The organism is Azospirillum endophyticum, from assembly GCF_016595245.1.
In the GTDB taxonomy this organism is placed as follows: domain Bacteria; phylum Pseudomonadota; class Alphaproteobacteria; order Azospirillales; family Azospirillaceae; genus Azospirillum; species Azospirillum endophyticum.
Window position 1 is genome coordinate 1 of sequence record NZ_JAENHM010000003.1, and the last position, 57,076, is coordinate 57,076.

Sequence of the window (57,076 nt, forward strand, 5' to 3'; positions counted from 1 at the left end):
ACCCAGATCGTCAGGTCACCCCGCCGGCGCAGCGCCGCATCGTAAGCTGACCAGTTCTCCATACGGTACCGGACCTTCGGGATCTTGTGGCGGCAGCTCTCGCTCATTTTGTATGGCATCGCAGGCTCGGCTTCAGCGGGGCCGCTTTCGCACACCACCGGCCCGGCCATTTTGCACCAACGTCTACGGCCGGCAGTGATCCGCCCGCTCGCGGCGTCCAGGCGGCGCCGCCCGAGCCAGGTGGAAGTGTCGTTTCACCCTACCGAGGACCGGCGGGTCGAAGGAATTGGCATTCAACCGCTACGATGCATTCGGACGAATGCCAACCGATTGGTTCGGCTTCGTTTGTCCGGCAAACCTTCATCCCAAGGGTTTGCCGGACAATCTCCTCTTGGTTGTCCAGATGGGCCCCCCCTTGCGCTGTCCTCGGCCTGGAGTCGCTCCCGCGGTGATGACCTAACCAACCTCAGCAACCACTACATAGAGGGCGAGGCACCTGGAGGCGACGCCACCGATCTCCCGCGGGATTCTCGGTCGAAGACATGGACGTTGGGGCGCCGCGCGCAAGCCCGTACTAGGCGGATCAGAAGGCGCACGCCTGGGCAACGTTATAGGCCACCTTCACTCCATCCGGCGGCGCCCCAGCGGGATCCACCGGCTTCAGCCCCTGTTCAGCGTACAGCTGGGCCAGATCCTCGACGCTCGTCCCCGGAGCGGTCCAGCCATACGGCGCATGCGGCTCGCCGCGACCGAAACGCTCCAGCGCCGCCCAGCGTGTTGCAGGGAGGCTCGGCGGACCGAGAAGCTTCCTTTCCCGGCTTCTGCTCACGCGGCGCGGACGGAGTTCGGGCGTCCAAGGTCGAGCATGCGGTTAAGGACCTCCACGGCGATAGCGATCTCGGTTGTCTGCGCCGCAGCGGTGTGGGAGCGCAGGGTGCTGCCGATGATGCGTTTCCAGCGCCCGATCTGGGCCTCCACCAGCGCGCGCAAATTGTATCGGCTGTGGCGTTGCCAGTTCAGCCGCCCAATTTCGGCGATCTGCTGAAGGTGCCGGTCACGCTGCGTCGGCGCGGTTTCGGCGGTGTCGCTGAGCACGGCGCCGACGCGCAGCGGCACCACAACCGCAGCCTCCGGATGGCGCGCCTGCATGTCGGCGTAAACACACAGACAGTCGTAGGCACCGTCGCCCAGGAAGGCGGCGATCGGGTCAGCCACCTGATCCAGCAGTGGCCCGACCTGTGCGGCGTCATCGACGGCCCGGTCGGTCAGGGCCGCAGCGACAATCCGGCGCAGCCTGCTGGCGGTGCGCAACCTGTCCTTCCAGGTGGCGCGCGGCGAGACGCTGGCCATCGTCGGAGAGTCCGGCTGCGGCAAGTCGATCACCGCGCTGGCCCTTCTCGGCCTCTTTCAACCGCCGGGCCGCGCCGAGGGCAAGGCGATCCGGCTGGAGGGACGCAACCTGTTGGGGCTCGGCCCCGAGGCTTTGCGCGATGTCCGTGGCCGCCGGATCGCCATGGTCTTCCAGGAGCCGATGACCACGCTCAACCCGGTGCTGACCATCGGCGAACAGATCGTCGAAACCATCCGCGACCATGAAACGGTGAGCCGCCGCGAGGCCCGCGACCGCGCGCTGACGCTGCTGGAGCGCGTACACATTCCCGACCCGGTCCGCCGCTTCGGCGAGCACCCGCACCGGCTGTCCGGCGGAATGCGCCAGCGGGTGGTGATCGCCATGGCGCTGGCCTGCAACCCGGCGGTTCTGGTCGCCGACGAGCCGACGACGGCGCTCGACGTCACCATCCAGGCGCAGATTCTCGACCTGATCGACGAGCTGAAGCAGGGCGGCATGGGCGTCGTCCTCATCACCCACGATCTGGGCGTCGTCGCCGGCCATGCCGAGCGGGTGCTGGTGATGTATGCCGGCCGCAAGGTCGAGGAGCGCGCCGCCACCGACCTGTTCGCAACCCCGCTGCACCCCTACACCCGCGGCCTGATCGCCGCCCGCCCGCGCCGCCGCGTCGAGGGCGGGGAGCGTCCCCGGCTGGTCGAGATCCCCGGCACCGTGCCGTCGCTGGCGGCGATGCCGCCGGGCTGCGCCTTCGCCCCGCGCTGCGCGCTGGCGACGGAAGACTGCACCGTCGCCGAACCGCCCCTGACATCGTTGGAAGACGGGCAGGTCGCCTGCCTTCGCGTCGGAGACTTCCTTGCCCCAAGCCACAGCCTTCCCCATGTCCGCCTCGCCTGACACCGTGCGGCCCGATGCGGGGCAGGGAGACCCGCTGCTGGCGGTCGAGGACCTCGTCGTCCGCTACGACACGCCGCAGGGTGTCGTCCACGCGGTGGACGGGGTGTCGCTGACCGTCGGGCGGGGCGAGACGCTCGGCCTCGTGGGCGAGTCAGGCTGCGGGAAATCGACGCTCGGCCGGGCGATCTTGCGGCTGATCGAGCCGGCGTCCGGCCGCATCCGTCTGGACGGCGAGGATCTGTCCGGCAAGAGCCGGGCGGCACTGCGCCCGATCCGGCGCAAGTTGCAGATGGTATTCCAGGACCCGTTCGGCTCGCTCGATCCCCGCTGGACCGTTGGGCAGCTGCTCGCCGAACCACTGCACGTCCACGGCATCGGCCGGCGGTCGGAGCGGCGTGACCGTGTCATCGACCTGCTCGCCCGCGTCGGCTTGCCTGCGGATGCGGCCTCGCGCCATCCGCACGAGTTTTCCGGCGGCCAGCGCCAGCGGATCGGCATCGCCCGCGCGCTCGCCCTGTCGCCGGCCCTGGTGGTCTGCGACGAGCCGGTGTCGGCGCTCGACGTCTCGGTGCAGGCGCAGATCCTCAATCTGCTGGACGATCTGCAACGCGACCTCGGCGTCGCATTCCTGTTTATCAGCCACGACCTGTCGGTGGTCGAGCACATCGCCGACCGGGTCGGCGTGATGTATCTCGGCCGCATCGTCGAGACCGCCCCGCGCGCGGCGCTGTGGCGGCGTCCGCTGCACCCCTATACCCGGGCGCTGTTCGATGCGGTCCCCGATCTGGACCGGCCGGCGGAGCGGCGGACGCGGGCGGCGCTGACCGGCGACCTGCCCAGTGCCTTCGCGCCGCCGGCCGGCTGCCGTTTCCACACCCGCTGCCCCCTGGCGGTCGAGCGGTGCCGCCATGAGGCGCCATCGCTGCGTGCCGTCGGCGACCCGGACCACCTCGTCGCCTGTCACCTTGCCGAGCCCCCGTCCAAAACCGATCTTGCCTGATCCGACAGAAGGAACCGTTCCCATGGCCCGTGTCCGCAACATCGAAATCGAGGATGTCAGCGGCGAAGCCCGTGCCGTCTACGAGCGCATCCAGCGCGACTACGGCCCCTTCGGCAACATGCTGCGCGTCTTCGCCCACCGCCCGCCGGCCTTGCGTCATGTCTTCGGGTTGCTGCTGGAGTCCGCATCCGACGCGGTGATCTCCAAACGGCATCTGGAGATCGTGCTGGTGACCGCATCGAAGGCGGCAGCCTGCGCCTACTGCGTCGCGCACCATGCCCCGCGTCTGGTCGAGCAGGGCCTGCCTGCCGCGACGGTGGAGCGGATCCTCGATCCCGACGTGCCGGGGCTCGACCCGGTGGACCGTCTGGTCCGGGACTATGCGGCGCAGGTCACCCGCGACCCGGCGCGGGTGAGCGACGCCCTGTTCGCCCGTCTGCGTGAGCATTTCAGCGAGGAGCAGGTGGTCGAACTGACGCTGCGCACCGCGCTCTGCGCGTTCTTCAACCGGTTCAACGAGGCGCTGGGCATCGAGATCGAGGAGGACGCCCTAACGCTGCCGCTTGCCTGAATGGCGGGGCGACTGTTCCACTGGTCTCGGCGCAGGGGTCGGTAGCAACAAGAGCGTACAAGACTGCCTGCCGGGGGGCTGCCGGCCGGGGGTCCGCAGGGTCAGGCTTCCAGCCAAGGGAGATTTGGGGACATGGTCGATTACCGCAATCTTGGCCGCAGCGGACTGAAGGTTCCGCCGCTGGCGCTGGGCACCATGATGTTCGGCGGGCAGGCCGACGAGGCGACTGCCCACCGCATCATCGCGAAGGCGCGGGCTCAGGGCTTCACCTTCATCGACACGGCCGACGTCTATCATCGCGGCGCGTCGGAGCGGGTGGTCGGAAGCGCGGTCCGCGGCGACCGCGACGCCTGGGTGCTGGCGACCAAGTTCGCCAACCCGATGGGGGAGGGGCCGAACAGCAGGGGCATTTCGCGCAAGTGGATCGTCGAAGCGGTGGAGAATAGCCTGCGCCGCCTCGGCACCGACTACATCGACATCGCCTATATCCACCGGGCGCCGCTCGACGCTCCGCTGGACGAGGCGGTGCGGGCGATCGCCGACCTGATTCGGGCCGGCAAGCTGCGCTATTTCGGCGTGTCCAATTTCAGCGGCTGGCGGATCGCCGAGATCGTCCATCTGGCCGACGCCCACGGCATCGACCGGCCGGTGGCGAGCCAGCCGCTCTACAACATCGTCGACCGCAAGGCGGAGGTGGAGCAGCTTCCGGCTGCGGGCCATTACGGGATCGGCGTCGTCTCCTACTCGCCGCTCGCCCGGGGCGTGCTGACCGGCAAATATGTTCCCGGTGCGGCGCCGGCGCCGGACACCCGGGCCGGCCGGGCCGACCGCCGCATCCTCGAAACCGAATGGCGCCCGGAATCCCTGGCCATCGCCCAGGAAATCCAGCGCCATGCCGCCACCCGCGGCATCTCCGCCGCCGATTTCGCACTGGCCTGGGTGCTGAACAACAGGGTGGTCACCGCCGCCATCGCCGGCCCCCGCACCGAGGAACAGTGGGACGCCTATGTACGGGCGCTCGATTACCGCTTCACCGCCGAGGACGAGGCGCTGGTCGACCGTCTGGTGTCGAGGGGTAATGCGTCCACCCCCGGCTACAACGACCCCGGCTATCCGGTCGAGGGCCGCGTCCCGTTCGTCCCGGCGGCAGGCGGTCCGGCGCCGGACTGACGGACCGCCNGACCGCCTGCCGCCGATGGCGATGCCAGAAAGGACCTGCGCCACCGTCACCGGCGCAGGGACCGGTCCAGGCCGCGCAGGATCGGCAGGACGATGTCGATGACCGGCGTCGGGACGGACCGCTCCCTGGCAAAGGCCTGCACTTGGCCGAGCAGGCATTCGATCTCGGTGGCGCGGCCGTGCAGGACATCCTGCAACATGGATGGCCGGGTTTCCGACCGCGTGGCGGCCCACCTCATCGTATCGTCGGCATCGACGTGCTGGGTCAGATCATAGCCGAGCGCCCGGGCGGTGTCGGCCACCTCGCCGGCGATGCGCCGCCCGAGTTCGGCCAGCTCGGGGTCGGCGGCCCGGTCCTTCGCCGACAGTCGGGTAAGGGCGGCCAGCGGGTTGCCCGGCGCGTTGACCAGCAGCTTGAGCCAGATGTCGGTCCGGATGTCGGTCGACAGCAGGGCGGGCATGCCGGCGGCGGTGAACAGTTCGACCAGTCCGCGGGCGCGCGGGCTGTCGCCGCCGTCGGGTTCGCCGATGGTGAAGCGGCTGTGCGCGCCGTGGATGACGACCCCCGGTTCGACGATCTCGTTGGGCGACATCACGACGCCCCCCAGCGCCCGCGCCGGCCCGACCTGTCGCCAGAGCGCGGCATCGGGATCGAGCAGCGGCAGCGGACCGCCGCCCTCCCGCAGGCCATAGTTCCACCACCACGGGATCCCGTTCAACAGGAAGACCGCGACCCCATCGGGAGCCAGCAGCCGGGCGAGCGCGCCCGCCGCCGGCGGTAGGGCCGGCGCCTTCAGCGTGACGACGACGATGTCCTGCGGCGGCAGGATCGACGGGTCGTCGGTCGCCACCGGCACCGCGACGCGGAACTCTTCCCGGCTGCTCCGGAAGGTGAGGCCGCGCTCGCGCATCGCGGCCAGATGAGGACCGCGCGCAACGACGGCGACGCCAGGGATACCGGCGCGCAGCAGCCTCGCCGCCACATGGCTGCCCACCGCGCCCGCCCCGAAGATGCAGATGCGCGGGCCGGTCATCGTACCGCTGCCGGTCCGATGCGGAAGCCGGCGGCTTCCGGCGTGCCGACGGCCCCCGGCAGCGACAGCTCCCAGTCGAGATAGGCGCGCGACGCTTCGAGGTTGCCGCTGTGGCGGTCATGAAGCCAGAACAGATGGTCGATGCGGTCGGCATCGGCAGGCTCGGACGGCGACGTGACGACCGCAAGCCCGGCGGCCGTCCAGGCCGCCTCGCCGCCGGGAAGGACCGCGGCCGGAATGCCGGCCTCTTCGAGATCCAGGGCGAGGAGATGGGCGGTCACCGGATCCCGCCCGGTCACCACGACCCCGGCCGCGCGGTCGAACCGGTCTGGCGGGCCGAGGCGCGAGCGGTTGGCCCAGAGCGCTCCCGCCGGGTGGGAGCGGCGGTAATCGCCGCTGGAATCCGAGAAGAGCAGAGCCGCACCGCGCCGCAGCCGGTCGCCCGCCTCGTCGGCGGAAAGAACCTTCGCCCGCGGTGGGGCGGCGGGCACCGCATGGGCGGCAGGCGGGGCGGTCCCCGACACCAGTCCGGGCAGGACCAGCGCATCCCAGCCGAGCTGGCGCAACCAGTGCGCCGTCACGGTGGCGCGCACACCGTCGTCGTCGGTCAGCACGATCCGTGCCCCGCGGGTGGCCGCCCATTTGTCGAGCGCCTGCACCAGCTGCCCGCCCTGGGCGGACGGAACCCCCTCGGCATGCCCCCCGGCATGCTCGGTCGGCAGGCGGACGTCGAAGAGATAGGTGGTTCGGGCGGGATCGGCACGCAGCCGCTCCAGCGCGGCGCGGTCGATCACCGGGACGGCGAAGCGCCGGGCAAGGTCGGCGGCGTGCCGCCGCGCCGTTTCGCGGGCCTTCGGCCCCACCGGCGGCCGGGGCGGAAGCGGGGTGTCGCGCTCCAGCTCGAAGCCGGCGAGGCGCCAGCCCTGGGTTCCGCCCGACAGGGCGACCACGCGGTTGGGAATGCCGGCGTTGATCAGCGCCTGGGCGCCGATGATGCCCCGCGTCCGTCCGGCGCAGGAGACGACGACGAGACTGTCCGGCGATGGAACGAGGTCGGCGAAGCGGTGGACGATCTCAGCACCCGGCGCGCTGACGGCGCCCGGCACGTGGAAACGCTCGAACTCGTCGGCGGTGCGGCTGTCGAGGATCACCAGATCGGCCCCGGCCCGGACTAGCCGGTCGAGTTCAGCCGCCTCGATGTCAGGCGTATGATAGGCATGTTCGACGCATTCGGCGAAGGCCTTGCCCGGCACGTTGACGCTGGGGAAGAGCGGCAAGCCGGCGGCGGACCAGGACTCCACCCCGCCGGACAGCACATGGACGCCGGTATAGCCGAGCGCCGAGAGCCGGCTGGCCGCCTGCGCGGCGGCCGGTTCTTCGGCCAGCAGGACGATGCGGGTGTCGGCGCGCGGGACGAGCGCGGCGATGTCGAACTCCAGCCGGCTGAACGGAATGTTGACGGCGAGAAGCGGGTGCCCCTCGCCGAAGGGGCCTTCCTCGCGCAGGTCGAGGAAGGCGATCTCGCCGCCGTCCTCCAGCCAGTGCAGAAGCGTCCGGGGATCAATGCCGGTCGTCCCGGCCGGCGTCTCAATCGGCGTCTGGGCCGGGGCGTGGGGGAAGGCGGTCACGGCGGTGCCCTTTCGGTCGAAGGCGGGGACGGTCATTCGCGGTAGCCGGGGTTCTGGCGGTCGAGCAGCCGCTTCAGGGCGCCGAAATGTAGCTCGTGGCCCGACGGCACGCCGGGGGCCAGCGGGCCGCCGGTGATGGTGGCGTGGACATGCGCGACCATCTCGCCGGGCAGTTCGCGCAGCGGCTTGCCGGTCCATTGGGCGAAGAGCTGCACCCGCGCCGCCCGCTCCAGCGTATAGAGCCGGTCGTAGGCTTCCGAGACGGTCCGGCCGGCGACCAGCACGCCGTGATGCGCCATGATCAGAATGGTCTTGTCGCCGAGGATGTCGGCCAGACGCTCGCCCTCGGCCGGGTCGCGGGCGAGGCCGGTGTAGTCGTCGTCATAGGCGATCTCGGCGATCAGCTGGGCCTCGGTGTGCCCGATCGGCAGCAGCCGCTGGTCCTGCAACCGGGTCAGCGCACTAGTGTAGGGCATGTGGGTGTGGAACAGCGCGGCGTGCTGCGGCTTGCGCCGGTGGATGGGGGCGTGGATGCAGAAGGCGGAGCGCTGGAGCGGTCCCCTGCCGTCGAGCAGGCGGCCGTCGTAATCGACGGTGAGCAGGTCGCCAGCCCTGATCTCCGACCAGTGCAGCCCGAGCGGGCTGACATAGAAGCGGTCGTCATGTCCCGGCACCGCCAGGGTGAAATGGTTGTAGATGCCCTCGCTCATCTCCTGGATCACCGCCAGGCGCTGGGCCGCGGCCAGATCGACGCGGGCCTGCTTTTGCTCCGCCGTCTCGAAAGTCGGATCATGCGCGGGGACGGGCTTGCCGGTGACGGCGTTCATTGGACGGTGTCCTTTTGCAGGAAAGGGGGAAGGGACGGGGCTGCCGCGCCATCTGGCCCGCCATCGGGCGCGGTATGGAGATGGCAGGCGACCGCATGTCCGGGGGCGATCTCGGCCAGCCGCGGAGCCTGCTCGCGGCACAGGCGGGTCGCGAAGGGGCAGCGGCCGGCGAAGCGGCATCCCGGCGGCGGATCCTGCGGCGCCGGCAGGTCGCCCGGCAGCAGCCGGGTCCGGTTCAGCCCGCGCCGTTCCGGGTTCATGCGCGGAACCGCGGCGATCAGCGCCTGGGTGTAGGGGTGGGCCGGTGACCGCCACAAGGCCGTGCGGTCGGCGATCTCGACGATCTGGCCGAGATACATCACGGCGATCCGGTCGGCGAGATGCTGGACCACCGAAAGGTCGTGGCTGATGAACAGGTAGGCGATCCCGCGGGACGCCTGCAGGTCGGCCAGCAGGTTGAGGATCTGCGCCTGCAGCGAGACGTCGAGCGCCGACACCGGCTCGTCGCAGACGATCAGGCTCGGTTCCAGCATCAGGGCGCGGGCGATGGCGATGCGCTGGCGCTGGCCGCCGGAGAATTCATGCGGCAGCCGGTCCACCATCTCGGGGTGCAGCCCGACCTGGGCCATGACCTCGCGCACTCTGTCGCGCCGCTCGCTCCGGTCGCCGCGGCCATGCACCGCCAGCGGCTCCTCCAGGGCGCGGCGGATGCGCTGGCGTGGGTCGAGCGAGGCCGCCGGATCCTGGAACACCATCTGGAAGCGGCGGCGGTGCGGGCGCAGGTGGCCGCCGCTCAGCCGGCCGATGTCCACGCCGTCGAGCCGGATGGCGCCGGAATGCGGATCGACGATCCGCATGATCGCCTTGCCGAGCGAGGATTTGCCGCAGCCGGACTCGCCGACCAGACCCAGCGTCCTGCCGGCGTGCAGGGTGAAGGACACGCCGTCCACCGCCATCAGGGATCCGCGCCGGGTGGCGTAGCGGACACGGAGATCCTCGACCTCGAGAAGCGCGCTCATTCAGCCGCCCTCCATTGGCTGCGGTCGGTCCATCGCGGGACCTGTCGGGGCGTCCAGGCCGGCAGCTCGACCTTGTGGCAGGCGACCGCCGCCCGCCCGTGCCGCTGCAAGGGCGGAACAGTGGCGCAGCCGGCGTCGGCGTCGGCGCAGCGCGGAGCGAAGGCGCAGCCCGGCGGGATGGCGCCCGGCAGGGGCACCAGGCCGGGGATTTCCTGCAGCCGCTGCCGCGGCGGCGGCTCGCCCAGCGTCAGCCGCGGCTTGGCCCCCATCAGCCGGCGGGTGTAGGGGTGCAGCGGGGCGGCGAACAGGCCGGGCGTGTCCTGCTCCTCGACCTTGCGTCCGGCATACATGACCAGCACGCGGTCGGCGGTTTCGGCAACGACGCCGAGGTCGTGGGTGATGAGGATCAGCCCCATGCCGAGGTCGCGGCGCAGCTCGTCGAGCAGGCAGAGGATCTGCGCCTGGATGGTGACGTCGAGCGCCGTCGTCGGCTCGTCGGCGATCAGCAGGGAGGGGTTGGCGGCGATGGCGATGGCGATGGCGACCCGCTGGCGCATGCCCCCCGAGAAGCGGTGCGGATGGTCGTCGAGGCGGCGATGGGCGTCGGGAATATGGACGAGATCCAGCAGCTCCGCCGCCCGCGCCCGCGCCGCCCGGGCACCGAGCGGGCTGTGGGCGCGCACCGCCTCGGCGACCTGTTCGCCGACGGTCAGCACCGGATTGAGCGCCGACATCGGGTCCTGGAAGACGATGCCGACGCGGTCGCCGCGCACGGCGCGCATCCGCGCCTCTGGCAGGCCGGTCAGGTCCAGCCCGTCGAGCCGCACCCGTCCACCGATCCTTCCCGGCGGCGCCACCAGCCGGGTCAGCGCCAGGGCCGTCATCGACTTGCCGCAGCCGGATTCACCGACGATGGCCAGCGTCTCGCCGGCTTCGACCGAGAAGGACAGCCGATCGACGACGACGGCGTCGCCGAAACGGACGGTCAGGTCTTCGACCTCGAGCAGGCTCATGGGTCACCTCACGGGGGTGCGGGGATTGAGGAGGTCGTTCAGGCCGTTGCCGATCAGCATGAAGCCCATGACGGTGAGGAAGATCGCGCCGCCGGGAAGCGCCGTCATGTACCAGGCGGTGCGCAGCATCGGCCGGCCGGCGCCGACCATGCTGCCCCAGCTCATGCCGTTGGGGTCGCCGAGACCGAGGAAGGACAGCGAGGCGTCGGACAGAATCGCCTGGGCCACCAGGATCGATGCGGCGACCACGACCGGCGCCAGGCTGTTCGGCAGGACATGGAGCAGGACGATCCGCCCATGCCCCATGCCCAGCGTGACCGCGGCGTCGACATAGTCGAGCCGTCGCACCCGAACCGCCTCCGCCCGCACCAGCCGGGCGATTTGCGGCCAGGCGGTGATGCCGATGGCGAAGCTGATGCTGGCGGTGGTCGGCCCGAGGATCACCACCAGGATGATGGTAAAGAGCAGGCTCGGCATGGTCTGGAACAGTTCGCTGATCCGCATCAGCACGTCGTCGACGGCGCCGCCGAAATAGCCGGCCAGCACGCCCGCGGCGATGCCGACCAGCAGCGCCAGCGCCGCCGCGGCGATGCCGACGGTCAGCGAGGTGCCGGCGGAATGGGCCATCGCCGCCGCCATGTCGCGGCCCAGCATGTCGGTGCCGAGGGAGAAGCGGGCGTCGATGCCGGGCCAGGTGCCGGCTGGGCCGGCCATGTCGCGCGGATCGCCCGGATAGAGCAGGCCGGCGGAGAGGGCAACGGCGACGACGGTGGCCAGCAGCAGCAGGCCGACCAGCAGCGCCCGCGAACCGCGCAGCCGGCGGAGCCCCGGCGTGCGCATCAGGCGCTGGAGGATGCCGCCCGGCATCCCGCCATGGGTCGGGGCGGACAGGCTCATTGACGGACCTCCACCCGAGGGTCGAGCGCCGCATAGAGCAGGTCGACCGCCAGATTGACGACGATGACGATGAAAGAGCTGCACAGGAAGATGCCGAGCAGCAGGTTGACGTCGCGCGAGAACACCGCCTCCTGCGCCAACCGGCCGAGGCCGGGCCAGCCGAAGACCGTCTCGACCACCACCGTGCCGCCGAAGATGGCGCCGAGCTGCAGGCCGGTGACCGTCACGATGGGCAGCAGGGCGTTGCGCAGAACGTGGCGGATCACCACGCGGGCCTCGGTCAGCCCCTTGGCCCGGGCGGTGCGCACGAAATCGAGCCCGTAGACCTCCAGCATCGCCGAGCGGGTGATGCGGACATAGATCGACAGGAAGAACAGGCTGAGCGTCACGGCCGGCAGCACCAGATGCCGGCCGATGTCGAGCCACTCGTCCCAGCGACCGCGGTAGTCCGCCCCCACCGTCACCATGCCGGCCGACGGCAGCCAGCGCAGCTCGATTGAGAACAGCACGATCAGCATCAGCCCGACCCAGAACAGCGGGGTGGCGAAGCCCATGGTGGAAACCACCGAGATCGCCTCGTCCAGCAGGCTTCCGCGCGACCGCGCCGCCACCACGCCGAGGAGCACGCCGATCAGGAGCGCGAACAGGATCGCGGTCAGCGACAACAGGATCGTCGCCGGAAGGCGTTCGAGGATCAACTCGCCCACCGGCATGCCCTGGCGGAAGGAATAGCCGAGGTCGAAATGCAGGATGCCCTGGATGTAGTTCAGGAACTGGAGGTGGACCGGAATGTCGAGCCCGTAGAGCCGGCGCAGGTTCTCCATGAACTCCGGCGTCGCCGAGCCGGATTCTCCGGCGATGACGTCGGCGAGGTCGCCCGGCGTCAGCTTCAGCAGCAGGAAGTTCAGCAGCACGATGGCGAAGGCCATCGGCAGTGCCTGGACCAGCCGGCGGAAGACGTAGCGCAGCGATGTCGGCATGGCGTTCTCCGTCCTCGGGCGGCCGCTACAGGGCCAGGCTCTGACCGCCATCCACCGCGACCAGCGCGCCGACCACGTAGCTCGCCCGCTCGCTGGCCAGGAACAGCGCCACCTCGGCGATCTCGTGGGCCTCGCCGTAGCGGCGCAGCGGCGTGGCGGCGGCACCGGCGGCCAGCGCCTCGTCGCGGCTGATGCCGAGGCGCTTGGCCTCCAGGGCGAGGTTCTGCTCGATGCGGTCGGTCAGGGTGAAGCCGGGATTGATAGCGTTGATGCGGATGCCGTAGGGCGCGTATTCGCGGGCGAGCCCCAGCGTCGACAGCAGCAGGGCGGCGTTGGCGGAGCCGCCCGGCAGATGGGTGCCGGAGGGAATCCGGCCGCCGGTGCCGACGATGTTGACGATGGCGCCGATCTGGCGGGGCGGAGGCAGCCGGGTTTCCGCCCGGCCATCCGCCCTGGCCCCGGCCCGTCGCCGGAAGCTCTTGAGCACGGCGTCCTGGGCGTGGATGTAGGGGAAGAACTTGGCGTCCAGCCCGGCCTTCCAGGCGGCGGCGTCGAGTTCCTCGGCCGGGGTGCGCTTCGCGGCGCCGGCGCTGTTGATCAGCACCTCGACCGGGCCGAAGGGGCGTTCGGCCTCGGCGACGGCACGGGCGGCCTCGGCGGCGTCGGCGAAATCGGCGGCGACCGTCGCGACCTCCAGCCCGTCGGCGGCCAGGGCGGCCTGCGCGGCGGCGAGATTGTCACGGCCGCGCGACGCGATGACCACGCGCGAGCCTTCCCGGGCGAAGGCGCGGGCGGCGGCGAGGCCGAGCCCCTTGCTGCCGCCGGTGACGAGGACGACCTTGCCGGCAAGGGCGAGATCCATGGCGAAACTCCTATTGGGCTGGCGGTCAGGCTGTCGGGCCGGGATGGCGGAAGGCGTGGCCGGGATGGCGCGGCGAAAGCCGGGCGCGGCCGGGACCGAACAGCTTCTCGCGCAGGGGGCCGGGGCTGTATTCGGTCTTGTAGACCCCGCGGTCCTGCAGTTCGGGCACCAGCAGGTCGACGATGTCGGTCAGGTTGGCCGGCTCCACCACGCGGGTGAGGTTGAAGCCGTCGGCGCCGGCCTCGACCCAGGTCAGCAGCTCGTCGGCCACCTGCGACGGCGTGCCGACGATGAAGGGGCCGCGCCCGCCGACCTCGCCGAAATCGGCGAGGTCGCGCACGCGCCAGACGCGGTCTGGGCTGCGCAGGGTCATCGCCTCGATCTTCGACTGCATGCCGTTGCTCTTGACGTAGCGCACCGGATCGTCGGGGCCGTATTGCGAGAAGTCGATGCCGGTCCAGCCCGACAGCAGGGCGAGCGCGCCGCGGGTGTCGAGATGGCTGCGGTACTCCTCGTACTTGTCGCGCGCCTCCGCCTCGGCCGGGGCGACGATGACGGTGGCGCCGACGAAGACCAGCAGATCCTCCGGGTGCCGGCCATAGGCGGCGGCGCGGCGGCGGATGTCGGCGGCGGCCTCCGCCACCGCGGCCCTGCTCTGGTTCATGAACACGCATTCGGCGTGGCGGGCCGCGAACTCGCGCCCGCGGCCCGAGGTGCCGGCCTGGTAGAGCAGGGGGGTGCGCTGCGGCGAGGGTTCGCTGAGATGGATGGCGTCGAGGTCGAAGAAGGTGCCGTGATGGGTGATCCGGTGGACCTTCTCCGGCCGGACGAAGACCCGGCCGGCCTTGTCGCGAACCGCGGCACCGTCCTCCCAGCTGCCTTCCCACAGCCGGTAGGCCAGTTCCAGGAACTCGTCGGCGCGGTCGTAGCGCTGGTCGTGCTCCCGCACCCCGCCGTCGCCGATTGCCCGTGCGGCGCTTTCCAGATAGCCGGTGACGATGTTCCAGCCGACTCGCCCCTTGGTCAGGTGGTCGAGCGTGGAGAAGCGGCGGGCGAGGTAATAGGGCTGCTCGTACCCGACCGAGGCGGTGACGCCGAAGCCGAGATCGCGGGTCGCCGCGGCCATGGCGGAGATCAGCACCGACGGGTCGTTGCTCGGGATCTGGGCGCCGGCCGCCAGCGCCGCGTCCGGCGTGCCGGCATAGACGTCGTAGACGCCGGAGACGTCGGCCAGGAAGATGCCGTCGAGCTTGCCGCGCTCGGCGATGCGTGCCAGCTCGATCCAGAAATCGAGGTCGGTGTAATTGGCGCAGCGGTCCTTCGGATGGGTCCACAGGCCGGCCCAGGAATGGCCGGGCGCGTTCATGTGGAAGGCGTTGAGACGGATTTCCTTTTGGCGGGTCCGGCCGGTCATGCCGCGTCCTCCGCCGGCAGGTGCCGGAAGGCCGCCGCCGGATGCGGGGCGCTCAGCCGGGCTCGCCCGGGGCCGTAGAGCTTCTCGCGCAGCGTGCCGGGGGCGTAGTCGCGCTTGTAGGCGCCGCGGCGTTGCAGTTCCGGCACCACCAGATCGACGAAATCGACGTAGCTGTCCGGCGCCACCGCATAGGCGAGGTTGAAGCCGTCGGCGCCGACCTCCTCGACCCACGACTGCAACTCGTCCGCCACCTGGGTTGGCGAGCCGACGATCACCGGTCCCTGCCCGCCGATGCCGGCATGGCGGGCGATCTCGCGCAGGGTCCAGGAGCGGTTGGGATCGGCGGTGGTGAAGGCCTCAATGGTGGAGACCACGCCGTTATCGCGGTCCTCGAAGCGCAGGACCTCGTCGGGATCGCGCCCGGCGAGATCGATTCCGGTCCAGCCGGAAAAGAGCACGAGGGCGCCTTCGTGGCTGATGTAGCTCTGGTAGTCCGCCAGCTTGGCCTTCGCCTCCCGTTCGGTCTCGCCGGTGATGACGGTGACGAGCGGGAAGAACAGAAGCTCGGCCGGGTCGCGGCCGTTCTCGGCGGCGCGGCGGCGCACGTCGCGGACGACGGCGCCGGCCACCGTCTTGGTAGGGGCGGCCAGGAAGATGCCTTCGGCGTGCCGGGCGGCGAACTGGCGCCCGCGCTGCGACCCGCCGGCCTGGAAGAGCAGAGGCGTGCGCTGTGGCGACGGTTCGGTCAGGTGGATGGCGTCGAGGCGGTAATGCTCCCCGTCGTGACGGACGCGATGCACCTTGGCGGGATCGGCGAAGATGCCGGCCTCGCGGTCCCAGAGGACCGCACCGTCCTCCCAGCTGCCCTCCCACAGCTTGTAGACCACCTCCATGAATTCGTCGGCGATGTCGTAGCGCCGGTCGTGGCCGATGATGCTGCGCCCCAGCCCCTTGGCGCCGGCCGCCGACTTGCCGGTGACGATGTTCCAGGCGAGCCTTCCGCGGGTGAGCTGGTCGAGGGTGGACAGCCGGCGGGCGAACAGATAGGGCTGCTCGAAGGACAGGTTGCCGGTGACGGCGAAGCCGAGGTCGCGGGTGGCGTGCGCCATCGCCGGGATCAGCAGGATCGGGTCGTTGGTCGGCACCTGCGAGCCGTGGCGCAGCGCCGCCTCGATCCCGCCGCCATAGACGTCGTTCACCCCGATGCCGTCGGCGAGGAAGACGGTGTCGAACCTGCCGCGCTCCAGCGTGCGCGCCAGTTCGACCCAGTAGCCGAGATCTTGGTAGGAGGTGGAGCGGTCGCGCGGGTGCCGCCACAGTCCCGGCGACTGGTGGACCGGCCGGTTGACGACGAAGGCGTTGAAACGGATTTCCTTGGCCATGCGTTCCTCTCAGGCCGACAGCCAGGCGTCGGCGAGCGAGGCCAGCGCCGCATCGGGGGCCTGTGCCAGGCCCCGGAGTTTCCGGCTGTGGATGGTGACGTGCCGCATTTCGGACAGCGGCAGGATCGGCAGATCGGTCATGGCGATCGCCTGCAACTCGCCGAACAGCGCCTTGCGCTTTCCGGCGTCCGGCTCGACCTGGAGCGCCTTGATGACGCGGTCGGCCTCCGGGTTGTCGTAGCCGGTGTTGTTGGAGGTCGGAACCCCCCGGACATGGTTGGTCGACAGCAGCAGCCGCGGCAATCCCATCTCGGGATCCATCATCACGGCAACGGTGTTGCTGTCGATGTCGTAGGCGTAGTCGGTGTAGACCCGCCTGGTCCAGCTCGGATAGTCCTGGCCGCGCAGGACGAAGTCGATGCCGACCTTCTTCAGGTTATTGCGGATGTATTCGCCGGCATCCCGATAGGTCTCGCCGAAGGGCAGATAGTCGTGGGTGACGGTGAAGCGGATGCCGTTCGCCCCCCGTAGCAGGCCGGCCTCGTCAAGCAGGGCTTCCGCCCTGCCGGGATCGTAGTCATGGCGCGGGACGTCGGGATTGTGGAACCGGGTGAGCTGCGACGGCACGGGGCTTACCGCCGGCTTGCCGAAGCCGTACCAGACCGTGTCGATCAGCCCCTGGCGGTCGATGGCATGGGCGATGGCGCGCCGCACCCGCAGGTCGGCCAGATGCGGGTTCGACAAATTGAAATCGAGCAGGAAGACGTGGGACTGGAAGGCATAGCCGCTGGTGCTGACCGCCAGCGCCGGGTCGTCGCGGAGCCGGGCGACGTCGGCGAGAGGGACCGCGGTGAAGGGAGCATAGTGGATCTCGCCGGTCTCCAGGGCCACCGCCCGCGACGCGGCATCGGGAATAATCCGGAAGACGAGGCGGTCGAGGTGGGGCTTGCCCTCGTCCCAGTAGCCGGGATTGCGTTCCAGTACGATGTGCTGGCCCTTCCTCCACTCCTTGAAGATGAAGGGGCCGGTGCCGACCGGCGCGTTGTTCCTCGGATTCTTCAGGATGTCGGTGTTCTCGTACAGGTGCTTCGGCATCACCTGCGATTCCGCCGCGTTCAGCGCGCTCAGGATCACCGGGGCCGGTGCCGAGAGGCGGAAGATCGCGGTGTGCGGATCGGGCGTCTCGACGTCGAGCAGGGCGGCGAAGGTTACCCGGCCGCGGGCATGAAGCTTCTTCCACAGCTCCAGCGCGCTGAACCGCACGTCGGCGGCGGTGAAGTCCGCGCCATCATGCCATTTCACCCCCTTGCGTAGCCGGAAGAGGATGCTGCGGCCTCCGTCCGACACCTCCCAGGATTCGGCCAGCGCGGGCTGCGGCAGCATCTCCTCGTCGTAGCGCAGCAGCCCGTCATAGACGTTCGCACTGACCGAGGCGTTGGCATAGTTGTTGTTTACCGCGCTGGCGAGTGCCGTCGGTTCCGGCTGGATGACCGCCACCAGGGTACCGCCGCGCACCGGCTGCCCGGCGGCGGGAACCGCTGCCGCGGACGCCACTCCTCCCGGCAGTCCCAGCGCGGCGAGCGCGATGAAGGCCCCCTGCGAGAAGCGGCGGCGCGAGACCGCCGGAAGCGGCGATCGTGAGGGATTCTTGAGCAACGCGGCCTCTCCCGGCCGGCATCGGCCGGCCTCTGTCCTGATGGCGTTGAGAGCGATCTTGCGGCTGGCGTCCGGCCGGACCTGACACTGTCCGCCTGGTCCGGATCCGCCCGGCGAGGGTGGCTGGAGGGTGTCCAGTGCTTTCCGCCCGTCTGGTTTCTACCCTTACTCATTTTTGTCTATAAGATCCATAGACAAAAATATCCCGGTATGTGATTTTATGTATAACAACGATGGACATGCGTAAAACATGTCCGGATTTCCAGGCTTTCCCGTGGAACCGGGGGGCCTGCGTGCAGCCCGACCACCCAGCGCCGCACCCCCGTCCTGGCCGTCCGCAGCCCCTCTGCCGTGTTCCGTCTTCCGTCCCAGCGCCATGCGCCATCCAGCGAGAGCCGCCATGAGCCCCCCGAGACAGCTGCACCTGAATTTGAACTTCATGAATGCCGGTTCCTACAGCTCCGCCTGGCGACGGCCGGAGAGCGAGGCGGCGGACTTCATCGACCCAGCCTTCCTCGTGCGCCAGGCCCAGATCGCCGAGCGGGGCACCTTCGACGCCGTCTTCCTCGCCGACAATCCGGCCCTGCCTGACCGGCCGGATCTGCGGCCCTACCAGGCCCTGGAGCCGACCGTCGTGCTGGCGGCGATGGCGGCGGCGACGACGCACATCGGGCTGATCGCCACCCTGTCGACCACCTACAACGAGCCCTACAACGTGGCGCGCCGCTTCGCGTCGCTCGACCATGTCAGCGGGGGCCGGTCGGGATGGAACATCGTCACCACCGCTGAAACCGGCACGGCGCGCAACTTCGGTCTCGACGAGGTGCTGCCCCATGACCAGCGCTATGCCCGCGCCGTCGAATTCGCCGATGTCGTGACCGCCCTTTGGGACAGCTGGGAGCCGGACGCCCTGGTCGGCGACAAGGAAAGCGGGCGCTTCATCGACGGTTCCCGCATCCATCCGATCGACCATCGGGGACGCTACTTTTCCGTACAGGGGGCGCTCAACGTTCCGCCTTCGCCGCAGGGCCGGCCGGTCATCGTCCAGGCCGGTGGGTCGAGCGACGGCCAGGACCTCGCCGCCCGCCATGCGGATCTCGTCTTCTCGGTCGCGCACAGCCTTGATGAGGCCAGGAGCTTCGCCGACGGCTTGCGGGCCCGGCTGCTGCGTGCCGGCCGGGCCCCGGCCGAGGTGGTGATCTGCCCCGGTCTGGTTACCATACTGGGCAGCACGGAAGCCGAAGCGAAACGGCGCGAGCGGGAGCTGTGGGAGAGCGTGCCGATCGATTATGGGCTTGCGCGGCTGGCCCGCACCCTCAACGTCGATCCCGGCCGGCTGAAGCTGGACGAGCCGCTCCCCGCCGACATCCCGTTCCCGGAGAATCACAGCCAGACCTTCTTCAAGGGAACCGTGACGCTCGCCCAACGGAACGGATTGACGGTGCGCGATCTCGTCAAGGCCCAGGGCGGCGGCGGGACCCAGCACCGCCTGGCCGTCGGCACGCCGGAGCAGGTGGCCGACGGGATCGAGGCGTGGTTCCGCTCGGGCGCCGTCGACGGCTTCAACATCATGCCGGACGTCACCGCCTCCGGCCTGAAGGTCTTCGTGGAGGAGGTCGTTCCGCTGCTGCGCAGGCGCGGGATCTTCCGCGAGGCCTACAGCGGACGAACACTGCGCGACCATCTGGGATTGCCGCCGCCGTCCGTCCGGCATCGTCGACCGGCGGCGGCCACGGCCTGATGCCGGTCCCGCAACGCCAGACTTTCACACCCAGACTTTTACACCGCCCAATCCAGAAGGAATCGACCATGGTCCTCGTCCGTGGGCGCCCCGCCGCGCGCCCATTCGTCCGTCCGTTCGCCCTTGCCGCCCTGGCCTTCGGACTGGCGGCGCTCCCGCTCCAGGCCGGGGCGCAGCAGGCCGCGGCGCCGGTGCGCGGCGGTACGCTGATCGCCACGATCGAGCCGCAGCCGTCCGTCCTCACCACCGCCTTCAACAACCAGTATGCCAACGCCGCCCTGTCGACGAACGTGTATGACGGGCTGTTGAGCTATGCCGAGGATCTCTCGGTCCGGCCGAGCCTCGCCGAAAGCTGGGAGGTCGCGCCCGACGGGCTGTCGATCACCTTCAAACTGCGGCACGGCGTCAAATGGCATGACGGGGTCGAATTCACCTCGGATGACGTGAAGTTCAGTGCGCTGGAGGTGTGGAAGAAGACGCACCCGCGCGGGCGGTTGACCTTCGCCTCGCTGCAGGACGTCGAGACGCCGGACAGATACACCGCCGTCTTCCGCCTCTCCGCACCGTCGCTGGTGATCCTGAGCGCCTTGAACGCGGCGGAATCCCAGATCCTGCCGAAGCATGTCTTCGAGGGCGCGCCGATCCAGACCAACCCGGCCACCTCCCGGCCGGTCGGGACCGGCCCCTTCCGCTTCAAGGACTGGAAGAAGGGCCAGTATGTCGAACTGGAGCGCAATCCGGATTATTGGGACGAGGGCAAACCCTATCTCGACCGGGTCATCTTCAAGGCCATCCCCGACACCGCGAGCCGCGCCGCGGCGCTGGAAACCGGGGAGGTGCAGTACGCACCCTACGACGCGGTGCCGTTCGGCGACGTCGCCCGGCTGCGCAAGGATCCGAACCTGCGGTTCGAGACGCGCGGCTACGATTACCATTCGCAGTTCTACATCCTGGAATTCAACCTGCGGAACCCGATCCTGGCGAACGACAAGGTCCGCAAGGCGGTCGCCCACGCGGTCGACAAGGCGAAGCTGGTGGAAACCGTGTGGTACGGGCTGGGCAAGCCGTCGACCGGGCCGATTCCGGCCAGCGTAAAGACATTCTACACGCCCGACGTCCAGCGCTACGAATTCGACGTCGCGGCGGCGAACCGGCTGCTCGACGAGGGCGGCTATCCACGCAAGGCCGACGGCATCCGCTTCGCGCTCAACCTCGACTTCACCGCGGTCGGCGACGTGACCTCCCATTCGGCCGAGTTCATCCGGCAGAACCTGAAGGCCGTCGGTATCGACGCGAAGCTGAACAGCACGGACGATCCGACCTACCTGCGCAAGGTCTACAAGGACTACAGCTTCGATCTCAACCTGTTGCAGATTTCGCCGCTGATCGATCCGCAGATGGGGCTGTTCCGGCTTTACTGGACCAAGGCCCAGGCGCCGGGCGTCCCTTACGTCAACGCGTCCAGCTATTCCAGCCCGGCGATGGACGGCATCATCGAGGCGATCCGCGTCGAGAGCGATGCGGACAAGCGGAAGCTCCTGTTCCACGACCTCCAGCGTCAGGCGATGAACGACCTGCCGCTGGTGCCGCTGTTCGACATGCAGCACTTCACCTTCTACAACCGCAAGGTCCACGGCATCAACACGACCCCGGACGGTGCGATCTCGTCGTTGAAGAACGTCTGGATCGAGCGATGAGCGGCCCTCCCGTGCGTGACCGCGCCGCGCTCGTCGAACTGTCGGCCGAATTCGGCCGGCGCTTCGCCACGGGCGCCGCTGCCCGCGACCTCGAACGCCGGATGCCGTTCGAGGAGATTTCCGAACTTGCGCGCAGCGGCCTGCTGGCGGCCCGCGTGCCGGCCGCCTATGGCGGGCCGGAGGTGAGCATGGGCGAGTTCGCCCAGATCGTCCTCAACCTGTCGAAGGGCGATCCGAACATCGCGCAGTCCGCCGCCGCGACCTTTCCCAACGTCGAGAAGATCCGCATCTACGGCAGCGAAGCGCAGAAGCGGCGCTATTTCGGCCTGCTGCTGGACGGCCGGCGGCTCAACGGCAACGCGGCGGCGGAGCGCGGCGGCACCCGCATCGGCGACATGGCGACGCGGATCGTCTCCGACGGCGGCGGCTATCGGCTCGACGGGCGCAAATACTACACGACCGGCAGCCTGTTCGCCGAATTCACCCTGGTCACGGCTCTGCTGGAGGGCGGCCGGGCGGCGGCGGTGGTTCCGGTCGACCGCGCAGGCGTCACCGTCATCGACGATTGGGACGGGATGGGGCAGCGAACGACGGCGAGCGGCACCATGATCTTCGAGAATGTCCGGCTCGATGAGGGCGAGGTCATGCCGATCCCCGATTACGGCCGCCGCCGCACCTACGAAGGCGCTTTCGCCCAGCTTCTGCATTCGGCCCTCGACACCGGGATCGCGCTGGCGGCGCTGGAGGACGCCGTCGTCTATGGGCGGACCCATGCCCGTCCGCTGCCCGAGGCCGGGGTCGGGCTTGCGGTCGAGGACCCTTACGTCCAGTACACCGTCGGCGAGATGGCGATCCTGGCCCATGGCGCCGAGGCGCTGGTCGGGCGCGCCGCGGCGGTTCTGGACGAGGCGGTCCGCCTGTTCCACCGCGATGGCGCCGCCGACCGGCCGCTCGGCGAGGCCTCGGTCGCCGTGGCCGAGGCGAAGTTCGCCGCCAGCGAGGCGTCGGTGAAGGTGAGCGAGATGCTCTACCGGATCGGCGGGGCATCCGCCACCTCGCGGGCGCTCAACCTCGACCGCCACTGGCGCAATGCGCGCACCCATACCACCCACGATCCGGTGGCCTACAAGGCCAAGGCAATCGGCAACTTCTACCTCACCGGCGCGCTGCCTCCAATCAACACCAAGATCTGACCTGCACCGGGTCGACATAGTGGAGACGACAATGACCGTTATCGACAGGACCGGCCCGCGCCACGGCGAGTCCGGGATCGGCGAGGCCGAGGTCCCCGGACCCGGTTCGCCCGCGCTAAGCCGACTGGTCGAGGCCATCGCCGCGGGGGCCGAGGCCCGTGACCGCGGCGAGGGGAGGGCAGGCGAGGCGATCGATCTGCTGCGCGCGGCCCGTCTCGGCGCCTTCCGGCTGCCGCGGCAGGACGGCGGCGGCGGGGCATCGCTGACCGACCTGTTCGAACTGGTGCTCGACCTTGCCGAGGCCGATTCCAACATCCCCCATATTTTGCGCAACCATTTCGCCTTCGTGGAGAAGGCGCTGCGCACCGCGGACAATCCGAAATACGCGCGCTGGCTCGGCCATGTGCGCGACGGCCGTATCATCGGCCTCGGCGTCAGCGAACTCGGCATCCAGAACATCGGGCTGAACGACGGCGACACCCGCCTCGAACCGTCCGGGACCGGCTACGTGCTGAATGGACGGAAATACTACAGCACCGGCAACTTCTATTCCGACTTCATCCTGGTGAATGCGCGGACGCCGGACGGCAGGACGGCGTCGGCCTTCGTGCCGACCAGCAGTGAAGGGGTGACCGTCGACGACGACTGGGACGGCATCGGCCAGCGGCTGACCGCCAGCGGCACGACGGTCCTGTCACGGGTACCGGTGGCGCGGGACGACGTGCTGTTCGGCGCCGACGAGGATGTGCGGCTGCCCTTCCGTGCAACCTTCGCGCAGCTCTACCTGACCGCCATCGTCGCCGGCATCCTGCGCGCCGTGGTGGCGGACGCCGCGGCACTGGTGGCTGGGCGCGAGCGCAACTACTACCACGCCGTCGCCGCCCGTCCGGCCGACGATCCGCTGCTGCAGCAGGTCGTCGGCCGGCTGTCGAGCGCCGCCTATGTCGCCGAGGCCGCGGTGCTCAGGGCGGTCGACGCGCTGGATGCCGCTTTCCGCTCCGCCGTCGCCGGGCCTCCCGATCAGGCGCTTTTCGTCGAGGCGGCACTGCGCACCGCAAAGTCGAAGGTGATGGTGGACGAACTGGCTCTCGATGCGGCGACCCGCCTGTTCGAGGTCGGCGGCGCCTCCGCCATCCGGGCCGGCAACCGTCTGGACCGCCACTGGCGGAACATCCGCACCCTCTCGTCACACAATCCGAATGCCTACAAGGCACGGGCGATCGGCGATCATGCGGTTAACGGGACCCCGCTGCCGACCGCGGCCTTCTTCTGAATGAACCTCTGTCGGAACCAGCCTGCCTGACCGACGCCGCCGATCAACCGCACCCTGGGGACTATAGTGCCGTCACGTCCTGCCGTGCGACGACGAAGGGTGACAGCATGTCGGCGTTCAGATCGATGCCGAAGCCCGGACCGTCCGGCACCGTGACGGTCCCGTCGCCGTTGACGGCGGGACGGCCGCAGAGATCCAGCAGCGGGTTGGGGCCGGCATCGAATTCGAGGAACGGATAGCCTCCGGCCGCGCCGCCGCTGCGCTGCGCGGGCAGGGTCGCGGTCAGGTGCAGGGCCGCCTGGAAGTTCACGATGCCGCCCCAGACATGGGGAACGACCGGCCGGTCGTAGAGTTCCGCCAGGGCCGCCACCCGCCCGACGCCGGTCAATCCGCCGCAGACGGCGATGTCCGGCTGCAGCACGTCCATGCAGCCGGCCTCCAGGAAGGGCCGGAAGGCACGGGCATCCGTGAAGGTCTCTCCGCCGGCCAGTGCGGGCGTCATCCGGCCGGACAGCATGCGGTAGCCTTGCAGGTCGCCTGGAACCGTAGGTTCCTCGACCCAGAGCAGCCCGGCCTCCCGCATGTCCGATACGGCGGCCAGTGCGGCCCGTGGCGCGTAGGACTGGTTGAAGTCCAGCATCAGCGTGCCGTCCGGCCCCATCAACTGCCGGATGGTATTGACGATGGCCGCGTCGTCCGCCGGGGCGAAGCCGCTGCGCAGCTTGATCGCTTTGAAACCCGCACGGAGATAGCCATCCACCTCGCGTTCGAAGTCGCGGTAGGGATGGCCGCCGGGCTTGAAGAAGGGACCGCTGGCATAGGCGGGCACCCGGTCGCGCAGGGCGCCGCCCAGCAGCGTGCTGACCGGAATGCCGCGCAGGCGGGCCGCGAGATCGTGCAGCGCCATGTCGACGGCGGCCACGGCCCCCATCGCTCCGCCGGCGATCCCGCGCATCTCCTGCCACAGCCGGCCGGTCTGCTGGGGATCCTGGCCGAGAAGGCGCGGGGCGAGGCGCGAGGCGATGGTGGCATGATCGGCCGCGGGGGTATGCCAGGCCTCGCCCCAGCCGGACCGGCCGTCGCGGTCGACGATCTCGACGAACAGGGTCTCGCGGCGGTCGAAGGACACCAGCGCGTTGCCGATGACCTCGGGCAGCGGGGCGACCAGATGATGAAGGCAGACTGCGGCGATGCTCATGCCTTGCTTTCCTGTGCGTTGTCCCGGGCGGACCGCGATGCGGGCACGATGCCGCCGCGCATCATGTCGCGCATCAGATGGCCGAGCAGCAGGATCGCGCAGGCCGTCAGCGCCATGGCGCCGGCGAGGACCAGCTGCGCGCCGGCGAAGCCGCCGGTGGCGTCCCGCACCCAGCCGATGATGGTGGGGCCGAAAAAGCCGCCGGTGCTGCCGACAGAGTTGATCAGCGCGATCCCGGCCGCGGCGGCGGTGCCGGTCAGGAGGGTGGTCGGGAAGATCCAGATGTTGGGCGAGGCGCCGCCGATGCCGGCCGCCCCGATGGTCAGCCCGATCAGCCCGATCAGCGGATCGCTGCTGAGGGCTGCGAGGACGAAGCCGGCGGCGCTGACCAGGAACGGCCCGGCCGCGTGCCAGACCCGCTCGCCGGTGCGGTCGGCATGGCGGCCGACCAGCAGCATGGCCAACGCCATGAAGGCGGAGGGGATGGCGGCGACGAAGCCGGTCTGCACGGTGCTGAGGCCGAAGGCCTTGACGAACTGCGGCATCCAGATGGCGATGCCCGTGGTGCCCATGACGAGGCCGACTGCGATCAGGCACATCAGCAGGACACGCGGATCGCGGACGGCGCGGCCGACGGTGAAGCGTTCCGTCCTCTCCTGGGCCGCGCGCTCGGCCTCCAGCCGGGCGTATAGCCAGCGGCGCTCGTCCTCGGCCAGGAAGCCGGCCTTCTCCGGCGAGGATGGCAGGAAGAGGGCGACGACCACACCCATGACGATGGCGGGCATGGCTTCCAGGATGAACATCCACTGCCAGCCGGCCAGACCGTTCCAGCCGTTCAGATGCTCGATGATCAGGCCGGAGGCCGGCGCGCCGATGACCGACGACAGCGGCACGGCGATGTTGAAGGTTCCGAACATGCGGGCGCGGTATTCCCGCGGGAACCACAGCGTCATGTAGAAGATCATGCCCGGAAAGAAGCCGGCCTCGGCGGCGCCCAGCAGGATGCGCACCAGATAGAAGCTGCCGGGGCTCCAGACCAGCGCAGTCGCCGCGGAGAGCAGCCCCCAGGTGATCAGGATGCGGGCGATCCACAGACGCGCGCCGTAGCGCACCAGCAGCAGGTTGCTGGGAACCTCGCACAGCACATAGCCGAGGAAGAAGATGCCGGCACCGAAACCAAAGGCGGATGCCGAGAAGCCCAGATCCTGGTTCATGGTCAACGCGGCGAAGCCGATGTTCACCCGGTCGAGAAAGGCCGCGAAATAGCAGACCATCAAAATCGGCAGGATTCGCCATCCCACCTTGGCGATGACGTCGGATCGCTCTTTCATCCTGGTTTCCTCCGGATTGCGCGGACTTCGCCACGCTTTGCGCAACGTTTTGCTTTGATGACCAACAGTGTCCGTTCATTGACATTGATAATCAAATAGGATGTTCTTAACATCTGATATTGGGAAAACTGATATTAGAAACCGGCCATGCGGATCACCGTCGCGCAATTGGAGGCTTTCTTCTGGACCGCGCAGCTGGGCTCGGCGCAGCGGGCGGCCGAGCACCTCAACCTGGCGCAGCCCACCCTGTCGCTGCGCCTGAAGGATCTGCGCGACGCGCTGGGAACCGACGTGTTCGAACGGACGGGGCGGGGTTTGCGGCTGACGCCGGAAGGACGCCTGCTGCTGCCGCGGGTCTCAGCGATCATGACGGAGCTGCAGGCCATCGGTGGACAGGACGAATCCCGCACCGTCGCCGGCCGCGTCCGGGTCGGGTTGGCCGAGGGCTTCGCCGTCACCTGCCTCTCGCCGCTGCTGGCCGGGCTTCAGGAGGATCATCCGGCGCTGCAGCCGGACTGGGTGGTGTCGACCAGCACCACGCTGGAGAGCGCCCTGCTGCGCGATGCGCTGGACGTGGCGGTTCTGCTCAACCCGATCGGCGACGAGCAGCTCCATCTCCAGTCGCTCGGCGCCCAGCCGACGAGCTGGGTCGTTCCGAAATCCTGGGGGCAGGCCGGTCCGCTGACGCCGCGGGATCTGTGGGCGCAGCCGGTCTTCTCCAACCCTCCGCCGTCGGCCATGCACCGGCAGATCAGCAGCTGGTTCGCGACCGCGGGCCTCTTTCCCAGCCGTCTCAGCACCTGCACCAGCGTCGCGGTGATCGCGGAACTGGTGGCCGGCGGGGTCGGCGCCGGGCTGCTTCCCATCCCGATGGCGCAGCGGTTCCTTGCGCTGGGCCAGGTCCAACTGGTGGCGTCCGATCCCCCGGTGGAGAACGGGCGGCTTTTCATCTGCTATCGGACCGGCGTCAACGATCCCAAGGTGGCGGCCGTCGCGCGGTCCATCGCCCAGGTGATGCGGCGGATCGATTACGTCGACCTCTGACGGAGGACGACACCACCGCTCCACCTACTCTCCATGTCCCATGGGGGTGGTTCGTAGCTGTCATCGCATCGCCCGGGTGATGCGCGCAGACCAAACGGCATGTGCATAACGATGCCGCTGCCAGGCCAGCGTGCCGTCCCCCCACCAACGCCCTGACCCGCGCCGACCTGCGCCCGCACCCACTCGCCTGAGGTCGCCGAGCTTATGCGACGTCGCATAACATGAAGAGTTGATAGGCATCTGCTGCCGGCCGCGGACCCGGACAACGGGAAAGTTGCACCTCAGAATAGAACCTGCCCCCGCTTAAACGACAAAACATATAACTGTTATTATGAAAATTATATTCAATTGCAGACCATGGGCCATGGCTTCCACGGAAGGCACGCGGTCGGTCATGTGCTAAAATCAGGAATCGACAAACGCACGACTTCGGCAGGCATGATGAGGTCGCTACTTCATAAGATTTAATTCCTTTTCATTGACAATATGCCTTAAAATCGGCAGTTTCGTCGTCGCCAGCGGGCCAGCTGCGCCCGCAAACTCCCCTGCGCCCCAGGAGTTTGTGAGCCATGAGCCTTGCCGCCATGGGCGACGCCGCATGCATCGCCGTCGCCGCCATCGCCGTGCCAGACAGCCATGCCCGCCGCCGCATCGACGACGACGGGCTGGATTCGCTCGCCCGATCCATCGAAGAGGTCGGGCTATTGCAGCCCATCATGGTCCGTCCGCTGGGGAATGGGCGTTACGAACTGCTGGCCGGCGTGCCGGCGGTGCCGGTGACCAATGAAAGCGCCGCGGTGCTGTTTCTGGTGGAGAACATGCAGCGCCAGGGGCTGGACGCGCTGGAACTGGCCGAAGCGCTCCAGCGTTTGGTGGAACGGGGCTGGGGGCGCGAAGCGCTGGCCCGGCTGGTCGGACGCGGCACGAGCTGGATCGGCGACATGCTGGGCCTGAACCGGCTGCCGGACTGGATCAAAGCGGAATACCCGCAGGCGCGGCGGCTGGTGTCGCGCTCGCTGCTGGTGGAGATCGCGCGGGTGCGCGACGCGTCGGCGCAGGCGGAGCTGTGGCGGCAGGCACGGCGGATGCGGCGCGAGGCGCTGCCGGCAGTCCCGCGCGCTCTATCGGCGGTGCGGCGCTGTGCCCGCCAGCTGGACCGGATCGACACGGCGGCGGATCTGGCGGAGAAGGACCGGTCGGCGCTGCTGGCCCTGCGCGACAAGATCGACTTGCTGCTCGGCGCCGGAGGCGGAGGCGGTGATGAGGCCCGCGGCTTTCCCGATGGCCGTCTCCAGGCGAGAGGTGTGGTGGCCGCCGCGGATGCCCGGTGAAAGGCCTGACCGCCGCTGCGGACAGGCCTTTCGGTCCGGCCAAGGCTCCGTTCAGCGCACGGCCTCGCCCAGGCTCAGCATCAGGCGGTTGGCCCAGGCGAAGATCGCGACCGCCAGGACGAGATCCAAGATCTCGCCGTCCTCCACTCCGGCCCGGCGAAGCGTTGCGACATCCTCCGCCGTCAGAGCGGCCGGCGTGGCGGTCAGGCGGGCGGCGGCCTGGGCGATCGCCTGCCGGCGCGGATCGTCCTGGCCGGAAATTCCCTGCGCGAACAGCAGATCGACCGCGTCCCTGCCGCCGGTCAGCTCGACGAAGCGGCGGGCATGGACAGAGGCGCAATAGACACAGCCGTTCAGCACCGATTCCACGGCGGTCGCGAACTCGCGCTCGGCCCGGGGCAGGCCGCGCGGGGCGTACATGATGCCGTTGAACAGCGGCGTGCGGTGAAGAAGCGATTCTGGCTCATGCGCCAGCACCAGCGAATAGGCGCCGATGGCGATGTTGGACGGCGTCACCGCCAGGGCGAGCCGCTGCTCCTCCGTCGCATCCTCCAGCACCACAGGCGTCAGCCAGGGCTTCCAGTCCAGCACGTCGGTGGTGAAGCCGATGTCCGCATCGACCGGCACCGGTGCCCCGGTGGGCAGCGGGCCGGACGACGCTTCCGCCGCCACCCCCGCCGCACCCCCCGCCAGCGCCCGCAGTCCGGCCAGCAGGCGGACCTGATAGTTCACCAGTGCGATCAGCTGCGACAGCGCGACGATGCCGTGCGCATCCAGCCCCGCCGCCTCCAGCACGCCCAGATGCTCCGGCCGGGACTCGCGCGGGGACCGGGTGACCCGCTCCGCATGGGCGACCAGGGCCGGGCGGGCCTCGGTGCCGGCGGCAAGCCCGCGGTAATGGGTGGCGAGCGCGTCGTTGCCGGCCAGCGCCGCGATGCGCTGCGCCACCGCGGCGCGCTCGGCGGCCGGAAACAGGCCGGGCTGCCGCGGCGCCAGCAGGGCGTCGTGCGCCGCCTGGGTGCGGGTGCGGATCTCCGCCCGGCGGGCGCGCAGGGCCAGCAGCGGGGAGGCGTCGGACAGGCCGGCCAGCCGGTCGATCAGGTCGGGGGCGATGTGGGCCGCCCCGTCGGCAGTGGCGCTGCTGGTGGCGCTCATTGGAAATCCTCCGCTTCGGTCCATTCGTCGCCCAGCAGTTCCGGCGTCTCGAACCCGATCAGCCGCTGCCAGTGCTCATCGTAATCCTCGGTGAACAGCGCCGCCGTGATGCTGTCGGCCAGACGCTCCGCCCCGGCGCTGATGCCGGGGATGTCGCCGGTCACCTTGCCGTGGCTCAGCACCGCGGCGTAGTTGAAGGCATGGATGCGGTTCAGCCAGGGCGCCTCGCCGGGGGTGCGCTCCAGGAACTCGAAATCGGCGCCGAGATAGGGATGATGGGCGAACTCGCCGGCCTCATGGCCGGGAAGGACATAGCGGTCGCGCCACAGCAGGGTGTGGCGGGCGATCTCCGCCAGTTCCGGCCGCTGCTGCCAATCCAGCGCGAAGCCGGTGGCGAGGATGACGTGGTCGACCGTCACCGTGCCGCGTCCGGTGCGCAGGACCAGACGGTCGCCCTCGGCCTCCGCCGCCTCGACGGCGCAGCCGGTCAGCAGCGAGAAGTTGGGATGGCGCGAGCAGCGCAGCATGGAATTGTGCGGGGCCGGCACGCCGGTGTCGGCGATGTACTGGTTGTAGGCCCAGCGCCGCTCGTCCGACAGGGTGTGGAAGCCGAGGACGATGCCGGGATGGCCGGCGCCCAGGCTCTTGTTGATGCGCGGCAGCTCCGCCCGGCGGATCAGCATGTAGACCTTGGCGGCACCCCGCTCCAGCGCCTCCGCCGCATTGTCAACCGCACCGGCGCCGGCACCGAGCACCGCGACGGTCCTGCCCTTCAGGCCGTCGAAGTCGATGGGCTCATGGGCATGGCTCCAGAACCGCTTGTCCACCGCCTTCCAGAAGGCCGGGACGAAGGGGCCGCCCAGGCCGTCGCGCCCGTTCGCCAGGATCACCCGGCGCGCCCGCACCCGCTGCCGCCCCTCCGGACCGTCGAGGTCGAGGGTCACGCCGTCGGCATCGCCGGAAATCGCCGTCAAGGCGGTGTCGTTCCGCACCGGCGCGCCGGTGACGCGGCGGTACCAGGTCAGGTAGTCCAGCCATTGCAGACGCGGAATGCGGAACAGCGCGTCCCAGGCGGTGCGGCCGAACTGCGCCTCGAACCAAGCACGGAAGGTCAGGTTGGCGAAGCCCAGCGCCGGACCGGTCAGCGTCTTGGGCGACCGCAGGGTCTCCATGCGGGCGAAGGTCCCCCACGGCCCCTCGCGCCCGGCCGGCGCCCGGTCGAACAGCCGGATGTTGGAGATGCCGACCTTGCGCAGGGCGAAGGCGGCAGTCAGCCCGGCCATGCCGGCCCCGACGATGGCGACGTCCAGCATGCCGTCACGCGGCGGCACCCAGTCGACCGGCGGCAGGGTGAGAAGATCGAGATCGCGGGCGAGCCGCGCCTCCAGCTCCGCCAGGGAGCGGGGGCCGGGGTCTGTCACATCGAAGGGTGCGCTGGGGGGCAAAGCGGGACTGTCCTTGGTCATCGGAAAAGGGTCCTCTCCATGGTGGGGCACCGCTTTGCGCGGCTGTTATCCGTGTTGGTCTCTACCCCTGGAGGAAGGTTTCAGGCGGCCTGGGCACCGCCCAGATAGGCGTCGCGGATCTGCGGGTCGCGGGCGAGGTCGGCGGCAGGGCCAGACAACACGATGCGTCCGGTCTGAAGCACATAGCCGCGATGGGCGATCTGCAGGGCGAGGCTGGCGTTCTGTTCCACCATGAAGATGCTCACGCCCTGCCGGTTGATGGTCTGGATCATCTCCAGCACGCGGTCGACATGCAGGGGCGACAGGCCCATCGTCGGCTCGTCCATCACGATCAGCCGCGGACGCCCCATCAGGGCGCGGGCCATCGCCACCATCTGCTGTTCGCCGCCCGACAGGGTGCCGGCCTGCTGGGCATGACGTTCGCGCAGCTTGGGGAAGAGGTCGAGGACGCCCTCGTAATCCTCCGCTACCGACTTGGCGTCGCTGCGGGTGTAGGCGCCCATGAGGACATTCTCGCGCACCGTCATGGTGCCGAACAGGCGGCGGGATTCGGGCACGGATCCGATGCCGCGCCGGACGATCTGCGGCGTGTTCAGGCCGGTCAGCGGCTGCCCATCGAAGACCACCTGCCCGGAGCGTGGCTTCAGCAGCCCCAGGATGACCTTCATTGTGGTGGATTTGCCGCTGGCGTTGCCGCCCAGCAGGCAGACGATCTGCCCGCACGGCACCTCCAGCGACAGGTCGAAATGGACCTGCACCGGCCCGTAGAAGCTGTTCACGCGGTCGAGCCGCAGCAAGACGTCGGTCATTCCGCCGCTCCCCCTCAATGCGCGACCAGGATGCGGGCGGCGTCGCCCTCCGCATCCCGCCCGCCGTCCTGGTTCGGGCCGTCTTGGTTCGCGGCCCCCACTGCCTTGTGCCCGAGATAGGCCTCGATCACCGCCGGATCGCCGGCGACGGCGGCGGGCGGCCCCTCGGCGATGCGGGCGCCATGGTCCATCACCACCACCCGGTCGGACAGCTGCATCACCAGATCCAGCTTGTGTTCGATCAGCAGGATCGTCAGTCCACCCGCCTTCAGGCCGCGGATGATCTCCAGCATCTCCGCCGTCTCGGTCGGGTTCATGCCGGCGGTCGGCTCGTCCAGCAGCAGCAGGCGGGGATGCAGGGCCAGCGCACGGGCGATCTCCACCCGGCGGCGGTTGGCGTAGGACAGGCTGTGCGCCGGCTTGTCCAGGCGCGGGGTCAGCCGCTCGCCGAACATCCGGACGATCTCCGTCGCCTCGGCGCGCAGACGCTCCTCCTCCGCGCGGACGGACGGCGGGCGGATCAGCGCCAGCGCAAGCTCGACCAGCGGCCCCACCAGCGGAATTTGCGGCTTCACCGCGCGCAGTCGGGTGTGGGCGCCGACCAGCACATTGTCGAGCACGCTGAGATTGCCGAACACCCGACCATGCTGGAAGCTGCGGGCGAGCCCGAGGGCGGCCAGCCGCTCGGCGGAAAGGCCGGTGACGTCGCCGCCCTCGAAGGTGACGGCCCCCGCATCCGGCGCGTCGAGCCCGGAGATCAGGTTGAACAGGGTGGTCTTGCCGGCGCCGTTCGGGCCGATGATGCTGACCAGCTCGCCCGTCTCCACCGTCAGCGACAGGCCGTTGACCGCGGTCAGTCCGCCGAAGCGGCGGGTCAGGCCGGCGATCTCGAGCAGGGGTTTCTTCGGCAGGGAGTTCTTCAATTGGTCCGCCATGGCGTCCTCACACCGTTCCCAGAAGGCCCTGCGGGCGGAAGCGGATCAGCAGCAGCAGGACGACGCCGTAGATCAGCATGCGGTATTCGGCCGCCGCGCGGAACAGCTCCGGCAGCCCGACCAACACCGCCGCCCCCAGCACGGCCCCGGCGACATTGCCGAGCCCGCCGAGGATGACCATGGTCAGCGCCAGCATCGACACCGGCGCCGGGAAGGTCTCGTGGTTGATGTAGGAGTAGAAATGCGCCATCAGCGCGCCGCCCACCCCGGCGATGAATCCCGCCACGGCAAAGGCCAGCCCCTTGTAGCGATTGAGGTCGACGCCGTAGGAGCGCGCAGCCACGTCGTCCTCGCGGATCGCCCGCAGCGTGCGGCCGAGATGGGAGTTCAGCAGGCGGGATTGCAGGGCGGCGAAGGCCAGCAGGACGATCAGCGGCACCCAATAGACCCATTGTCCGCTGACCAGCGGCTTGCCCGCCACCGACAGCGGCGGGATGCCGGTGACGCCGATCGGGCCGCGGGTCAGGCTCTCCCAGTTGAGGATGACCAGCGTCACGATCTCTCCCACCGCCAGCGTGGCGATGGAGACGTAATGGCCGCGCAGCCGGAAGGCCGGATAGACCAGCGCCGTGCCCAGCGCCGCCGCCACCAGCCCGGCCAGCGGCACCGCCAGCAGCACCGGCACCCCGGCATCGAGCGCCAGCAGCGAGGAGGCATAGGCGCCGATGGCGAGCAGCCCGGCATGGCCGAGCGACACCTGCCCGACCGTGCCGGCGACCAGCGTCAGGCTGAGCGCCAGTAGGGCGTAGAGCCAGGCATTGCCCAGCGTCTGCAACAGATAGGGCTGCTGCACGACCAGCGGCAGGGCAAGCGCCAACGCGGCCAGCGTCCACACCGCCCATTTCGGCAGGACCAGCGGCCGGCTGGGGGCGATGAAGGTGCCGGTCAACGGCTCCGGCGGCAAGCGGCGGGCCCGGGCGAACAGGCCGTTCGGCCTCAGTACCAGGATCAGGATCAGCGCCACGAAGGCGAACAGGTTGCGGTAGCTGGTGCCGAACAGGGCGATGCCGTAGCTCTCGATCAGGCCGAGCAGCAGGCTGCCGGCGATGGCGCCCGGCACGTTGCCGACGCCGCCGATCAGCTGGGCGACGATGCCCTTCAGCCCGGCCTGGAAGCCCATGTTGGGGTCGATGGTGTTGTAGTACATGCCGACCAGCAGGCCGCTGACCCCGCCCAGCGCCGAGGCTATGGCGAACACCGTCCGGTTCACCTTGTCGACATCGACGCCGCACTGCTGCGCCGCATCGCGGTCGAGCGCCGTCGCCCGCACCGCCCAGCCCAGCTTGGTGAAGCGCAGGAAGCCGTAGAGCAGCCCAGCGCTGCCGATGCCGACCCCGGCGATCAGCAGGTCGAGCGCGCCGATGCTGCCGCCGCCGATGGCGATCCGCCAAGTCGGCAGCTGGGTCGGCAGCGCGCGCGGGTCGGGGCTGAACAGCAGCTGCGCCGACTGGTCGAGCACCACCGACAGGCCGATGGTGGCGAGCAGCGGGGCGATGCGCGGGGCGTTGCGCAGCGGGCGCAGGCCGACCCGCTCGATGACCGCCCCCAGCAGCCCGCAGCCGGCGGCCACCGTGACGAAGGTCACCGGCAGCGGCAGGGCGAGCTTGGTCACGCACAGCCAGCCGATATAGGCGCCGACCATGTAGACCGAGCCGTGGGCGAAGTTGATCAGGTGCGAGACGCCGAAGATCAGCGCCAGCCCGACGGCCAGCAGCGCATAGATGTTGCCGATGACCAGCCCGTTGATCGTGTAGTCGAGCCACGGGCCGAAAGTGGTGGGAAGCACGATGGTCGGTCCTTCCGGCGTCAGTTCGCGGCCTTGACGGCCACTGGGTCCCGCCCCGCCTGCTCCCACAGGGCGAAGGCGCCGTTCCTCACGACGAGCCGCGTGCTCAGCGGCTTGTCGACGCGGCGGGTCTGCGGATCGAAGCGGACGGTGCCGTAGACGACGCTCGGCGCATCCTTGACGGTGGCGAGCCCGTCGCGCACGGCGGTGCGGTCGGTGCCGCTCTGCCGGATCACGGTCGCCAACAGCAGAAGCGCGTCGTAGGCGCGGCTGGAATAGGCATCCGGCTCGACACCGTATTTGCCGGTGTAGGCCTTGACGAAGGTCTGGACCTCCGGGCGCGGGTCGCCGGGGAAGAAGGGGGTGGTGGTGTGGACGCCCTCGACCGCCGCACCGCCCAGCTCCAGGAACTTGGGCGAATAGACCGACCCGGCGGCGACCACCGGCTGGGTCAATCCGGCCTCGCGCAGCTGGCGGGTGATCTGGGCGCCGTCGGCATAGTAGGACACCAGGACGATGCCGTCCGGCTTGGTGTCACGCACCCGCACCAGGGCGGAGCGGAAATCCTTCTCGTCGGCCAGATAGCCCTCGGCGCCGACCACCTCCGCCCCGCGCTCCCTGGCGGCCTTGGCGAACAGGTCCTTGCTGGTGCGGCCCCAGTCGTTGTTGATGAACAGCAGGGCGACACGCTTCAGCCCCAGCGCCGTCACCGCATAATCGGCCAGGACCGGCATCTCCTCCGCCTGGTTGAGCGCGTTGCTCCAGACGAAATCGCCACCCTTGGTGAAATCCGGGTGCGAGTTGGTGAAGCCGAACTGCACCAGCCCGCCATTCTGGTAGATCGGCGAGGCCGCCATCGATGCCGCACTGGTGAAGTCGCCCAACTCGGCGACGATGCGGCTGTCGGCGACGAATTTGCGGGCGATGGCGACGGTCTGCTTGGGATCGCTCTGGCTGTCCTCGAACTGGACGCGCAGCGGACGGCCCTGGATGCCGCCGCCGGCATTCACCTGCTCCAGCGCCAGATCGAAGCCGCGCTGCCATTGCGCGCCATACTGCGCATACTGGCCGGTCAACGGCCCGCTGACGCCGAGCACAACCGGTTCCTTCGCCGGATCGGCGGGCTGCGAGAAGGCCGGCTGGACGACACCGAGCGCGGTCAGCAGCGACAGGGTGCCGGCGACGAGCGCGGTGGAGCGGAGAATCAGATCGAGCATCGGAATCGCTTTCAAACTACAAAAAACCGGATCAGTTGGTGGCGGCGGGGATGCTGCCGTCCCAGAGGGCGAAGGCGCCGTCCTTGACCACCAGCTTGACGTTGCGCACGCCGGACACGCGGCGCGTCTGCGGATCGAAGGTCGCCTTGCCGAAGATGACGCTGGGGATGTCCTTGACGCGCGGGAAGGCGTCGCGGATCGCTGTGCGGTCGGTGCCGCCCTCCTCGATCACCCGCTGCGCCACCAGCACCGCGTCATAGGCGTAAGCGGAAAAAGCGTCCGGCTCCTCCTGGTACTTCGCACGGTAGGCGGCGACGAAGCCCTGCACCTCCGGACGAGGTTCCGCTGGAAAGAAGTTGGCGCGGGTGTGGACGCCGTTGACCGCCTCGCCACCCAGTTCGAGAAACTTCGGCGAATAGACGGACCCCACCGCGACCACCGGCTGGTTGAGACCGACCGGCTTCAGCTGCCGGGCGATGGCCGCCCCGTCGGCATAGTAGGAGATCAGGACGATGCCGTCGGGATTGGCCTCGCGCACCCGCACCAGGGTGGAGCGGAAGTCCTTCTCGTCGGGCAGGTAGCCTTCGGTGGCGACGACCTCCGCCCCGCGCTCCTTCGCGGCCTTGACGAAGATATCCTTGCTGGTGCGGCCCCAGTCGGTGTTGAGGTGGAGCACCGCCAGCCGCTTGAGCTTCAGCGAGGTGACCGCGAAGTCGGCGACGTTCGGCTGCTCCTCCGCCTGGCTGATGGAGTTGCTCCAGATGAAGTCGCCGCCCTTGGTGAAGTCGGGATGGGAGTTGGTGAAGCCGAACTGCACCAGCCCGGCCCGCTGGTAGATCGGCGAGGCCGCCATCGACGCCGGGCTGGAGAAGTCGCCCAGCTCGATCAGGATTTTCGGATCGGCGACGAATTTCTGGGCGATGGCGATGGACTGGCGCGGATCGTTCTGGCTGTCCTCGAACACGTAGCGCAGCGGACGGCCCTTCACCCCGCCGGCAGCGTTGATCTGGTCGAGCGCCAGGTCGAAGCCCTTCTTCCACTGCGCGCCATACTGGGCGCTGGGACCGGTCAGCGGTCCGCTGACGCCGAACCACAGCGGCTCGCCGGCGGCCTCCGCCGCGGACGCCGGCCCGCCGGACATCATCATGCAGGCGAGCGCCAACCCTCCGGCCAGGGTGTGGAAAAGCACTGAGCGTCGGGAAAGCGCGGGCTGGGGCATGGCGTCGTCTCCAAAAGGCTTTCGGCACGAATTCGAAAAAAGGCCGCCGCCCGGAACCGGGGCGTGGACCCGCTGACGGGCGGCGGCTTCAGGCACGGGAGGACGGGATACCGACGGGGGGCTGCGCCGGAAGGACATTGGTCGCAGCGCCCGCCGGCACCCGGACGGTCGCGATCAGAAATCGTAACCGCCGCCGGCCCCGGCCGGTGCCGCCGGGGACTTCGGTTCCGGACGCTCGACGATCAGCGCCTCGGTGGTGATCAGCAGGCCGGCGACCGACGCCGCGTCCTGCAAGGCGATGCGCACGACCTTGGCCGGATCGATGATGCCGGCCTTCAGCAGGTCGGTGAACTCGCCGGTCTGCGCGTCATAGCCGAAGGCGGTGTCGCCCCCCTCCAGCAGCTTGCCGACGATGACCGACCCGTCGGCCCCGGCATTCTCGGCGATCTGGCGCACCGGCGCCTGAAGCGCGCGCCGCACGATGTCGATGCCGACGCGCTCGTCGTCGTTGACCGGCACCACCGCATCGATGGCGCGGGTGGCATAGAGCAGGGTGACGCCGCCGCCGGGCACGATGCCCTCGGCGATGGCCGCACGGGTGGCGTGGACGGCGTCGTCCACGCGGTCCTTGCGCTCCTTCACCTCGACTTCGGTCGAGCCGCCGACGCGGATCACCGCGACGCCGCCCGACAGCTTGGCCAGCCGCTCCTGCAACTTCTCGCGGTCGTAGTCCGAGGTGGTCTCCTCGATCTGGGCGCGGATCTGGGCGATGCGGGCGTCGATGGCCTCGCGGCCGCCGGCGCCGTCGATGACCGTGGTCTCCTCCTTGGCGATCACCACCCGCTTGGCGGTGCCGAGATCGGCCAGCGAGACGGTCTCCAGCTTGAGGCCGATGTCCTCGCTGATCACCTGCCCGTTGGTGAGGATGGCGATGTCCTCCAGGATCGCCTTGCGGCGGTCGCCGAAGCCCGGCGCCTTCACCGCGGCGATCTTCAGCCCGCCGCGCAGCTTGTTGACCACCAGCGTCGCCAGCGCCTCGCCCTCGACATCCTCGGCGACGATCAGCAGCGGACGGGAGGACTGCACCACCGCCTCCAGCACCGGCAGCAGCGGCTGCAGGCTGGACAGCTTCTTGTCGTGGATCAGGATGTAGGGGTTGTCGAAATCGACGACCAGCTTCTCAGCGTTGGTGACGAAGTAGGGCGAGAGATAGCCGCGGTCGAACTGCAACCCTTCGACCACGTTCAACTCGGTCTCCAGGCTCTTGGCCTCCTCCACCGTGATGACGCCGTCGTTGCCGACCTTGGACACCGCCTCGGCGATGATGGCGCCGATGGCGCGCTCGCCGTTGGCGGAGATGGTGCCGACCTGCGCCACCTCGTCGTTGGTGGAGATGGTCTTGGCCCGCTCCTTCACGTCGGCGATCACCGCGGCGACGGCGCGGTCGATGCCGCGCTTGAGGTCCAGCGGGTTCAGCCCGGCGGCGACGGCCTTGGCGCCCTCGCGGACGATGGCCTGGGCCAGCACGGTGGCGGTGGTGGTGCCGTCGCCGGCCAGATCGGCGGTCTTCGAGGCCACCTCGCGCACCAGCTGGGCTCCGAGATTCTCGAACCGGTCGGCCAGTTCGATCTCCTTGGCGACCGTCACGCCGTCCTTGGTGATGCGGGGGGCGCCGAAGGATTTCTCGATCACGACGTTGCGGCCCTTCGGGCCCAGCGTGACCTTCACGGCATTGGCGAGGGTATCGACGCCGCGCAGGATGCGGTCGCGGGCATCGGCGGAGAATTTGACGTCCTTGGCGGCCATGACGATGTCCTTTTTATCGAAGTCTTTTTTGGGTGGGTTCCAGCGGAAACGGGCAGGTCTGCCTGGGCGGGCGTCAGGCGGGCTCGACCACGCCGACGATGTCGGATTCCTTGATGACCAGCAGATCCTCGCCCTGCACCTTGATCTCGGTGCCCGACCATTTGCCGAAGACCACGCGGTCGCCGACCTTCACGTCGAGCGGGTGGATGCGGCCCTGGTCGTCGCGCATGCCGGGACCGACGGCGATCACCTCGGCCTCCTGCGGCTTCTCCTTGGCGGTGTCGGGGATGATGATCCCGCCCTTCGACTTCTCCTCCTGCGCCACACGGCGGACGACGACGCGGTCGTGCAACGGACGGAACGGCATGCCTGGTGTCTCCTGGTTCGGGCCTCTCTGGGGGTCATGTGCGGCGCCCCGCATTCACCGTAAGGACATAGCTTAATCACTGTTTATTCCTACTGTAAAGATAGTGTTTTGTGTTTTTCTTATACATTTTTTTTGGTGTTATTATTGATCCCGCCAGGGCCGCCGGCATCCGACTCATTTGAAAAACTCAATGAAATCATGAGCATTCCAAAATTGACGGGGTGCCGCCGCGGTATTGTAAGAAACAACACACAGATGCATCGAAGCGGCGGAGTTTCACAGAAATGCCGAACATCCAGGGATCGACCACTCCGCCCATCGCGGAGTTGCCGCCCATCGCCGCCGACGTGCTGGTGATCGGCGGCGGCCTGTCGGGGACCTGGGCGGCGCTGGCGGCGGCACAGGCCGGGGCCAGGGTGGTGCTGGCCGACAAGGGCTATTGCGGCGCCAGCGGGGTCGCCGCCACCTCTGGTCCCGGCCACTGGTGGGTGCCCCCCGATCCAGACGCGCGGGCCGAGGCGATCCGCCAGCGCATGGCGATTGCCGGCGGCATCGCCGATCCGGCCTGGATGGAGCGGATCCTCGACATCACCTGGACCACCCTGCCGACCATCGCCGATGTCTACGACTTTTCCACCGACGAGGCCGGAACGGTGCAGTATCGTGGCCTGCGCGGGCCGGAATATCTGCGGGCGATGCGCCGGAAGATCCACAGGCTCGGCGTCCGCATCCTCGACCAGAGTCCGGCGCTGGAACTGCTGGCCGACTCCGATGGGACCATCGTCGGCGCGCGCGGCCTGCGCCGCCAGCGGGGCGAGGCCTGGACGGTGCGCGCCGGGGCGGTGATCCTGGCGACCGGCGGCTGCGCCTTCAAGTCGCGGCTTCTCGGCAGCCACACCAACACCGGCGACGGCCATTTGATGGCGGCGGAGGCCGGGGTGGATTTCTCCGGCATGGAGTTTTCCACCTACCACACGGTGGCGCCGGCCCATTCGACCATGACCCGGTCGATGTCCTTCGCCTTCGCCACCTATTACGACGGCGAGGGGCGGGAGATCGCCGTGCCGCCCGGCGACACCACCCGGACGCTGGCCCGCGCCATGCTGGACGGGCCGGTGCTGTGCAGCCTGCACCGCATGCCGGCGGACATCCGCGAGCGGCTGCGCCGGGTGCAGCCCAACATGATGCTGCCCTTCGACCGCGGCGGTGCCGATCCCTTCACTCAACGCTTTCCCGTGCTTCTGCGGCCGGAGGGCACCATCCGCGGATCCGGCGGCATCCGGCTGGCGGACGACGACTGCGGCACCGCTGCCGACGGGCTGTTCGTCGTCGGCGATGCCGCGACGCGCGAGCCGGTGGCGGGGGCGGTGTCGGGCGGCGGCGCCATCCTGGCGGCCTGGGCGCTATCGTCGGGCGTGATCGCCGGACGCGCCGCCGCGGCGCGGGCGGCCCGCCAGGGCCGGCGCACCGACACTGCTGCCCGTCCGCTGGGACAGGCCGGACTGCGCCCGGCGCGCCACGCCGCCGCGGTCGATCCGCGCGCCGTCACCGCCGCCGTCCAGGCCGAGATGCTGCCCTACGACAAGACCATCTTCCGCCGCGGCCCGGCGCTGGCCCGCTCGCTGTCGCGGCTGGAGGGGGTGTGGAACGACCTGCGCGACCATCTGGACGGCGAAGGGGCGGCCACGGCCGGAGAGACGGTACAGGCGCGCGAGAGCGCCGCCCTGACCGCCGTCGCCCGCTGGTGCACCCGCGCCGCACTCGTCCGGCCGGAAAGCCGCGGCATGCATCTGCGCGTCGATGCCCCGGCCAGCCACCCGGCTCTGGCCCGGCGCCTGACCGTCGGCGGGCTGGACCGGCTGTGGTCCCGCTTCGAGGGCCCGGCCCCCCAGCCTCTCGAACACCCCGTCGTCCCCCAGGCAGGTGCCGCATGATCAGCCTCGTCATCGCCGACCGCTGCACCGGATGCCAGGTCTGCGTCCGCGTCTGCCCGACCAACGTCTTCGACGCCGTCCGCGGCGGGCCGCCGGTCATCGCCCGGCAGCAGGACTGCCAGACCTGCTTCCTGTGCGAACTCTACTGCCAGCCCGACGCGCTCTATGTCGATCCCGACTGCGAGACGCCGGCCGCGGTCAGCGCCGAAGAGGTCGAACGCTCGGGCCAGCGCGGCCGCTACCGCCGCGACTCCGGCTGGGACGAATGGGCCGGCGACCCGCGCTATGCCAACGAACATTGGCGGATGGACCAGATTTTCGCCCGTGCCCGGGCCCTGTCCTGACATCGCCACCGCTTTCCCCGAACTGGATTTTCAACGATGACCACGCACCGTCCGCCCACCCTGTCGCGCCGCCGCCTGCTGAGCGGAGCCGGCAAAGCCGCCGCCGGACTGCTGGCCCCCGCCCTGGCGGCGCCGCTGCTGTCCCGCCCGGCCTTCGCCGCCACCAGTGCCACCGCTGCCGGAGACATCCTCAAGGTCGGTGACCAGCGGTCCACCATCCGCTCGCTGCTGGAGGCCTCCGGCCAGTTGAAGGACATCCCCTACACGCTGGAGTTCGCCGATTTCCCGGCCGCGGCCCCGGTGCTGGAGGCGCTGAACGCCGGCGCCATCGATGCGGGCTTCGCCGGCGATGCCGCCCATGCCTTCGCCCTGTCCAACGGGCTGCCGGCCAGGATCATCTCCGCCGCCCGCTCCGATCCCGGCTGCATCGGCCTGCTGGTGCGCAAGGACTCGCCCATCCGCACCGTGGCCGACCTGAAGGGGCGGACCATCACCGCGGTGCGCGGTTCCATCGGCCATTATCTGGTGGTCGCCGCGCTGAAGGTGAACGGCCTGTCGGTGAACGACGTCACGCTGGCCTTCCTGCAACCGACCGAAGCGAAATCGGCCTTTTCCAGCGGCACGGTGGATGCCTGGGCGATCTGGACGCTCTATGTCGCCCAGGAGGTGGTCGCCGGCACCGGCAGGGTTCTGGTCGATGGCCGCGGCCTGCTGAACAACAACGCCTTCATCAGCGCCACCGACGTCGCCATCGCGCAGAAGCGCGCGCTGTTGCAGGACTATGTCGCCCGCGTCGCCGCTGCTCGCATCTGGGCGCTCGGCAATGTCGAGCAGTATGCCCGCATCTGGGGCGATCTGGTGAAGGTGACGCCGGAGATCGCCGTCGCCGCCTTCAACCTGGAGCGTTTCCGCCCGGTGGCGGTGGATGACGGCATCGTCGCCGACCTGCAGACCACCGCCGACTTCTACACCGGCATCGGCGTGATCCAGAAGCCCTTCACCGCGGCGGCCCATGCCGACCGCAGCTTCGCCCTCGACGCGGGCCTGCTGGCGCAATCGGCCCGCGCCGGCTGAGCCCCGCGGCCGCCCTTTCCTTTCCGACCGCTTTCCCTTTTCCGACCGACGAGACCACGATGCATCTGGCTCTGTTCTGCACCGAGGCCGGGATGCACGCCGGCGGCTGGCGTCACCCCGACGCCGGCACCGTGCGCCCGTTCGACCTCGGCTTCTACCGCGAGCTGGCGCTGAAGGCCGAAGCCGCCAAGCTCGACATGCTGTTCGTTGCCGACAAGCTCGGCCTCGACGATCTCTATGGCGGCGGGGTGGCGGCCACCGTCGCCCGCCGTCCCAACGCGCGGCCCGAACCGCTGACGCTGATCGCGGCGCTGGCCGGCGCCACCGGCCGGATTGGTCTGGGCGCCACGGTGTCCACCAGCTATGCCGAGCCCTATCACGTCGCCCGCATGTTCGCGACCATCGACCATCTCAGCGGCGGACGGGCGGCGTGGAACGCCGTCACCTCGGTCAGCGACAGCGAGGCCCGCAATTTCGGGCGCGCCGCCCATCTCGACCATGCCAGCCGCTATGAGCGCGCCGACGAGTTCATCGACGTGGTGCGCAAGCTGTGGGACAGCTGGGAGGAGGACGCGATCCAGCCGGACAAGGAGTCCGGCCGCTTCGCCGACGACCGCCGCGTCCATTACATCGACCATGAGGGCCGCCATTTCCGCGTCCGCGGCCCGCTGAACGTCGAACGGCCGCCGCAGGGCCATCCCGTCGTCATCCAGGCCGGCGTGTCCGGCACCTTCCAGGACATCGCCACCCGGCAGGCCGATCTGGTCTTCACCGTGCAGCCCGATCTCGACGGCGCCAAGCGGGCCTATGCCGTCTTCAAGGCCCAGGTCGCCGCCAACGGGCGCCCGCCTGGCAGCGTCAAGGTGCTGCCCGGCATCATGCCGATCGTCGGGCGCAGCGATGCCGAGGCCGAAGACATCCGCGCCGAACTGCGCGCGCTGATCGATCCGGTGGCCGGCCTGACCTTCATGTCCGGCAGCATGAATTACGACCTGTCGCGCCATCCGCTGGACGGCCCCTTCCCCGATCTGCGCGACGTCATCACCGGCAGCCGCGGGCGCTTCCAGCGGGTGATCGCCGACGCGCTGGAGCGCGGCGCCACCGTCGCCGAGGTCGGGGCGGCCTATGTCGAGAGCCTATCCTTCGCCGTCGCCGCCGGATCGCCGCAGACGGTCGCCGACATTTTGGAACAGTGGGTCACGGAACAGGCGGCCGACGGCTTCGTCCTGATGCCGCCCTATCTGCCGGGCGGCGTCGACGGTTTCCTGACGCTGGTGGTGCCCGAATTGCAGCGGCGCGGCCTGTTCCGGCGCGAGTATGGCGGGGCCACGCTGCGCGACCATCTCGGGCTGGACCGGCCGGCGTCACGCTATGCGTGACGCTGCCGCCGAGGGCGACAAAATATACAAATATGATATGTGTTATATATTTTATTTGTTGACTGTTTTAGTAGATTAAATCAGGCTGGGATCGGTTGATTGCCCCGCCTGTCCGGCGCGCCGCCTTCCCGCCCGGCCATGCCATCGCCGGGCACGCCATCTGCCGCCGCGACCGGCGCCAAATCGACTCCTCATTCCTCGACAAGCCGCCCTGCCCAGCCGTGGAGATCCCGCATGAGCAGCCTCGACAGCAGTTTCGGCGTCCGCCGCGCCGCCACGCCGCAAGCACCGGCCGCGGCGAAACGGGTGCGCCGCCCGATCTCCGATCCACCGCACCGCATCGGCACGAGAGCCCATGTCGCCCTGTCCTGGATCGCACCGGTCCTGCTGATCGCGGTGTGGGAGTGGCTGGCCCGCATCGGCTGGGTCGAGCCGCAGGTGCTGCCGGCGCCCAGCAAGGTGGTGGCCACCGCCTGGAAGCTGACGCTGTACGGCACGCTGCTGCGCGACCTCGGCACCAGCCTGCTGCGGGCGGCAGCCGGCTTCGCCATCGGCGGCGGCATCGGCTTCGCGCTCGGCACGCTGGTCGGCTTCTCCCGGCTGGCCGAGGCGCTGGTCGACCGCAGCGTGCAGATGATCCGCGCCATCCCCTTCCTGGCGCTGCTGCCGCTGGTGATTGTGTGGTTCGGGGTCGGCGAGGGGCAGAAGATCTTCCTGGTCTCGCTGGGCGTCGCCTTCCCGGTCTACATCAACACCACCCTCGGCATCCGGCAGGTCGATCCCAAGCTGCTGGAGCTGGGCCGGGTGCGTGGCCTGTCCACCGCACTGCTGATCCGCCGGATCGTCCTGCCGGGCGCCCTGCCCTCCATTCTCACCGGCGTTCGCTATGCGCTGGCGACGGCATGGCTGGCGCTGGTGGTGGCGGAGACCATCGGCGCGCAGGCTGGGTTGGGCTTCCTCGCCATGGACGCGCGCGAGTTCCTGCGCACCGACGTGATCGTGCTGACCATCGTCATCTACGCCCTGATCGGCGTGCTGGCCGACAGCATGGCCCGGCTGCTGGAGCGCCGCCTGCTGGCCTGGCATCCGAATTATGGAGCCGCCCGATGAGCACCCTTACCATCTCGGACGCCGGCCCCGCCGTCACCGTCACCGGCCTGCGCCGGGCCTATGGCCGCCGCGTGGTGATCGACGCGCTGGATTTGCGCATCGAGCGCGGCGAGTTCGTCGCCCTGCTGGGCGAGAGCGGCTGCGGCAAGACCACACTGCTGCGGGCGCTGGCCGGGCTGGATCCGATCCAGGGCGGCCGCATCGACGCTCCCGGCAAGCCGGCGGTGGTGTTCCAGGAGCCGCGCCTGCTGCCCTGGGACAGCCTGTGGCGCAACGTCTCGCTCGGCCTGCCGGAGCGCGGCGCGCGCGAGGCCGCGGCGGCGGCGCTGGCCGAGGTGGGCTTGGGCAACCGGCTGGACGACTGGCCGCGCAACCTGTCCGGCGGTCAGGCCCAGCGCGTGGCGCTGGCGAGGGCGCTGGTGCAGGAGCCGGAGCTTCTGCTGCTCGACGAGCCCTTCGCGGCGCTCGACGCGCTGACCCGCATCCGCATGCACGGGCTGGTCAAGGAGCTGGTGGCCCGCCACCGGCCGGGCGTCCTGCTGGTCACCCACGACGTGGAGGAGGCGATCCGGCTGGCCGACCGCATCCTGGTGATGCGGGACGGCGTCATTGCCGCCGAACATCTGCCGGAAACCACCGCCGATCCCCAGCGCTTCCGCGCGCTGCTGCTGGCGGAGCTGGGCGTGCAGGGAAGCGCCGCCGCCTGACCGATCCCCGTCTTGCCACATCCGCCCAACCTAATGCCCGACCGAACGAGCCTTCCGATGACCGATCCGTTCCGCTCCCCCACCACCCGTCGCGCCTTCCTCGCCCGCTCGCTGATCGGCGCCGGCGCTGCCGGCCTCGCTGGCGGCTTCGATCCGCTGGCCGGCACCCTGCCGGCCGCCCGGGCCGCCACCCAGACCGGCGAGGGCCGCAACACCGACACCATCCGCCTGACCTGGGGATTCTCCGGTCTGGCCTTCATCGCCAAGGAGCGGGGAGAGCTGGAGAAGACCCTGGCGAAGGACAACATCAAGGTCGAGTGGCTCGGTCCCTTCCCCAACCATGCGCCGACCTTGCAGGCGGTGACCGGCGGCACCGCCGATTTCAGCTTCGGGGGCAGCACCACCCCGGCGCTGGCCGCGATCATCGCCGGCTCACCGCTGGTCTTCAGCCTGTTCCTGAACTACACCCCGCGCACCACCGCGATCATCGCCAAGGACGGCTCGGGCATCGACAAGGTCACCGATCTGGTCGGCAGGTCGGTCGCGGTCAACCGCTCCGGCCTGGGCGAGTTCCTGCTGGTGGCGGCGCTGGAAAAGCACGGCGTCGACCGCTCGAAGGTGAATTTCGTCCATCTCAACCCGCCGGACGCCGCCCCGGCGCTGGCATCGGGCAAGGTGGACGCGTGGTCGATGTGGAGCCCCGGCGTCGACATCGCCCGGCTGGAGTACAAGGCGCACGACATCTTCCAGGAGGAACGCGACCTCGATTTCCAGATCGATTTCACCAGCTACCTGACCCGCCGCCGCTTCGCCCAGGAGAATCCGGCCCTGATCCGCGCCCTCAACGCGGCCTTCACCGCCGAAGCGGCCTGGGCCTCGGCGAACACGGTGGAGGCGGAAACCATCGTCCAGGCCAAGGCCGGCTATCGCGACGAGATCCGCGACGGCTACATCGCGCTGAAGCGGCAGTACCGGCTCTATCCGGTCAGCGACGCAACCTTCGTCGGCGATCTCCAGAAGGCGGCCGACTGGCTGGTCGCCCGCCGCATCCTGCCGGAACCGGTCAGGGTCGCCGACCATCTGGCGGCGCTGTGATGGGCGGCGGGGACGGCTTCACCGCGACGCATTGGGGGGTCTACCGGCCGCGGGTGACGGAGGGCAGGCTGACCGCGCTGGACCCGGCCCCGTGGGACGAGGCGCCGTCTACCATCGGCCGGTCGGTGGTCGACGGCATCGACGCCCCCGCCCGCATCCGCCGCCCGGCGGTGCGCGAAGGCTTCCTGCGCCATGGTCCGGCCTCGCGCGACGGGCGCGGACGCGAACCGTTCGTGGAAGTGTCGTGGGACGAGGCGCTCGACCTCGCGGCCGGCGAGCTGGACCGGGTGCGGCTGGACCATGGCAACGCCGCCATCTTCGGCGGCTCCTATGGCTGGGCCAGCGCCGGCCGCTTCCACCACGCCCAGAGCCAGCTTCACCGCTTCCTCAACTGCATCGGCGGCTATACGGCGCACAGCGACACCTACAGCCTGGGCGCCGGGCGGGTGCTGATGCCGCGCATCCTGGCGTCGATGGACGACCTGATGCTGTCCCACACCGCCTGGACCAGCCTGGAAAAGCATTGCGAGCTGTTCGTCGCCTTCGGCGGCCTGCCGGCCCGCAACGCCCAGGTCGGATCGGGCGGGGCCAGCGACCATCTGGTCAAGCCGGCGCTGGGCCGGCTGGCGGCGGCCGGTGTCCGCTTCGTCAATGTCAGCCCGGTGCGCCACGACCTCGACGACGTGCCCGGCGCGGAGTGGATCGCCATCCGGCCCGGCACCGACACCGCCTTCATGCTCGGCCTCGCCTACACGCTGGTGGCGGACGGGCTGGCGGATGGCGAATTCCTCGCCCGCTGTACCATCGGCTATGACGGGTTTCACCGCTATCTGACCGGCGAGGCCGATGGCGTCGCCAAGGATGCCGGCTGGGCCGCCGCCATCGCCGGCGTGCCGGCGGAGACCATCGTGACGCTGGCCCGCCGCATGGCCGGCAGCCGGACCATGATGAATCTCGCCTGGTCGCTGCAACGGGCGGTGCATGGCGAACAGCCCTTCTGGATGGGGGTGACACTGGCGGCGATGCTGGGCCAGATCGGCACGCCCGGCGGCGGGCTGGGGGTCGGCTATTCGGTGATGAACACCATGGGGTCGGGCCGGCGCCGGGTGACCGGGCCACGGCTGCCGCAGGGACGCAACCCGGTGGACACCGCCATCCCGGTCGCCCGCATCGCCGACATGCTGCTCAACCCCGGCGCCTCCTACCGCTACAATGGGCAGACACGGCGCTATCCCGACATCCGGCTGGTCCATTGGGCCGGCGGCAACGCCTTCCACCACCATCAGGACATCAACCGGCTGGTCCAGGCATGGCGGCGGCCGGAGACGGTCATCGTCCAGGACCCCTTCTGGACCGCCCAGGCGAAATTCGCCGACATCGTGCTGCCGGCGACCACAGCATTGGAGCGCGACGACATCGGCGGCGCCACCGGCGACCGCTTTCTGGTGTGGATGGCCCGCGCCCTCGATCCGGTCGGCGAAGCGCGCGACGACCACGCCATCCTCGCCGGGCTTGCCCGCCGGCTGGGGGTGGAAGCGGACTTCACCGGCGGCCTGACCACCGAGGAGTGGCTGGAGCGGCTCTATGAGGAATGCCGGTTCAACGCCCCGGTGCCGCTGCCGGACTTCCGCAGCTTCCTGGCGGCCGGGCTTGCCGAAATCCCCCTGGTCGAGCCGGAGAAAATCCTGCTGCAAGCCTTCCGCGCCGACCCCGACGGATCGCCGCTGCCCACCCCGTCGGGCCGGATCGAGATCGGCTCCGCCACCATCGCCGGTTTCGGCCTACCCGACTGCCCCGGCCATCCGGTGTGGCGCGACCCGGCGGAGCATCCGGGGCTGGCCGGCGACGACGGCCCGCTGCATCTGCTGTCCTGCCAGCCGGCGACCCGCCTGCACAGCCAGTACGACCATGCCGCGGTCAGCCGGGAGAGCAAGATCGCCGGGCGGGAGCCGATCCGCATCCATCCGGACGACGCGGCGGCGCGCGGCATCGGCGATGGCGAGGTGGTACGGGTGTTCAACCGGCGCGGCGCCTTCCTGGCCGGCGCGGTGCTGACCGACGGCATCCGGCCCGGCGTGCTGCAGATCGCCACCGGCGCCTGGTACGATCCGGTCGATCCCGCCACCGACGGCAGCCTCGACGCCCACGGCAATCCCAACATGGTGACGCCCGACACCGGCACCTCGGCCCTTGCCCAGGGCTGTTCGGCCCAGAGCGCCCTGGTGGAGATCGAGCGCTTCACCGGCCATTTGCCGGCAATCCGCGCCTTCCAGCCGCCGCGCTTCGTCAACCGCCCATGAGGCGTGCCGGCACGGCGGTGACGGCGGGTTCAGCGACCGGATAGGCCGACGTTGCGTTCAGGCCGTCCATATGCGTCCGGTTCTCAGAACATATGCCCAACTCAGCCGCCCATTGCGTTCAGCCTGCCGGGCAGCCCGTTCAAAGTCGTAGGGCACGCTTCTGGACTCGATGCTCCACGAGCCTTGGGCGTGGCGATGCGCAATCAGGTAACGCGCTCTTGGGCCGCCGGCTTCGGCGATATCCGGATCGTTTCCGTCATCGTCATAGGCGGGCAAGCCGATGCTGCCGGGATTGGCGACGATCCTGCCATTCTGCAGCGTGACCGTGCGGGGAACATGGGTGTGCCCGCACAGCGCGAGCCGATGACTTGTCGCGAATGCGGCGACTTCCTCGACCGTCGCCTTTCGCATCGCTCCGGGCCGGCCACGGTGAAGCCAATACGCCGTATCGCTGTCGGGGGTCCCGTGGCACAGCAGAAGATCCGATGCGAGAGCGATATGGCCGGGCAATCCGGCCAGCCATGCCTTCTGATCCGGGCGGAGCCGGGACAGAGCGAAGCCGTCGGAGGTGGCGGGGTCGCCGGTCCCCGCCGTCAGCATCTGTCGTTCATGGTTTCCCGCGAGGGTCGGCCAGCCGAGCGCCATCAGCAAGTCGGCGGTTTCGCTCGGCCACAGCGGACCGGACAGAGAGTCTCCGAGATTGACGACGAGATCGGCACCTGAAGACGCGATGTCGTCGATCACGGCGTCGAGCGCCGGCAGATTGCCGTGTATGTCCGAAACCACGGCAAGCGTCATCGTCGGCTTCATGCCTGCGGCCACGTCAGGGCAACCAGCAGGGCCGGTATGGAAACTGCCGCAAGCGCCGTCTGGATGCTGATGATGCCAGCGGCGACGCGGTGATCCCCACCGAGGATGCGGGCCATGATGTAGGTCGATGGGGTGCAGGGCAAGGCATTGAACAGGACCACTGCGCTCAATGTGACACCACGCAGGCCGAGCATGCTTCCGATGGCGTAGGTGGCGAGCGGCACCAGGGCGAGCTTGACGACGCTCGACTGCATCACCGGTCCACGAGAAACGCGAGCGGCCGTCATGTCGAGACCGGCTCCCACCGCGAGGAGGCCGAGGGGAAGCGAGGCGCCGCCAAGGATTGTCAGGACCGAGGCCATGGCTTTCGGGACCGGCAGCCCCGATCCGTTCACCAGCGCCCCGGCCAGCACCGACAGGATGACCGGGTTGGTCAGGATCGTTTTGGCCAGACGGCCCTTGTCGACCGGACCATCCTTTCCATGGATCGCCAGCACGACGATCGATCCGACATTCAGAAGCGGAATCATGATTGCGATCGCGACGGCGGTCACGGTGAGTCCGGATTGTCCATAGAGCGCGGTGGCCGCGGCAACTCCGACATAGGTGTTCGGCCGCAGCGCGCCCTGAAGGACGGACGAGAAGACCGGGCCGGGTTGTGGATGGAACAGACGCCATGCATAAAGGATGGAACCACCGACGAGGACGGCGCCCAAAAGCGTCATCGCCATTGGGCGCAACGACAGTCCACCGAACGACGCCGTCGCGATCTGGCTGAACATCAACGCCGGGAAGAGACAGAAGTAATTCAGCTTCTCACAGGGAAGCCAGAATTCGTCGGCAACCAACCCGCGGTGACGCAGGGCAAATCCCATGACGATCAGGACGAAGATGGGCACGAGCGCGGTTACGATTTCCAACATTTCATGACTTTCCGGTCGGCTACAGGCTGGCTTTTGCGAGCACGGCAACGCCGTAGACGGCAATGAACCCGGTGACGGCGCGCTCATAGGCGACGGCGGAAGCACGATGGAAGACCAGCCGGCCGGCGACGGCGTAAACGAAGGCCGCGGTGGCCGCCGCCGCCAAGCTGTGGTAGCCGAGCGCTTCGGGCCGCAGGACCGCGAGCATGGCGATCTGCACCATCCCGAAGAAAAGGTAATACACGGAAACGGTTGCCCTTACGGCGTGCTTGGTCCCGTTGATCGATGCTGCATAAACCGACAGAAGGGCGCCGCCCATGTTGGTGAAGCCATGCAAGATACCCATTGCGACCAGATAGGTCCGTTCCGCCCGGTCGATCATGCGCCCGATGCGCTGTTGCAGAGCGGTATTCACGCGTATGGCCGACGCGGCGATCATGACGAGACCGATCACGAGGTCGATCTTCGTGTGGAAATCGAACAGCAGGACGATCCCCAGGCTTGCCGCGAGGGGGACAATACACAGAAGCGGCTTGCCACCCTTCCAGACGGCCTGCGCATGCTTTGCGTCGCCGGAGACCTGAATGACGGAAATGGCGACGGATGCGGGGAGGAGCCAGCCGAGCGCATCCGAGAAGGGAAGCCCGAGCACGAGCAGAGTCGGGGTTCCGAACACCAGAAGCCCCATGCCGAAGACCGATTGAACGAGTGCGAAAACGCTGATGACGGACGCGATCAAAAGAGCCTGATCCATACGATGCCTCCGGCTTGTCGAGATTCGCGTAACGGCCGGCTTTTCAAGCCGCTGCGATCATCCGCCCGTTGCCGGCCGGCGAGGTCCGGTCCAGGCCGCCCAGCCGGAATGTCTGGAAGCTGTTGAGATACTGCCGGTCATCGCCGTTGTTCGCGCCCACGATCAGCACCACGTCGTCGGGATCGAGGATTTGCCGGTCGGACAGCTCACGAAGCAGGTCGGGTGCCGCGTCCAGTTCCCGCCAAGCCAGATCCGGAACATGCACGCCCCGGACCCCGGGAACGAGGTTCAGCGTGCGGGCGACGGCGACATCGGAGTGGACGGCGACGACGGGCTGCTCGATCGAGGCCGCGGCGACCAGGCCGGCGGCATAGCCGCTGCGGGACAGCACGACGATCTTGTCGACGGGAAGCGTCCTGGTCAGTGCCCGTACAGCCCGGCCGATTTCGTTTCCGGTTTCGGCGCCGGCTTTGGCCGTCAGCCGCTCGGACAGGATATGGCCGCGCGCGACTTCGGAGATGCTTTTCAGACGCGACACGGCCTCCACCGGATAGCGCCCGATTGCCGTTTCGCCGGACAGCATCAGCAGGCTGGCGCCGTCGATCACGGCGTTGGTGATGTCTGCGATCTCCGCCTTGGTCGGATAGGGGTTGTCGATCATCGTGTGGAGCAGTTCCGTCGCGACGATCACCGGCTTTCCGAAAGAGCGGCCAACGGAAATGATCTTCTTCTGGAAGATGGAGACCTTGTCGACATCGGTTTCCACCGACAGGTCGCCCCGGTCGATCATGATGACGTCGGTGGCGCGGGCGACATCCTCGACATGATCGAGACCACCCTGGTTCTCCACCTTGGCGACGATCCGTGGCAGGAAGCCGCCGATCAACTCGCGGATCGCCTCGACATGCTCGGCGCTTTCGACGAAGCTGATGCCGATATAGTCAACGCCATTCTCCTTGGCGAAGCCAACCATCCTGCGGTCGTTATCGGTCACCAGTTCCCGGCCCAACACCACATCGGGGACATTGATGCCCTTGCGGCTCCGCAGTTTCCCGTCACCCAGGGCGCGCACATGGATGTCGCGTCCCTGGACGCTGTCGACGGTGAAGGACAAGGTCCCGTCGTCCGCATAAAGCCGGACACCGGAGCGGAGCTGCCGGTGCAGGCCGTCGAAATTCACCGGCACTTTTGCCCTGCCGTCATGGTCGGTGTCGGTGGTCAGGACCAGGATGTCCCCTGCCTTGAAGCTCGGCTCGTGGGCGAGCTGGGTCGTTCGGATTTTCCGGCCAGGGATGTCGAGAAGGATCGGAACGTCAGGCAGAACCTCGCGGAGCAGCCGGATGGTGTCCCGATGCCATGCGAGATCGCCGTGCGATCCGTTCAAGCGTGCAACCGTCATCCCGGCGGCTTTCAGCGCCTCCAGCGTCTCGGCATTGGCGGAGACGGGACCTACAGTCGCAATGATGCCTATAGCGCTCACGAACGCCTCCAAATTTTACGGATTTATGAATGTTTTATGACCTCAGGGTTGTATTGTCAACTAGTTTAATAGACATATAATGGTATGTTTAACATGATTAAAATGTTTAAATATCCCGTAAGCGAATGGGTCAGGCGAAGCCTTGCCTCATGGCAGGAAAGGCGGACGAGCGGTCACAGGCCGCCTCTATGCCTTCAGGGAAGCCCTGCCAGAGATTGATCGCACCACTTTCGGCAGCCAGCCGCGACATTGGTACGAACACCGAGGCGCGCGTGCCGGTGGACCTCATAATGCACAATTTTTATTTGCTATTTATCGATATAAAACAGACAATTCCACAATTGATCTCATTTTCCTATTGTGTAAGTATTCTTTAGCAGAATTTCACGAATGAAACTGCACAGCCTTCGGATTTCCATCGATGACCGATCACACGTCGAACCGCGGCCGTTGGAGCGGACTGTCCACGCGCGCCATCCATCTCGGCTACGACCCGGCGAGCGAACAGGGTGCCCTGACCCCGCCGGTCTTCATGACCTCCACCTACGCCTTCGAAACGGCGGAGGACGGGGCGGCGCTGTTCCGCGGCGAAAAGGAAGGCTACATCTATGGCCGGACGAAGAACCCGACACAGTCGGTGCTGGAGGCCCGCATCGCCGACCTTGAGGGAGCGGAGGCCGGGCTGGCGGTCGCATCCGGCATGGCGGCGATCTCCGCCACCTTATGGACGCTGTTGTCGGCGGGCGATCTGGTGGTCATCGACCACACGCTTTACGGCAACAGCTATGCACTGTTCACCCGCGGGCTGACCCGCTTCGGCATCCGGGTCGAGGTGGCGGACTTCACCGACCCCGACGACCTCGCCCGCGCCCTGGCGCTCCGCCCGGCGCTGGTCCATTTCGAAACGCCGGCCAACCCGAACCTGCGGGTGATCGACATCGCGGCGGTGAGCGCTCAGGCTCACGCGGCCGGTGCCCTGGTGATGGTCGACAACACCTTCGCCACCCCGGTGCTGCAACGGCCGATCGAACATGGCGCCGATCTGGTGGTTCATTCCGCAACCAAGTTCCTCGGCGGACACGGCGACCTGATCGCCGGCGTGGTGGTGGGAGCGAAGGCGATCATCGACCGCATCCGCGGCCATGGTCTGCGCTACCTGACCGGCGCCACCATCGCGCCGCTGACCGCCTTCCTGCTGCTGCGGGGCCTGAAGACGCTGGAACTGCGGGTTGAGCGCCACAGCGCCTCGGCCGCCGCCATCGCGGCGCTGCTGGCGGACCATCCCGCAGTGCGCCGCGTCGATTACCCCGGCCTGCCCGGCTCCCCCGGCCACGACATCGCCCGCCGCCAGATGAGCGGCTTCGGCGGGCTGGTCTCCTGCGAACTCGACGGCGGCCTGGAGGCCGGCATCCGCTTCATGAACCGGCTGGTGCTGGCCACCCGCGCGGTCAGCCTGGGCGACGCGGAAACACTGGTCCAACACCCGGCCAGCATGACCCACGCCACCTACAGCGCGGAGGAGCGCGCCCGCCACGGCATCGGCGACGGGCTGATCCGCCTGTCCATCGGGCTGGAGAACCTGCCCGACATCCGCGAGGACATCCTCCAGGCGCTCGACGCCGTCACCCAGACGCGCGGCGCCGTCAAATCCCCCCTGCAAGAGGTGCGTCCATGAGCACGCTCAACGAGTATCTGGTCCAGAAGCGCATCGCCCATCTGGCGATCAAGGAACGGATCGCGCAGCCCGGCTTCGAGCCGCCGACCCTGTCGGCCCACGTCAGCGCCGAGGGGCGCAGCGGCATCCGCCGCATCCGCATCCGCGACCATCAGGTGGTCAGCGACGCCCCGCCCAATTTCGCCGGCTACGATCTGGGACCGACCTCGCCGGAACTCCAGCTCGGCGTGCTGGGCAGCTGCGTCACCCACATCACCCTGATCCAGGCCGCAGAGCTGGGCGTGTCACTGGACAGCCTGGAGGTCGAGGTGGAGGGCGTGTTCGATCCGCGCGGCGGCAAGCCGGGCTTCGAACATATCCCGGTCTATCCGCAGAACCTGCGCTACACCATCCACATCGTCTCCCCCGCCAACGCGGAGGCCATTGCGGAGCTTCACGCGACCGTCGAACGGACCTGCCCGATCCTGAACCTGCTGCGCCGCCCGCAGGAGGTCGTCTCCACCATCTCCCACCGGCAGCCGGAAATCGCGGCAGCCGACGTCTGATACATTGAAGACTCCGGAGCAATGTCCGCCATGACGGGTCGTTTTTTCGGGCGCATCGCGCGCGCCCTGTCCATCGGTGCCGCACTCGGTGCCGTTTTCGCCGCCACCACGGTTTGGGCTGCCGATCCCATCCATCTGAAGGTCGGCATCCGCGGCGGCATCAGCGAACCGATCTGGGAGATCGTCGCCAAGGTGGCCAAGCCGCGCGGGCTTGAGATCGAGCCGGTGGTGATGGCCGGCTCCCTCAGCCCCAACGAGGCGCTGAACACCGGCGACCTCCAGGCCAACGCCTTCCAGCATATCCCCTTCCTGCGCGACCAGATCGCCCAACGCGGCTACAAGCTGGCCGTGGTCGGCAACACCTACCTGTCGCCCATCGCGTTCTATTCCAAGACATACAAGTCGCTGAAGGATCTGCCGAACGGCGCCAGGGTCGGTGTCCCCGACGATCCCAGCAACGAGAGCCGCGCGCTGATCGTGCTGCGCGACGAAGGGCTGCTGAGCCTGCGCGACGGCTTCGACGCCTTCAACCAGACTGCCACCCTGGCCGACATCAAGGAGAACCCGCGCAAGCTGCAGATCGTCGAGGTGAAGTCGGTGGTTCTGGCCCGCTCCTACCAGGATCTGAACGCCGCGGCGATCATCTCCAGCTTCGGATCGCAGGTCGGGCTGAACGCCGCGCGCGACGGCATCGCCCAGGAGAAGCGCGACAACAATCCCAACGTCAACATCATCGTCGTGCGTGAGCAGGACAAGGACGCGCCGTGGGTCAAGCCGCTGGTGGAATCCTTCCAGTCGCCGGAGGTCCGCGCCCACATCGAGAAGGAACTGGCGGGCATCCTGATCCCCGCCTTCTGAACGGCCGCATCGCCATGACCCGCCCAACCCGGCAGAAAAGGTAAACCAGCGATGCTGTGGAAACGCGCGACCGCGCATATGGCCGGGCACGTGGCGGCGGCCGATCCGGCCCCCACCGCCCTACCCGACCCGTCCTCGCCGCACATCCTGTTCGACGGCGTGCGCAAGACCTATCCCGGCGGGGTGGAGGCGCTGCAGGCGGTGTCCTTCGCCATCCCGCGCGGCAGCGTCTTCGGCATCATCGGCCGGTCCGGCGCCGGCAAATCGACCCTGCTGCGGGCGATCAACATGCTGGAGCGGCCCAGCGGCGGCCGCGTGCTGGTCGACGGCATCGACGTCGGCGGGCTGGGCGAGGAGGATCTCGTCCGCCTGCGCCGCCGCATCGGCATGATCTTCCAGCATTTCAACCTGCTGTCGGCCAAGACGGTGCGGGAGAATGTCGGGCTACCGCTGAAGGTGGCCGGGGTCGGCGCCGCCGAGGTCCGCCGGCGGGTGGACGAGCTGCTGGATCTGGTCGGGCTGGCCGACAAGGCCGATGTCTATCCGTCCAAGCTGTCCGGCGGACAGAAGCAGCGCGTCGGCATCGCCCGCGCGCTGGTCCACCGGCCGGAGATCCTGCTGTGCGACGAGGCGACCTCGGCCCTCGACCCCGAGACCACCCACGCCATCCTCGGCCTGCTGCGCGACATCAACGCCACGCTGGGGCTGACCATCGTGCTGATCACCCACGACATGGCGGTGATCCGGGCCATC

The 57,076-nt window shown here is 69.0% G+C and carries 49 protein-coding genes and 1 pseudogene (1 of these 50 cut by a window edge); 22 read left to right on the forward strand and 28 right to left on the reverse strand.

Translation table 11 applies throughout. The features are described from left to right. Both JHL17_RS00640 and JHL17_RS00645 read right to left on the reverse strand, forming a co-directional pair. A pseudogene (locus JHL17_RS00640) lies at window positions 1-119 on the reverse strand (IS5/IS1182 family transposase); the annotation flags it as partial. 706 nt (window positions 120-825) lie between these two features. Continuing rightward, window positions 826-1,311 (reverse strand): transposase, encoded by a 486-nt coding sequence (locus JHL17_RS00645; protein WP_200190126.1) that lies wholly within the window; start codon window positions 1,309-1,311, stop codon window positions 826-828. On the opposite strand from JHL17_RS00645, the gene JHL17_RS00650 reads away from it, so the two are divergent. The 4 genes from JHL17_RS00650 to JHL17_RS00665 all read left to right on the forward strand — a co-directional run bounded on the left by JHL17_RS00650 (window position 1,304) and on the right by JHL17_RS00665 (window position 4,986). Continuing rightward, window positions 1,304-2,245 carry an ABC transporter ATP-binding protein gene (locus JHL17_RS00650; protein ID WP_345773725.1) on the forward strand — a complete coding sequence of 314 codons (942 nt, stop codon included), beginning with the start codon at window positions 1,304-1,306 and terminating at the stop codon, window positions 2,243-2,245. The genes JHL17_RS00645 and JHL17_RS00650 overlap by 8 nt on opposite strands. After that, the gene (locus JHL17_RS00655; protein ID WP_200190127.1) at window positions 2,229-3,245 is read left to right on the forward strand and encodes an ABC transporter ATP-binding protein; all 1,017 of its coding nucleotides are present in this window, start codon (window positions 2,229-2,231) and stop codon (window positions 3,243-3,245) included. Before JHL17_RS00650 ends, JHL17_RS00655 begins: the two co-directional genes overlap by 17 nt. A 22-nt stretch (window positions 3,246-3,267) precedes the next feature. Then, window positions 3,268-3,816, forward strand: a complete 549-nt coding sequence (locus JHL17_RS00660; protein ID WP_085557434.1) for a carboxymuconolactone decarboxylase family protein — start codon at window positions 3,268-3,270, stop codon at window positions 3,814-3,816. A 132-nt stretch (window positions 3,817-3,948) separates the two neighbouring features. After that, window positions 3,949-4,986, forward strand: a complete 1,038-nt coding sequence (locus tag JHL17_RS00665) for an aldo/keto reductase (RefSeq protein ID WP_200190128.1) — start codon at window positions 3,949-3,951, stop codon at window positions 4,984-4,986. Between the two features lie 56 nt (window positions 4,987-5,042). On the opposite strand, the gene JHL17_RS00670 is transcribed toward JHL17_RS00665, so the two are convergent. The 11 genes from JHL17_RS00670 to JHL17_RS00720 are packed head-to-tail and all read right to left on the reverse strand — an operon-like array spanning window position 5,043 to window position 17,707. Next, the gene (locus tag JHL17_RS00670; protein ID WP_200190129.1) at window positions 5,043-6,029 is read right to left on the reverse strand and encodes a ketopantoate reductase family protein; all 987 of its coding nucleotides are present in this window, start codon (window positions 6,027-6,029) and stop codon (window positions 5,043-5,045) included. Then, entirely contained in the window at window positions 6,026-7,693 is a 1,668-nt protein-coding gene (locus JHL17_RS00675; protein ID WP_200190130.1) for a rhodanese-like domain-containing protein, read from the reverse strand. The genes JHL17_RS00670 and JHL17_RS00675 overlap by 4 nt, the downstream gene beginning before the upstream one ends. Beyond that, the gene (locus JHL17_RS00680) at window positions 7,690-8,484 is read right to left on the reverse strand and encodes a class II aldolase/adducin family protein (protein ID WP_200190131.1); all 795 of its coding nucleotides are present in this window, start codon (window positions 8,482-8,484) and stop codon (window positions 7,690-7,692) included. The genes JHL17_RS00675 and JHL17_RS00680 overlap by 4 nt, the downstream gene beginning before the upstream one ends. Next, complete coding sequence (locus JHL17_RS00685; protein WP_200190132.1) at window positions 8,481-9,503, reverse strand: ABC transporter ATP-binding protein; 1,023 nt, start codon at window positions 9,501-9,503, stop codon at window positions 8,481-8,483. Before JHL17_RS00685 ends, JHL17_RS00680 begins: the two co-directional genes overlap by 4 nt. Further along, on the reverse strand, window positions 9,500-10,516 hold the full coding sequence (locus tag JHL17_RS00690; protein ID WP_200190133.1) for an ABC transporter ATP-binding protein: 1,017 nt from the start codon (window positions 10,514-10,516) through the stop codon (window positions 9,500-9,502). Before JHL17_RS00690 ends, JHL17_RS00685 begins: the two co-directional genes overlap by 4 nt. Before the next feature lie 3 nt (window positions 10,517-10,519). Next, window positions 10,520-11,413 carry an ABC transporter permease gene (locus JHL17_RS00695; protein ID WP_247893228.1) on the reverse strand — a complete coding sequence of 298 codons (894 nt, stop codon included), beginning with the start codon at window positions 11,411-11,413 and terminating at the stop codon, window positions 10,520-10,522. Beyond that, the gene (locus tag JHL17_RS00700; protein ID WP_200190134.1) at window positions 11,410-12,393 is read right to left on the reverse strand and encodes an ABC transporter permease; all 984 of its coding nucleotides are present in this window, start codon (window positions 12,391-12,393) and stop codon (window positions 11,410-11,412) included. The genes JHL17_RS00695 and JHL17_RS00700 overlap by 4 nt, the downstream gene beginning before the upstream one ends. A gap of 25 nt (window positions 12,394-12,418) precedes the next feature. After that, entirely contained in the window at window positions 12,419-13,255 is an 837-nt protein-coding gene (locus JHL17_RS00705; protein WP_200190135.1) for an SDR family NAD(P)-dependent oxidoreductase, read from the reverse strand. Between the two features lie 25 nt (window positions 13,256-13,280). Beyond that, window positions 13,281-14,669: an LLM class flavin-dependent oxidoreductase gene (locus JHL17_RS00710; protein WP_200190136.1), complete on the reverse strand. Its 1,389-nt coding sequence runs from the start codon at window positions 14,667-14,669 to the stop codon at window positions 13,281-13,283. Then, entirely contained in the window at window positions 14,666-16,051 is a 1,386-nt protein-coding gene (locus tag JHL17_RS00715; protein ID WP_200190137.1) for an LLM class flavin-dependent oxidoreductase, read from the reverse strand. The genes JHL17_RS00710 and JHL17_RS00715 overlap by 4 nt, the downstream gene beginning before the upstream one ends. 9 nt (window positions 16,052-16,060) lie before the next feature. Next, window positions 16,061-17,707, reverse strand: a complete 1,647-nt coding sequence (locus tag JHL17_RS00720; protein WP_247893229.1) for an ABC transporter substrate-binding protein — start codon at window positions 17,705-17,707, stop codon at window positions 16,061-16,063. A 400-nt stretch (window positions 17,708-18,107) separates the two neighbouring features. On the opposite strand from JHL17_RS00720, the gene JHL17_RS00725 reads away from it, so the two are divergent. The 4 genes from JHL17_RS00725 (at window position 18,108) to JHL17_RS00740 (ending at window position 23,611) form a co-directional block, all read left to right on the forward strand. Next, the gene (locus tag JHL17_RS00725; RefSeq protein ID WP_247893230.1) at window positions 18,108-19,448 is read left to right on the forward strand and encodes an LLM class flavin-dependent oxidoreductase; all 1,341 of its coding nucleotides are present in this window, start codon (window positions 18,108-18,110) and stop codon (window positions 19,446-19,448) included. 68 nt (window positions 19,449-19,516) lie between these two features. Further along, window positions 19,517-21,145: an ABC transporter substrate-binding protein gene (locus JHL17_RS00730; protein WP_200190139.1), complete on the forward strand. Its 1,629-nt coding sequence runs from the start codon at window positions 19,517-19,519 to the stop codon at window positions 21,143-21,145. Further along, complete coding sequence (locus JHL17_RS00735; protein ID WP_200190140.1) at window positions 21,142-22,338, forward strand: acyl-CoA dehydrogenase family protein; 1,197 nt, start codon at window positions 21,142-21,144, stop codon at window positions 22,336-22,338. Before JHL17_RS00730 ends, JHL17_RS00735 begins: the two co-directional genes overlap by 4 nt. Before the next feature lie 31 nt (window positions 22,339-22,369). Continuing rightward, window positions 22,370-23,611, forward strand: coding sequence for an acyl-CoA dehydrogenase family protein (locus tag JHL17_RS00740; protein WP_200190141.1), 1,242 nt, complete (start codon window positions 22,370-22,372; stop codon window positions 23,609-23,611). Between the two features lie 61 nt (window positions 23,612-23,672). Here JHL17_RS00740 and JHL17_RS00745 read toward each other — a convergent pair whose 3' ends face one another. Together JHL17_RS00745 and JHL17_RS00750 are read right to left on the reverse strand one after the other, a co-directional pair. Beyond that, window positions 23,673-24,809, reverse strand: a complete 1,137-nt coding sequence (locus JHL17_RS00745) for a mandelate racemase/muconate lactonizing enzyme family protein (protein ID WP_200190142.1) — start codon at window positions 24,807-24,809, stop codon at window positions 23,673-23,675. Then, a complete protein-coding gene (locus JHL17_RS00750) occupies window positions 24,806-26,140 on the reverse strand; it encodes an MFS transporter (protein ID WP_085557418.1) in 1,335 nt (444 codons plus the stop codon). Before JHL17_RS00750 ends, JHL17_RS00745 begins: the two co-directional genes overlap by 4 nt. A gap of 147 nt (window positions 26,141-26,287) precedes the next feature. On the opposite strand from JHL17_RS00750, the gene JHL17_RS00755 reads away from it, so the two are divergent. Both JHL17_RS00755 and JHL17_RS00760 read left to right on the forward strand, forming a co-directional pair. Continuing rightward, on the forward strand, window positions 26,288-27,184 hold the full coding sequence (locus tag JHL17_RS00755; RefSeq protein WP_200190143.1) for a LysR family transcriptional regulator: 897 nt from the start codon (window positions 26,288-26,290) through the stop codon (window positions 27,182-27,184). Between the two features lie 569 nt (window positions 27,185-27,753). Then, the gene (locus JHL17_RS00760) at window positions 27,754-28,515 is read left to right on the forward strand and encodes a ParB/RepB/Spo0J family partition protein (RefSeq protein WP_200190144.1); all 762 of its coding nucleotides are present in this window, start codon (window positions 27,754-27,756) and stop codon (window positions 28,513-28,515) included. 51 nt (window positions 28,516-28,566) lie between these two features. Here the strand turns inward: JHL17_RS00760 and JHL17_RS00765 are convergent, their stop codons facing one another. From JHL17_RS00765 to JHL17_RS00805, 9 genes are all read right to left on the reverse strand, one after another. Then, on the reverse strand, window positions 28,567-29,670 hold the full coding sequence (locus JHL17_RS00765; protein ID WP_200190145.1) for a CMD domain-containing protein: 1,104 nt from the start codon (window positions 29,668-29,670) through the stop codon (window positions 28,567-28,569). Further along, window positions 29,667-31,136 (reverse strand): FAD/NAD(P)-binding protein, encoded by a 1,470-nt coding sequence (locus JHL17_RS00770; RefSeq protein ID WP_200190146.1) that lies wholly within the window; start codon window positions 31,134-31,136, stop codon window positions 29,667-29,669. Before JHL17_RS00770 ends, JHL17_RS00765 begins: the two co-directional genes overlap by 4 nt. A gap of 80 nt (window positions 31,137-31,216) precedes the next feature. Further along, window positions 31,217-31,945, reverse strand: a complete 729-nt coding sequence (locus tag JHL17_RS00775; RefSeq protein WP_200190147.1) for an ABC transporter ATP-binding protein — start codon at window positions 31,943-31,945, stop codon at window positions 31,217-31,219. Between the two features lie 14 nt (window positions 31,946-31,959). Beyond that, window positions 31,960-32,880 carry an ABC transporter ATP-binding protein gene (locus tag JHL17_RS00780; RefSeq protein ID WP_200190148.1) on the reverse strand — a complete coding sequence of 307 codons (921 nt, stop codon included), beginning with the start codon at window positions 32,878-32,880 and terminating at the stop codon, window positions 31,960-31,962. 7 nt (window positions 32,881-32,887) lie between these two features. Continuing rightward, a complete protein-coding gene (locus tag JHL17_RS00785; RefSeq protein ID WP_200190149.1) occupies window positions 32,888-34,726 on the reverse strand; it encodes an ABC transporter permease subunit in 1,839 nt (612 codons plus the stop codon). A gap of 20 nt (window positions 34,727-34,746) precedes the next feature. After that, window positions 34,747-35,943 (reverse strand): ABC transporter substrate-binding protein, encoded by a 1,197-nt coding sequence (locus JHL17_RS00790; RefSeq protein WP_200190150.1) that lies wholly within the window; start codon window positions 35,941-35,943, stop codon window positions 34,747-34,749. 31 nt (window positions 35,944-35,974) lie between these two features. Then, window positions 35,975-37,162 (reverse strand): ABC transporter substrate-binding protein, encoded by a 1,188-nt coding sequence (locus tag JHL17_RS00795; protein ID WP_247893231.1) that lies wholly within the window; start codon window positions 37,160-37,162, stop codon window positions 35,975-35,977. A gap of 174 nt (window positions 37,163-37,336) precedes the next feature. After that, the gene (gene groL / locus JHL17_RS00800; protein WP_200190151.1) at window positions 37,337-38,968 is read right to left on the reverse strand and encodes a chaperonin GroEL; all 1,632 of its coding nucleotides are present in this window, start codon (window positions 38,966-38,968) and stop codon (window positions 37,337-37,339) included. Between the two features lie 73 nt (window positions 38,969-39,041). Further along, window positions 39,042-39,335: a co-chaperone GroES gene (locus JHL17_RS00805; protein WP_200190152.1), complete on the reverse strand. Its 294-nt coding sequence runs from the start codon at window positions 39,333-39,335 to the stop codon at window positions 39,042-39,044. 284 nt (window positions 39,336-39,619) lie between these two features. On the opposite strand from JHL17_RS00805, the gene JHL17_RS00810 reads away from it, so the two are divergent. From JHL17_RS00810 to JHL17_RS00845, 8 genes are all read left to right on the forward strand, one after another. Then, complete coding sequence (locus tag JHL17_RS00810) at window positions 39,620-41,269, forward strand: FAD-dependent oxidoreductase (RefSeq protein WP_200190153.1); 1,650 nt, start codon at window positions 39,620-39,622, stop codon at window positions 41,267-41,269. Then, window positions 41,266-41,613, forward strand: coding sequence for a 4Fe-4S dicluster domain-containing protein (locus JHL17_RS00815; RefSeq protein ID WP_200190154.1), 348 nt, complete (start codon window positions 41,266-41,268; stop codon window positions 41,611-41,613). The genes JHL17_RS00810 and JHL17_RS00815 overlap by 4 nt, the downstream gene beginning before the upstream one ends. Before the next feature lie 36 nt (window positions 41,614-41,649). Beyond that, window positions 41,650-42,687 (forward strand): ABC transporter substrate-binding protein, encoded by a 1,038-nt coding sequence (locus JHL17_RS00820; RefSeq protein WP_200190155.1) that lies wholly within the window; start codon window positions 41,650-41,652, stop codon window positions 42,685-42,687. A gap of 59 nt (window positions 42,688-42,746) precedes the next feature. After that, window positions 42,747-44,066, forward strand: a complete 1,320-nt coding sequence (locus JHL17_RS00825) for an LLM class flavin-dependent oxidoreductase (RefSeq protein WP_200190156.1) — start codon at window positions 42,747-42,749, stop codon at window positions 44,064-44,066. A 234-nt stretch (window positions 44,067-44,300) separates the two neighbouring features. Then, window positions 44,301-45,176 (forward strand): ABC transporter permease subunit, encoded by an 876-nt coding sequence (locus JHL17_RS00830; protein WP_200190157.1) that lies wholly within the window; start codon window positions 44,301-44,303, stop codon window positions 45,174-45,176. Beyond that, the gene (locus JHL17_RS00835; protein WP_200190158.1) at window positions 45,173-45,883 is read left to right on the forward strand and encodes an ABC transporter ATP-binding protein; all 711 of its coding nucleotides are present in this window, start codon (window positions 45,173-45,175) and stop codon (window positions 45,881-45,883) included. The genes JHL17_RS00830 and JHL17_RS00835 overlap by 4 nt, the downstream gene beginning before the upstream one ends. 57 nt (window positions 45,884-45,940) lie before the next feature. Then, on the forward strand, window positions 45,941-46,978 hold the full coding sequence (locus JHL17_RS00840) for an NrtA/SsuA/CpmA family ABC transporter substrate-binding protein (protein ID WP_200190159.1): 1,038 nt from the start codon (window positions 45,941-45,943) through the stop codon (window positions 46,976-46,978). Beyond that, window positions 46,978-49,278 (forward strand): molybdopterin-dependent oxidoreductase, encoded by a 2,301-nt coding sequence (locus JHL17_RS00845; protein ID WP_200190160.1) that lies wholly within the window; start codon window positions 46,978-46,980, stop codon window positions 49,276-49,278. Before JHL17_RS00840 ends, JHL17_RS00845 begins: the two co-directional genes overlap by 1 nt. A 57-nt stretch (window positions 49,279-49,335) precedes the next feature. Here the strand turns inward: JHL17_RS00845 and JHL17_RS00850 are convergent, their stop codons facing one another. The 4 genes from JHL17_RS00850 to pyk are packed head-to-tail and all read right to left on the reverse strand — an operon-like array spanning window position 49,336 to window position 53,245. Further along, window positions 49,336-50,088 carry a metallophosphoesterase family protein gene (locus JHL17_RS00850; protein WP_247893232.1) on the reverse strand — a complete coding sequence of 251 codons (753 nt, stop codon included), beginning with the start codon at window positions 50,086-50,088 and terminating at the stop codon, window positions 49,336-49,338. Continuing rightward, window positions 50,085-51,011, reverse strand: a complete 927-nt coding sequence (locus JHL17_RS00855) for an AEC family transporter (RefSeq protein ID WP_200190161.1) — start codon at window positions 51,009-51,011, stop codon at window positions 50,085-50,087. Before JHL17_RS00855 ends, JHL17_RS00850 begins: the two co-directional genes overlap by 4 nt. A gap of 19 nt (window positions 51,012-51,030) precedes the next feature. After that, window positions 51,031-51,765, reverse strand: coding sequence for a TSUP family transporter (locus JHL17_RS00860; RefSeq protein WP_200190162.1), 735 nt, complete (start codon window positions 51,763-51,765; stop codon window positions 51,031-51,033). Between the two features lie 43 nt (window positions 51,766-51,808). Beyond that, window positions 51,809-53,245 (reverse strand): pyruvate kinase, encoded by a 1,437-nt coding sequence (pyk, locus tag JHL17_RS00865; protein ID WP_200190163.1) that lies wholly within the window; start codon window positions 53,243-53,245, stop codon window positions 51,809-51,811. 421 nt (window positions 53,246-53,666) lie between these two features. On the opposite strand from pyk, the gene JHL17_RS00870 reads away from it, so the two are divergent. The 4 genes in view from JHL17_RS00870 to JHL17_RS37550 are tightly spaced (at most 51 nt apart) and all read left to right on the forward strand, a layout consistent with a single transcriptional unit that may run on beyond the window. Beyond that, entirely contained in the window at window positions 53,667-54,920 is a 1,254-nt protein-coding gene (locus JHL17_RS00870; protein ID WP_200190164.1) for a trans-sulfuration enzyme family protein, read from the forward strand. Then, complete coding sequence (locus tag JHL17_RS00875; RefSeq protein ID WP_200190165.1) at window positions 54,917-55,465, forward strand: OsmC family protein; 549 nt, start codon at window positions 54,917-54,919, stop codon at window positions 55,463-55,465. Before JHL17_RS00870 ends, JHL17_RS00875 begins: the two co-directional genes overlap by 4 nt. Before the next feature lie 30 nt (window positions 55,466-55,495). Next, entirely contained in the window at window positions 55,496-56,323 is an 828-nt protein-coding gene (locus tag JHL17_RS00880) for a MetQ/NlpA family lipoprotein (protein WP_200190166.1), read from the forward strand. A gap of 51 nt (window positions 56,324-56,374) precedes the next feature. Continuing rightward, window positions 56,375-57,076, forward strand: partial view of a methionine ABC transporter ATP-binding protein gene (locus JHL17_RS37550; RefSeq protein ID WP_200190167.1) — the 5' portion only. 417 nt of this gene lie beyond the right edge of the window; only the first 702 of its 1,119 coding nucleotides appear in the window; its start codon is at window positions 56,375-56,377; its stop codon lies beyond the right edge, outside the window.

Bases quoted from the DNA above. Each gene is read 5' to 3' on its own strand.
- JHL17_RS00880 (WP_200190166.1), top strand. From the start codon at position 55,496: ATGACGGGTCGTTTTTTCGGGCGCATCGCGCGCGCCCTGTCCATCGGT.
- JHL17_RS00845 (WP_200190160.1), top strand. From the start codon at position 46,978: ATGGGCGGCGGGGACGGCTTCACCGCGACGCATTGGGGGGTCTACCGG.
- JHL17_RS00850 (WP_247893232.1), bottom strand. From the start codon at position 50,088: ATGAAGCCGACGATGACGCTTGCCGTGGTTTCGGACATACACGGCAAT.
- JHL17_RS00860 (WP_200190162.1), bottom strand. From the start codon at position 51,765: ATGGATCAGGCTCTTTTGATCGCGTCCGTCATCAGCGTTTTCGCACTC.
- JHL17_RS00775 (WP_200190147.1), bottom strand. From the start codon at position 31,945: ATGACCGACGTCTTGCTGCGGCTCGACCGCGTGAACAGCTTCTACGGG.
- JHL17_RS00795 (WP_247893231.1), bottom strand. From the start codon at position 37,162: ATGCCCCAGCCCGCGCTTTCCCGACGCTCAGTGCTTTTCCACACCCTG.
- JHL17_RS00815 (WP_200190154.1), top strand. From the start codon at position 41,266: ATGATCAGCCTCGTCATCGCCGACCGCTGCACCGGATGCCAGGTCTGC.
- JHL17_RS00805 (WP_200190152.1), bottom strand. From the start codon at position 39,335: ATGCCGTTCCGTCCGTTGCACGACCGCGTCGTCGTCCGCCGTGTGGCG.
- JHL17_RS00685 (WP_200190132.1), bottom strand. From the start codon at position 9,503: ATGAGCGCGCTTCTCGAGGTCGAGGATCTCCGTGTCCGCTACGCCACC.
- JHL17_RS00770 (WP_200190146.1), bottom strand. From the start codon at position 31,136: ATGACCAAGGACAGTCCCGCTTTGCCCCCCAGCGCACCCTTCGATGTG.
- JHL17_RS00750 (WP_085557418.1), bottom strand. From the start codon at position 26,140: ATGAAAGAGCGATCCGACGTCATCGCCAAGGTGGGATGGCGAATCCTG.
- JHL17_RS00665 (WP_200190128.1), top strand. From the start codon at position 3,949: ATGGTCGATTACCGCAATCTTGGCCGCAGCGGACTGAAGGTTCCGCCG.
- JHL17_RS00870 (WP_200190164.1), top strand. From the start codon at position 53,667: ATGACCGATCACACGTCGAACCGCGGCCGTTGGAGCGGACTGTCCACG.
- JHL17_RS00715 (WP_200190137.1), bottom strand. From the start codon at position 16,051: ATGGCCAAGGAAATCCGTTTCAACGCCTTCGTCGTCAACCGGCCGGTC.
- JHL17_RS00700 (WP_200190134.1), bottom strand. From the start codon at position 12,393: ATGCCGACATCGCTGCGCTACGTCTTCCGCCGGCTGGTCCAGGCACTG.
- JHL17_RS00755 (WP_200190143.1), top strand. From the start codon at position 26,288: ATGCGGATCACCGTCGCGCAATTGGAGGCTTTCTTCTGGACCGCGCAG.
- JHL17_RS00855 (WP_200190161.1), bottom strand. From the start codon at position 51,011: ATGTTGGAAATCGTAACCGCGCTCGTGCCCATCTTCGTCCTGATCGTC.
- JHL17_RS00680 (WP_200190131.1), bottom strand. From the start codon at position 8,484: ATGAACGCCGTCACCGGCAAGCCCGTCCCCGCGCATGATCCGACTTTC.
- JHL17_RS00810 (WP_200190153.1), top strand. From the start codon at position 39,620: ATGCCGAACATCCAGGGATCGACCACTCCGCCCATCGCGGAGTTGCCG.
- JHL17_RS00875 (WP_200190165.1), top strand. From the start codon at position 54,917: ATGAGCACGCTCAACGAGTATCTGGTCCAGAAGCGCATCGCCCATCTG.
- JHL17_RS00675 (WP_200190130.1), bottom strand. From the start codon at position 7,693: ATGACCGTCCCCGCCTTCGACCGAAAGGGCACCGCCGTGACCGCCTTC.
- JHL17_RS00760 (WP_200190144.1), top strand. From the start codon at position 27,754: ATGAGCCTTGCCGCCATGGGCGACGCCGCATGCATCGCCGTCGCCGCC.
- groL (WP_200190151.1), bottom strand. From the start codon at position 38,968: ATGGCCGCCAAGGACGTCAAATTCTCCGCCGATGCCCGCGACCGCATC.
- JHL17_RS00735 (WP_200190140.1), top strand. From the start codon at position 21,142: ATGAGCGGCCCTCCCGTGCGTGACCGCGCCGCGCTCGTCGAACTGTCG.
- JHL17_RS00840 (WP_200190159.1), top strand. From the start codon at position 45,941: ATGACCGATCCGTTCCGCTCCCCCACCACCCGTCGCGCCTTCCTCGCC.
- JHL17_RS00835 (WP_200190158.1), top strand. From the start codon at position 45,173: ATGAGCACCCTTACCATCTCGGACGCCGGCCCCGCCGTCACCGTCACC.
- JHL17_RS00790 (WP_200190150.1), bottom strand. From the start codon at position 35,943: ATGCTCGATCTGATTCTCCGCTCCACCGCGCTCGTCGCCGGCACCCTG.
- JHL17_RS00695 (WP_247893228.1), bottom strand. From the start codon at position 11,413: ATGAGCCTGTCCGCCCCGACCCATGGCGGGATGCCGGGCGGCATCCTC.
- JHL17_RS00765 (WP_200190145.1), bottom strand. From the start codon at position 29,670: ATGAGCGCCACCAGCAGCGCCACTGCCGACGGGGCGGCCCACATCGCC.
- JHL17_RS00820 (WP_200190155.1), top strand. From the start codon at position 41,650: ATGACCACGCACCGTCCGCCCACCCTGTCGCGCCGCCGCCTGCTGAGC.
- JHL17_RS00825 (WP_200190156.1), top strand. From the start codon at position 42,747: ATGCATCTGGCTCTGTTCTGCACCGAGGCCGGGATGCACGCCGGCGGC.
- JHL17_RS00725 (WP_247893230.1), top strand. From the start codon at position 18,108: ATGAGCCCCCCGAGACAGCTGCACCTGAATTTGAACTTCATGAATGCC.
- JHL17_RS00710 (WP_200190136.1), bottom strand. From the start codon at position 14,669: ATGACCGGCCGGACCCGCCAAAAGGAAATCCGTCTCAACGCCTTCCAC.
- JHL17_RS00730 (WP_200190139.1), top strand. From the start codon at position 19,517: ATGGTCCTCGTCCGTGGGCGCCCCGCCGCGCGCCCATTCGTCCGTCCG.
- JHL17_RS00830 (WP_200190157.1), top strand. From the start codon at position 44,301: ATGAGCAGCCTCGACAGCAGTTTCGGCGTCCGCCGCGCCGCCACGCCG.
- JHL17_RS00705 (WP_200190135.1), bottom strand. From the start codon at position 13,255: ATGGATCTCGCCCTTGCCGGCAAGGTCGTCCTCGTCACCGGCGGCAGC.
- JHL17_RS00660 (WP_085557434.1), top strand. From the start codon at position 3,268: ATGGCCCGTGTCCGCAACATCGAAATCGAGGATGTCAGCGGCGAAGCC.
- JHL17_RS00780 (WP_200190148.1), bottom strand. From the start codon at position 32,880: ATGGCGGACCAATTGAAGAACTCCCTGCCGAAGAAACCCCTGCTCGAG.
- JHL17_RS00690 (WP_200190133.1), bottom strand. From the start codon at position 10,516: ATGAGCCTGCTCGAGGTCGAAGACCTGACCGTCCGTTTCGGCGACGCC.
- JHL17_RS00745 (WP_200190142.1), bottom strand. From the start codon at position 24,809: ATGAGCATCGCCGCAGTCTGCCTTCATCATCTGGTCGCCCCGCTGCCC.
- JHL17_RS00655 (WP_200190127.1), top strand. From the start codon at position 2,229: ATGTCCGCCTCGCCTGACACCGTGCGGCCCGATGCGGGGCAGGGAGAC.
- JHL17_RS00670 (WP_200190129.1), bottom strand. From the start codon at position 6,029: ATGACCGGCCCGCGCATCTGCATCTTCGGGGCGGGCGCGGTGGGCAGC.
- JHL17_RS00740 (WP_200190141.1), top strand. From the start codon at position 22,370: ATGACCGTTATCGACAGGACCGGCCCGCGCCACGGCGAGTCCGGGATC.